This is a genomic window from Demequina sp. NBRC 110056 (genome assembly GCF_002090155.1).
Classification (GTDB): domain Bacteria; phylum Actinomycetota; class Actinomycetes; order Actinomycetales; family Demequinaceae; genus Demequina.
In genome coordinates this window covers 169,573-224,677 of record NZ_BBRM01000003.1, presented here as the reverse complement: position 1 = coordinate 224,677, position 55,105 = coordinate 169,573, and the positions used below count along the sequence as shown (strand labels likewise).

Here is a 55,105-nt window from a genome sequence, read left to right as displayed (position 1 = left end):
CCCGCCCACCCTCCACGAAAGTGGGCCCACTTTCACCTTCTGCGCCCCTAGGCGACGAAAGTGGGCCCAAATTCTTCGTGGGGAGCGGGCCGATGCGCCCGCCGGGTTCGCGTCAGTCGCTCGGGGTCTCCTGGTCGTCCGTCTCGCGCGGCTCCCCGTCGCCGTGGGGCACCGGCTTCTCGGTCGCCTCCTCCTTGGCGGGGTGGGTGTCCTCGGGGTCCGTCGCGCCCGTCGTGGGCTGCTCTCCCTGGCTCCTGTCAGTGCTCATGACCCCATCGTCACATGCCAACCCAGCCCGCGCATCGGCTCTCTACCAGGCACCCTTACAAACTGTTGGCCCAGGACCAAAGTCCCATTAGCCTGACGCGCATGGTCAACGACGTCCAGACACAGTCCCCCGCCCACCCCGAGCACGCCACCTTCGCGCCGCCCGCAGACTTCGCCGCGCGGGCGAATGCCCAGGCAGACCTGTACTCACAGGCCTCCGAGGACCGCCTCGGCTACTGGGCGGAGCAGGCCCGCCAGCTCCACTGGGACACCCCGTTCACCGAGGTCCTCGACTGGTCCGACGCGCCCCACGCGCGGTGGTTCGCCGACGGCACCCTGAACGCCTGCGACAACGCCGTGGACCGCCACGTCCGGGAGGGTCGGGGCGACCGCGTCGCCTTCCACTTCGAGGGCGAGCCCGGCGACACCCGCACCCTCACCTACGCGGACATGCAGCGCGAGGTGTCGAAGGCCGCCAATGGCCTCGCGAGCCTCGGCGTGACCAAGGGCGACCGCGTCGCGATCTACCTCCCCCAGATCCCCGAGGCCGTGATCTCGATGCTGGCCTGCGCGCGCATCGGCGCGATCCACTCCGTCGTGTTCGGCGGCTTCTCCGCCGAGAGCCTGCGCCAGCGCATTGACGACGCCGAGGCGAAGCTCGTCATCACCGCGGATGGCGGCAACCGCCGCGGCGCGCACCTCGCCCTCAAGCCCCTCGTGGACGAGGCGCTCGCGCCGTCCGAGTCGCACCCGTCGCCGGCGCAGTCGGTCGAGCACGTGCTGACGGTCCGCCGCACCGGGCAGGACACGGCGTGGACCGAGGGCCGCGACCTGTGGTGGCACGACGTTGTGGAGCCCGCCGCGGACACCCACGAGCCCGTGATGGTCGAGGCCGAGCACCCGCTGTTCATCCTCTACACGTCCGGCACCACCGGGAAGCCCAAGGGCCTGTTCCACACCACCGGCGGCTACCTCACCGGAGCCTCGAGCTCGCACCGCTGGGTCTTCGACATCAAGCCCGAGGAGGACGTGTACTGGTGCTCCGCCGACGTCGGCTGGATCACCGGGCACTCGTACATCGTCTACGGGCCCATGATCAACGGCGCGACCCAGGTGCTCTACGAGGGCGTCCCGAACGCCCCGCACCAGGGACGCTGGTGGGAGATCATCCAGAAGTACAAGGTCACCATCTTCTACACCGCGCCCACCGCGATCCGCACGTTCATGAAGTGGGGCGAGGCCATCCCGGCCGAGTACGACCTGTCCTCGCTGCGCCTGCTCGGCTCGGTGGGCGAGCCCATCAACCCGGCCGCGTGGCTCTGGTACCGCCGCGTGATCGGCGGCGACCGCTGCCCCATCGTCGACACCTGGTGGCAGACCGAGACCGGCTCGATCATGCTGTCGCCGCTGCCCGGCGTGACGCACACCAAGCCCGGTTCGACGCAGGCCGCGCTGCCCGGCGTCGCGATCGACGTCATCGATGATGAGGGCCGCTCGCTCGGTCCCGGCGAGGGCGGCTACCTGGTGGCCTCGGAGCCGTGGCCGTCGATGCTGCGCGGGATCTGGGGCGACGAGGAGCGGTTCCGGTCGACGTACTGGGAGCGCTTCCCCGGCCGCTACTTCGCGGGCGATGGCGCCAAGCGCGACGAGGACGGCGACATCTGGCTGTTGGGCCGCGTCGACGACGTGATGAACGTCTCCGGCCACCGCCTGTCGACCACCGAGATCGAGAACGCCCTGGTCTCGCACCACTGGGTCGCCGAGGCCGCGGTCGTGGGCGCCGCCGACGAGACCACCGGCCAGGCCGTCGTCGCGTTCGTCGTGGTGAAGTCCGACGACGAGGGCGCCTCCGCGTCCGGCCACGAGGTGGCGGTGGAGCTGCGCAAGCAGGTCCGCAAGGAGATCGGCCCGCTCGCGACGCCGCGCACGATCCTCGTGGTGTCGGAGGTCCCCAAGACCCGCTCGGGCAAGATCATGCGCCGCCTCCTGCGCGACGTGGCCGAGCACCGCCCGGTGGGCGACGTGACGACGCTCGCCGACTCGTCGGTCATGGACGCGATCAGCGAGGGCCTCGAGTCGGGCAAGGCCGACAGCGACTGACCACACGCGGGGTCGCGCTGATTCCGCGCTTCAGTCGCCGGTTCGCACCCAGCCGTCGCAGCCGTAGACCTTGAGCACCTGGCCGGGCTCGACGTGCACGAAGTCCGGCGTCTCACCCCAGCCGTAGTCCGCCGACGCGAGCACCTCGTCGGCGTCGCGCTCGAGCACCATCGCGGTGCAGTAGTCGCCCTCGGAGTCGAGGTCCGGCCCCGTCCAGGTGCCAGCGGCGACGTCGACGCCGACGAGCCACTCGCCCTCGTCGGCGGTGGTCGCGCCGAAGCCGTCCGCGACGAGCGCCTGCGGGTCCACCAGCGTGAGCGGGTCGCAGTCGCGCGCCTCGACGCGATCGCCGTCCTCGAGCTCGATGAGGGCGCTGCCGGTGTCCATCCAGAGGAACTCCGGCAGCACGTCCTCGCCCATGAAGCCGAAGTGCTCGGCGACCTCGACCGTGCAGACGATGGGGCCGTTCGACGGCTCGACCAGGTAGGTCCCGGAGACGACGTCGCGGCCGACGTAGTGCTGGCCGTCCTCGATGACCTCGGCCGTCGCGCCCACGAAGGCTCCGTCGGGGTCGATCGCCTCCCAGGTGCCGCATGCCGACGAGGTGCTGACGACGTACCCGGGCGGCGCGAGCAGCATCGCCGAGCCGTGCCGCAGGACGCCGTAGGACTCGTACGTCGGCGCATCGCCGGGGTACGGCGTGACCCACCAGTCGCAGGCCCACTCCTCGTCCGTCGACGGCGTGGCGCTGGGCGCGATGTAGATGCCCGGCGCGAGGTCCTGACCGACGACGAGCGTGTCGTAGGTGCCCTCGAAGGTCTCGCCGGGCAGCGCGGTCAGGAGCGTCTCGTCCGTGAGCTCCGTCGGCAGCTCGGCGGCGGGGACGGCCTCGACCTCCGTGGAGTCGCCGCCGTCGCCGGGGCCGGATTGACCCCAGCTCACCTCAGCATCGGAGAGGTTGCGCCACAGCAGCCACCCGCCCAACACGAGGGCCGATGCGGCCACCGCTGCGAGCACCACCATGACGACGATGGCCGTTCCGCTTCCTGCCGTGCGGTCGGGGACGGGCAGCGCCGATGCGCCGATCGGGGCGACCTCATCGCTCGCCCCGTCGCGGGCGTGAGACGCCCGTTCATCCTGGTCCGCCACGGCGCGTCCCCCCTTCTGTGCGGGATCAGCATCGCGGTCGGCACCGCGGTGTGGCAACTCGCCGCGCGGACTGAACGTTTGTTCAGTATGGTGGCGCCATGGCCGCCGAACACAGCGCCGCCCCTGCCGCCGGACGCGACGCCCTCGTCGCCGCGGCGCTGCGGCTGTTCGCCGACCACGGCTCCGACGCCACCTCCGTGCGCGACATCGCCGCGAAGGCAGAGGTGTCGCCCGCGCTCGTCATGCACCACTTCGGCTCCAAGGCCGGGCTGAAGACGGCGGTCGACGAGCACGTCGCGGCCGTGTTCGCGTCGCTCGGCGAGGCCGAGGCGGTGGAGGCGCTGACGGTCCGGGAGCACGAGCACGACGGCACCAACGTGCTGAGCGCCGGGTTCGTCCAGCTGCTCCTCGACGGCCTCCCGCCCGGCTCCCCCATCCCGGCCTACCTGCGCCGCCTGCTCCTCGAGGGCGACCCCGCCGGGCACGAGATCTTCGCGCGCTGGCTCGACGCGAGCCGCTCCGCCCTGAAGGCGATGGAGGGCGCGGGCCTGGCACGCGCATCGGCCGACCCCGAGGTTCGTGCCGCGTTCCTCATGGTCAACGACCTCGCCATGATCCTGCTCCACGACCACATCGCCCGCGCCACGGGCGTCGACCCCCTCACCCACGACGGGCTGCACCGCTGGTCCGCCGACGTCCTCGACGCCTACACCGACGGCGTCTTCCGAAAGGAGCCCGCATGACCGCCACCGCCACCGAGACCCAGAGGTCCGTCCGCACCGTCGGCCTCGCCCGCGTGTTCGGGGAGGGCGACGCCGCCGTCGAGGCGCTCAAGGGCATCGACCTCGAGATCGCCTCGGGAGAGCTCGTCGTCGTGCTCGGGCCGTCGGGCTCGGGCAAGACCACGCTGTGCAACATCATCGGCGGGATCGACCAGGCCTCGGGCGGCACCGTCGAGGTCGCCGGCGAGGACATCTCGACGAAGGACCCGGGGCGCCTGAGCGACTTCCGCCGCGACCACGTGGGCTTCATCTTCCAGTTCTTCAACCTCATCCCGACGCTCACGGCGCGCGAGAACGTCGAGGTGATCATCGAGATGACCGGGCGCGGCTCGAAGGAGCGGGTGCCATCCCTGCTCGACGCCGTCGGCCTCGGCGATCGCATGGACAACTTCCCCGCGCAGCTGAGCGGAGGCCAGCAGCAGCGCGTCGCGGTGGCGCGCGCCCTCGCGACCGACCCCGACATCCTGTTCGCCGACGAGCCCACGGGCGCGCTCGACCTGCCCACGGGCCGCCAGATCCTCGGACTGCTCCAGGACCTCAACGCCCAGGGCCGCACGGTCATCATCGTGACGCACAACGCTTCCGTGGCGCAGATCGCCAACCGCGTCCTCACGCTCGTCGACGGCCGCATCGAGTCGGACGAGACCAACGCGAACCCGGCCGCCGCGGCGGACGTCACCTGGTGAGCCGCATGCAGGCGCGCACCCACAAGACCATCAGAGACCTGGGCCGCCAGAAGGCGCAGGTCATCGCCGTCGCGATCACCATCGCGCTGGGCGTGATGATGTACATCGCGACTGCCGGCGCCTTCCAGAACCTGTCCGCGTCCTACGACGCGACCTACGACCGGCTCGCGTTCGCGGACCTCGTCGCGAGCGGCGGCGACACGGACGCCATCGCGCAGGCAGCTCTCGACGCCGGAGCGACCGACGCCATCACCCGCACGCAGCTCGACCCTCCGATGCTGATCGAGGAGACCAAGCTGCTGGGCCGCGTCATCTCGATCCCCAGCGACGCGCACCCGGCCGTCGACGACGTCGACGTGATCGACGGCTCCTACCTCGACGACGGCGCGACCGACCAGGTGCTGCTCGAGACCCACGCCGCGGACACCTTCGACATCGGCCCCGGCGACACCGTGCAGATCTACGGCGTGAACGACTGGGAGACGGTGACCGTCCAGGGCGTCGTGGACTCGCCCGAATACCTGTGGCCCGCGCGCTCGCGCCAGGACATCCTGTCCGACCCGCACTCGTTCGCCGTCGTGTTCGCGCCCACCGAGGCGGTCGCCGATTGGTTCGGCGCGCCCGCCAACCAGGTCCTAGCCCTCCTGCCGGACGGTGCGTCCGACGCGACCCGAGACGGGGTGAGCGCCGCGATGACCGATGCGGGCGCATCGTCCGTCATGACCCAGGACGACCAGCCCTCGAACGCGACCCTGTCCGAGGACCTCCAGGGCTTCGACCAGATGTCCGTCGCCTTCCCCGCGCTGTTCCTGCTCGCCGCGGGCGTCGCGGCGTGGGTGCTCCTCACGCGCCGCATCCTGCAGGAGAAGCCGGTCATCGGCACACTCATGGCCGCGGGAGCCCGGCGCGGCAGGGTGCTGCGCCATTACCTGGGCCAGGGCTTCTGGATCGGGCTGCTCGGCTCGGTGCTGGGCGTCGCGCTCGGCGTGCTGGCCAACTCTGCGATCACCACCGCGTACACCGGGTTCATCGGCGTCCCCGACACGGTGATCAAGAACTACCCGTGGATGATCGCCGCGGGGCTGTGCTTCGGCGCGATCGTGGGCGTGCTCGGCGCGCTCGGACCCGCGGTGACGGCCTCCCGGACCGCCCCCGCCGCGGCGATGCGCACCCAAGGCTCGGCCAAGCCGCCGGGCGCGTGGAGCGCGTTCGTCGCGCGTCAGACCTGGCTGCACGCCTCCGCGCGCATGGCACTGCGCGACCTCGTGCGCTCCAAGCGCCGCACCTTCGCCACCATGCTCGGCACGGTGCTCGCCCTGGTCATGGTCCTCACCTCGGTGGGCATGATGACGTCGATCATGCAGGCCATCGACATCCAGTACAAGGACGTCAACCTCGAGGACGGCACGGTCGTCACGCAGTCGGGCTCGGTGGGCGCCGATGCGCTGGCTGGGGTCGACGGCGTCGCCGCCGTCGAGACGACGAGCCTGGGTCAGGTGACGGTGGTGGGCGACGACGACTCGTATGCGACCGTGCTGCACGGCTTCGAGCCCGACACCGAGATGCACGGGTTCATCGGGATGGACGGGGAGCCCGTGTCGCTTCCCGATGGCGGCGTGCTCGCGGGCCACTCGATCGGCGACCTGCTCGACGTCGGGGCCGGAGACACCATCACCCTGCACGCGGAGGCTGGCGACACGGACGTGACGATCGCCGCGTTCCTCGACGAGCCCATCGGGACGGCCGTGTACGCCACCAACGACGTGGCCGCATCGGCCCTGCCCGACGCCGGGGTGGACACGTTCGCCCTGGCCTTCGACGACGGCGCCGACCGCGACGAGCTGCGGACCACCATCACGCAGATCGACGGCGTCGTGGCCTACCAGGACTCGCGCGCCATCATCGCGACCATCGACGACTACCTGGGGCTGTTCTGGGTGTTCATCGGCGTGATGATCGTGCTGGGGATCGTGCTCGCGCTCGCCGTCATGTACGTGACGATGGCGGTCAACGTGGTCGAGCGCACCGGCGAGCTGGCGACCCTGCGGGCCGCGGGCGCGCCGCTGCGCAAGGTCGCAGGCGCCATCGCGACCGAGAACATGCTCGCGACGATCGTGGCGATCCCGGTGGGGCTGGTGCTCGGCATCTGGTCCGCGGCGGCGTTCCTGCAGACCTTCAACGACGACCTGTTCACCCTCGAGCTGCGGTGGGCGTGGTGGACGCTGCCCGCCGCGGCCGTGGGCGTGCTGCTGGCCGCGCTCATCTCGCAGTGGCCGGCGTCGCGACAGATCAAGAAGGTCGACATCGCGAAGGTGGTCCGGGAGCGAGCCGCCTGACGAGCGCCCGCGACCCACGACGAGCCTGCCGTCACCAACGAAAGTGGGTCCACTTTCACCGGGCACGGCCCCTTCGAATGGAAAGTGGGTCCACTTTCGTGACCGGGAACGGCGGGCCGATGCGCGGGCCGGGTCAGCCGATCAGCTCGCCCACGGCCCACCAGACTCCGCCGATGAGCAGGAAGGCGCCGAGGACCACGAACACGTAGGTCGTCCAGCGGTAGCCGCGGCGCAGGCCGGCGCCGACCGCGAGCGTTACCGCGACGATGCCGAGGCCGACGAGGACCATCCGCGCCTGATCGCCCAGCGCGCTGGTCTCCGCCGTGCTGGCGAACTCCGCGACGACGAGCGCGTACGCCACCACCAGAAGTCCGACGGCTGCGCCGACGCCGGACACGATCCACCCCGCTGCCCTCATGCCCGGCAACCTACCGGTCACAGGGGATGAGGCCTAGGAACGACGCTCATCCACCATCCGGTGACACCGCGCGTCCGATCCCGACACTGGCCCACCATCACCGCGCCAAGGCAGGGAAAGCGAGCGCGGGGGCGACGGCAGGGAGGGCTCAGGGACGGAAGGGTCAGGTAGGGAGGGCTACGGCACGGAGGCCGACCGGGCCTTCCGCAGGTCGAGCCAGCGGTCGGCGCAGATCACCAGGCCGAGCGTGAACAGGCCCAGGCATGCGCCCGCGAGGACGTCCGACAGGAAGTGATAGCCCAGGTACATCCGGGTCGTGGCGACGAGCGCGATGAGAGCCACCGAGCCGACCGCCCACGCCGCGAAGGCCCGCTTGCCGCGCCGCCGACGCCACAGCAGGTACGCCAACGTCAGCACCAGGGTCGCGGTGCCCGTCGAGTGCCCGGACGGGAAGGAGAACGACTCCTCGACGCCCGGCACGGTCTGGAACTCGTCCGCGGGCCGGTCGCGAGCCACCGTCGCCTTCACCAGCACCGAGATCCCGGTGGACACCACCATCGCCGCCACGAGCAGAGCGGGGTCGCGCCACGAGCCGGTGCGCCGCCACCACACGAGCGAACCCACGCCGACGAGGATGGGCAGCACCACGGGCCCGAAGAGGGTGGTGATGCCCGTCATCACGGACGTCAGCCAGGGGGTGCGGTGGGCGGCGAACCACTCGAGCAGCGGCTGGTCGATCTTCTCGAACGTGTCCCGCTCGATGACCTCGTCGAGGATCTCGAGGAACCACCACGCGCCGAGCCCGGCCACGATCAGGCCCGGCACCAGGGCGCGCGCGAGCGGCGGAAGCCGCTCCCATGCCCGTCGCACCATCGGGCCAGCGTAAGCGCTGCGCCGCGACGACCCGCCTATCCGCGCAGGTCTCGCGCCCGATACGCGGCCGCACCCGCGGCGATCAGCACGGCGCCCACTCCCACGAGCACGCCGAGGTGCCACCACGTCATCCCGATCTCGAGCGGGTTGCCGTCGGTGTAGTAGTAGAACGGCGAGACCTGGGCCCAGTGGGCGAGGTCGGGGTTCACCGGCACGAAGCTGTTGATGCCCCAGCCGACCACCGCCACGCCGGTGCCGACGCCCACCGCGAGCGAGTGCCTCCCGGTGAGCCCTCCCGCGAGGAACGCGGCTCCCCCGAGCACCAGTCCGAGACCCGCGAGCAGCACGCCCGCCGACAGGATGTGCCACGGGTCCATGCCGAGGCCCGCGAGCGCGTTGCCGGCAAGGATCGACAGCGAGACCACCGCTCCCACCACCAGCGACCCGGTGAGGATCGCGAGCGCCTTGCGCCACGCCACGGAGGTCCGCGAGATCGGCAGGGTCAGCAGCACCGACGCCGTCCGGTCGCGCTCCTCGCGGGCGAGCGCGGCGCCCGCGGTGATGGCGACGATGGACACCACCACGGGCGCGACGATCGACAGCGCCTCGCCGTAGTACCAGCCCTCGGGGGTCGAAAAGTCCGCGAAGCCCACCATCGCGAGGATCGACTCCGGCATCGCCTCCACGAACGGGCCGATGTCCGCGGAGATCGCGTTGAAGAGCAGGCCGAGCACGATCGCCTGGAACGCGGCGAACGAGCAGGCGACGATGAGGATCGGGCGCAGGTCGGTGAGCGCCCGCGAGGCCACGCCGCGCGTGGAGCCGCGGCCCGACAGCATCGCCACCGCGCGGCCCAGACGCGGGTCGGAGCGAAGCCGCTCGAGCATCGGCACCCGCGCCAGGCCCGAGCCGAGGTCGCGCCGGCGCAGACCCCACCAGCCAAGAGCGCCGACGGCCGCCGCAGCGGCGAGGATGATCACCACGGGCGTCCAGTCCACCCCGGTGGTGAGCGGGTCGGTCCCGTCGATCCAGTACCAGGGCGACACCTTGGCCCAGTCCTCGAAGCCCTCGACCAGCGGCAGCAGCCCCGACGCGAGGAACGACACGGCGATCAGACCCACACCCGTCCCGGAGGCGAGCGCACGGTTGCCCGTCCACGCGCCGACCGCGAGCGCGACGGCAGCGAACAGCAGGCACACCGCGAGCATGTGGACGGTCGCGGCGGCGAGGTTCAGCGCGGTGATCGACTCGCTCGACACGGCAGCCGCGAGCACGTAGGACACCGACGCGAGCACGCCTGCACCCACGACGATCGAGACGATCGCGAGCGCCTTCGAGCGCAGCAGCCGCGACCGCGACCGCGGGGCCGCGCCGAGCACGTTCATGGTGCCAGCGGCCTCCTCGCCGGCGATGGCCGCGGCGCCCATGGACACCCCGATCCCGGCGATGACGAACGGGCCCATGAAGGTGAACATGTTCGACAGCATCATCCCGGCGACGCCGGCGTCGGCGGAGATGCCCGTGAGCGACAGGTACGCCGGGGGCATCGCGTCGATGAACGCGAGCGCCTCATCCCCCATCCCCGCGAAGGACCAGATGCCCATCCACGCGACCGCGAACAGCGCCACGACGCCGAGCATCGCGCCGAGCCACCGGTCACGGATCGACTTGAGGTAGACCGAGCGGAGCATCACGCGAGCTCCGACGCCGCCGCGGGCCCGAGCTCGCCCGCGCCGGGCTCGCGCGTGCCCGACTGGCGGGGCCCCGACTCACGGTCACCCGGCTCGTCGGGGTCGTCGCCTGCGGCCACCACCTCGTCGCGGTAGAACTCGAGGAAGATCTCGTCGAGGTCGACGCTCGCGGAGGACACCGACAGCACGTCGTGCGCGGTCGCGACCGTCAGCAGCGGGGCCATCGAGCCCTCGAACTGCGCGGTCACGGTGGCACCCTCGACGGTCACCTCGTGGACGCCCTCGACTCCGTCGAAGGCGCCGGCGGCGACGGGTGCGCCGAACTCGAGCGTGATGCGCCGCAGGGCCTTGTCCTGCAGCTCGCTCATGCGCTCGATGGCGATGAGGTGGCCGCGCCGGATGAACGCGACGCGGTCCGCGACCCGCTCGACCTCGCTGATGGTGTGCGACGACAGGAACACCGTCCCGCCGGCGTCCGCCATCTCGCGCAGCATGCCGTGGAACTCGAGCTGGACGAGCGGGTCGAGGCCGGTGATCGGCTCGTCGAGGATGACCACCTCGGGCGCGTGCATGAACGCCTGGATGATGCCGAGCTTCTGGCGGTTGCCCGACGAGTACTCGCCCACCTTCTTCGACAGGTCGGCGTCGAGGCGCTCGGTCAGCGCGCTCACGCGCGCCCAGTCGACGCCGCCGCGCAGGTTGCCCAGGTACTCGAGCGTCTGTCGCCCCGTGAGGTTGGGGTAGAGCGCGAGGTCGGCGGGCAGGAAGCCGATGCGCCGGTGGATCTCGACGGCGTCGCGCCGGGAGTCGAGCCCGAGCACGCGGCACGCGCCCGAGGTCGGCCGGATGAGGTCGAGGATCGAGCGGATCGTCGTGGACTTCCCGGCGCCGTTGGGCCCCAGGAAGCCGAAGATCTCGCCGGGTTCGATCGCGAAGCTGACGTCGTCGACGGCCGTGAAGGAGCCGAAGGTCTTGGTGAGGTGGTCGACCTCGATGGCGGGGGTGTCGGTCATGTCCCCTCCTTTCGTAGGAACTCGTCGAGGCGGGCGGCGATGCGCGGCCATTCGCCCTCGAAGAACCGGACCATCTGGTCCAGCGACGTGATGCGGTCGGGCCGGGTGGCGGGCAGCGCCGCCATCCCGGCGTCGGCCAGCGCGCGCAGGCCCGCGATGCGCTGGTCCTCCGTTCCGAGGATCCGCACCCACATGTCCTGCGGGAGCTGGTAGTGGTAGGCGCGCTCGCCCGGCGGGCGCACGCGCTCCACCATGCCCACCGCCGTGAGGGTCCTCAGCTGAGTGGAGACGGAGCCGGCGGACAGGTGGAGGGCCGATGCGAGGGTGGCCTGGGTCTGGGCCGCGGGCTCGCACACCATGAGGTGGCCGAGGATGCTTCCAGCCGCGCGCGTCAGCCCACCCGTCTCCCAGTACTGGGAGACCTGGGCTGCGTAGCCAGCCCGCGCATCGGCGCTGCGGGCGGTGTCGTCGTCGGTCACATTTCAGTTCTAACTGAAACTTCGTGGCGCGTCCATCATCCACGCGGACGATCCTGAGGGGTGGTCGCACCCGCGCGCGCGTGCCACGATGGGCACATGCACGAGGGCACCAGCACCGACAGCGTGACCACCGACGATCTCGACCGCACCGAGCCCGCTCCCCTGCCGGCGGCCGACGAGCCTGCCGCGCCGAGCGCGATCGCCCAGGAGCTGAGCGTGCAGACGCCTCCGTTCGAGGACCACCACGACGACGAGGACCCGTCGGACGAGCCGCTGCCCGAGGACCGCTACCTCGACCGCGAGCTGTCCTGGCTCGCGTTCAACGAGCGCGTGCTGGAGCTCGCCGAGGACGAGGAGACGCCGCTGCTCGAGCGCGCGCGGTTCCTCGCGATCTTCGCGTCGAACCTCGACGAGTTCTTCATGGTCCGCGTCGCCGGCCTCAAGCGCCGCATCGCCGCGGGCTTCGCCGTCCCGAGCGCGACGGGCATGAGCCCCACGCGCCTGGTCGAGGCCCTCACCGATCGCGCCCACCAGCTCATGGATCGTCACGCGGACGTGTTCGAGGACTCGGTCCGTCCGCAGCTGCAGGAGCAGGGCATCCACCTGGTCCACATCACGGACCTCGAGGAGGACGAGCGCGAGCGACTGCGCAAGCTGTACCGCTCCGACATCTTCCCGGTGCTGACTCCGCTCGCCGTCGACCCGGCGCACCCCTTCCCCTACATCTCGGGCCTGTCCCTCAACCTCGCCGTGGAGCTGCGCGACCCCGACACCGGCAAGCAGTTCTTCGCCCGCGTCAAGGTGCCCGAGACCCTTCCCCGGTTCCTGTCCGTCGACTCGGCCGGTCACGCCGCCCAGGTGACGGACGCCTCGGCGCTGTCCGACGAGCCCCGCAGCTTCGTGCCGCTCGAGGACGTCATCGCCGAGCACCTCGACTACCTGTTCCCCGGCATGGAGGTGCTGTCGAGCTACACCTTCCGCGTCACCCGCAACGAGGACGTGGAGGTCGAGGAGGACGACGCCGAGAACCTCCTCAAGGCCATGGAGCGCGAGCTGCTGCGGCGCCGCTTCGGGCCCGCGGTCCGCCTCGAGGTGGCGCAGGACCTGCCCAGCAACGTGCGCGACCTGCTGGTGCGCGAGCTCGGCATCACCGAGCACGACGTGTTCCACCTGCCCGCGCCGCTGGACCTCACCGGCCTCAACGTCATCGCCGACCTCGACCGTCCGCGGCTCCAGTTCCCGGCGTTCCGCCCGACGACGCACCACCAGCTCGCGCCCGTCGAGACCGCGGACGAGCAGAACGTGTTCGACGCGATCCGTCGCGGCGACATCCTGCTGCACCACCCGTACGACTCCTTCTCGACCTCCGTGCAGGCCTTCCTCGCGCAGGCCGCGGTCGACCCGCGCGTGCTCGCGATCAAGCAGACCCTCTACCGCACCTCGGGCGACAGCCCCATCGTGGACGCCCTCATCGAGGCGGCCCGCAACGGCAAGCAGGTCCTGGCGCTGGTCGAGATCAAGGCCCGCTTCGACGAGCAGCAGAACATCTCGTGGGCGCGCAAGCTGGAGAAGGCCGGAGTGCACGTCGTCTACGGCCTCGTGGGCCTCAAGACGCACTGCAAGCTCTCGCTCGTGGTGCGCCAGGAGGACGAGGGGCTGGTCCGGTACTGCCACGTCGGCACCGGCAACTACCACCCCAAGACCGCGCGCCTGTACGAGGACTACGGCCTGCTCACCAGGGACGACGCCGTGGGCGCCGACCTCACGAAGCTGTTCAACCAGCTCTCCGGGTACGCGCCCAAGGCGCGCTTCCGTCGCCTCATCGTCGCCCCCACCGGGGTGCGCCTGGGCCTCATCCAGCGCATCGACGCCGAGGCCGAGCGGGCGCGAGCCGGCGAGGACGCGTGGGTGCGGATCAAGGTCAACTCGGTGGTCGACGAGAAGACCATCGACGCCCTGTACCGCGCGTCGCAGGCCGGCGTGAAGGTCGACCTCGTGGTCCGCGGCATCTGCGCGCTGCGACCCGGGGTCGAGGGGCTCAGCGAGAACATCAGGGTCCGCTCGATCCTCGGCCGGTTCCTCGAGCACTCGCGGGTCTACGCCTTCGGCAACGGCGGCGACCCCGAGGTGTTCATCGGCTCGGCCGATCTCATGCACCGCAACCTCGACCGCCGGATCGAGACGCTCATCTCCATCGCGTCCGACCAGCAGAAGGACTTCCTGCTCAGCAACATCGCGATGGCGATGTCGGACGACTTCATCGCGTGGGAGCTGGGATCGGACGGGTCGTGGACGCGCAGCGCCGCGGCCGAGGACGGCACCCGCCTCAAGGACCTCCAGGCCACCTACATCAAGCGCCAGCCCAAGCGGAGGGCCAAGCGCAAGTGAGGCGCTACCCGCTCGGCACCGTCATCGCGGCCGGCGCCTTGGTCTGGCGCATCCGCGATGGCGAGCTGCAGGTGCTCGCCGTGCATCGGCCCCGGTACAACGACTGGTCGTGGCCCAAGGGCAAGCTCGACAAGGGCGAGACCCTGCCGGCGTGCGCGATCCGCGAGGTCGCCGAGGAGACGGGCAAGCAAGTGGTGCTCGGCCAGCCGCTGCCCACCCTGCGCTACCCCGTGGGCGGCAAGACCAAGGTCGTGAAGTACTGGGCGGCGCACGTCGCGTCGACCTCGGCAGGGCCGGTCAAGGCCCGCCCCAAGGTCAAGGACGCCTCCAAGCACGAGATCGACAAGACCCGCTGGCTCACGGTCGAGGAGGCGCGCAAGAAGATCACCTTCCGCGACGACCTCAGGCCGCTCGAGGTGCTCGTCGAGGCGTACGAGAACGAGCGCCTCGACACCCGCGCGTTCGTGCTCGTGCGCCACGCGCGCGCCAAGCGCCGGAAGGCGTGGTCCGGCGAGGACATCGACCGCCCCATCACCGCGGCGGGCGAGCGGCGCGCGGAGCAGCTGGTGCCGCTGTTCGCGGCCTTCGGCGCGCGGCGGGTGTCGTCGTCGCCGGCGCGACGGTGCATGGCGACGGTCGAGCCCTACGCCGAGGCGGCCGGCATCGACATCAAGACCTACAAGCCGCTGACGGAGCCCGGGCACGCCGCGAAGCCGCTCGATACCGCCAAGACCTTCGTCAAGCTCCTCGACAAGCCCGCGGGCCAGCTGGTGTGCGCGCACCGGCCGACGCTGCCGACCATCGTCGAGATGATCCGCGCCGCGACGCGTCCGTACACGCGCGGAGCACTGCCGCGGAAGAACCCGTACCTGCCCGCGGGCGGCGTCCTCATCGCCCACGTCCTCGACACCGAGTCGGGCCCCCGCGTCACCGCGATCGAGACGCACCTGCTGCAGGTCCACCCATAGGCCAGCCCGCGCATCGGCCCCTCACGGCCGGGAGATGAAGGACATCGGACTGGGAGCGCCAGTCGGCGCGAAGGCCGCTCGTGGCGGCTGATGTTGGAGCCCGGGGCTACCGCAGTCCGATGTCCTCCACCACTCTACGCCCCCGCCCTTCCCGACGAAAATGGGCCCACATTCATCGCGAACGGCGCTCTGCCGATGAAAATGGGCCCACTCTCGCGGGGGTGGGTGGAGCCGATGCGGTCTCGGCTCGGCCGCCTCCGTCGCCTGTGCGTCAGTCCAGGCGGTCCTCGCGCCACATGGCGGCGCAGCGCTCGAGGTCCTCGCCGGTGCGCAGCAGCTGCGCGGCGCGCAGCGCGGTCTGGTGGGCCCGGCGGTCGTTGTGTCCATCGTCGGACTCGGCCTCGTACGCCGCGCCGGTCGCGACGACGCGGCAGAACGCTCCTGCGCGCTCGAGCGCGACGGCGAGGTCGCCCGAGAACACGCCCGACAGCACGGAGTCCGCGAGCGCGCGCACCTCGGTGGGTCCCGGCGGGTCCTCGACGCCGGCGATCGCGTGGCGGACGTGCGCCGCGTGGACGCCGTGGTGGTACGAGCGGGCGACCGCGTCGGCGTCGTGCTTGACCCACTCGCGCAGCATGTAGATCCGCCACAGGGCGCCGGGCAGCGTGTGCGCGCCGGCCTTGGACCACAGCATGGCGACGGTGTCGATGCCCTCCTCGTCGACCAGGCGCACCAGGCGCGCGGTCAGCGTCGGGTCCGAGGACTCCCGCGCCTGCGACACCAGCGCGAGCGCGGTCTCGTGGGCGATGAGCGCGCGATCGGCGGGATCGATGTCCCCCTCGATCTGCTCGGCCTCCTCCATGTCGAGCATGGCGGGACGCCGGAAGCGCGGCTCGGCCACGTCAGCGGTCCTCGGTGGTCTCGGCCTCCGCACCCAGCGAGGAGCGAGCGTCGCCGCCCGAGCCCTCCGCCGCATCGGCGCCTTCGAAGGTCAGCGACACCGAGTTGATGCAGAACCGGTCACCGGTGGGCGTCTGCGGCGCGTCGGGGAAGACGTGCCCGAGGTGCGAGTCGCACGTCGCGCAGCGCACCTCGGTGCGGATCATGCCGAGCGTGAGGTCCTCCGAGAGGTTGACGGCGTCGTTCTCGGCGGTGAAGAACGACGGCCAGCCGCAGTGCGAGTCGAACTTGGTGTCCGAGCGGAACAGCTCCGCGCCGCACGCGCGACAGCGGTAGACGCCGTCCTGCTTGTTGTCGAGCAGCTCGCCGGTCCAGGGGCGCTCCGTGCCTGCCTCGCGCAGCACGTGGAACTCCTCGGGGCTGAGCTCTGCTCGCCACTCGGCGTCGGACTTGGTGATGCGGGCGGTCATGGTCGCTCCTCTCGTCACGCCTCAGCCTACGGGGCACGACAACACGCGACGCCCGGTCCGCTGAGGGGGGGAACTGGACCGGGCGCCACGTGTTCTCGTGCGAAGCGCTGCGCGGCCTCCCGCCGTTGCAGGTTCACAGTGTCTGACGCGGGCGCGCCCCGGTTTGTTCCCACCTGGGCATGCGACGTGCCGTCGCCCGGAGCGCCGATGCGCTCGTCGGTTTGTCTCAGATTTGATAACTACCAGCGGTGTTGGCTTTTTAGCAACCTTCCGCTAGCGTAATTCGCGCCGGTTCCGCCGAGGGCGAACCGCGCGCGACGTCGACGTCCTTTCACACCACCATCACCTGGAGAATCCATGTCTGTCGCCACCCGCCTGCGCCTGCCCGCGCTCGCCGCCGTGACGGTGCTCGCGCTCGCCGCCTGCGCCTCCGACACCGAGTCCGAGGAGACCGCCGAGCCCGCCGCCGAGGACCTCGCGGAGGTCGTCGAGGAGACCACCGAGGCCGCCCCGACCGAGGTCACCGTCGTGACCGCTCAGGGCGAGGCCACCGTGCCGTTCCAGCCCGAGACCGTGGTCATCTTCGAGCACGGCATCCTCGACACCGTCGACGCGCTGGGCGCCGGCGACGCCGTCGCCGGCATCCCGCACCACGCGCTGCCCGACTACCTCGCGGGCTACACCGAGAGCGCCGCGAACACCGGCACGCTGTTCGAGCCGGACTACGAGGCCATCAACGCCCTCGAGCCCGACCTCATCATCGTCGGCGGCCGCTCCGCGGCCACGCTGCCCGAGATGGAGGCCATCGCGCCCACCATCGACCTGTCGTTCGGCTGGGGCTCGCAGGCCTTCCAGGAGACCTTCACCGCGAACACCACGGCGCTCGGCCAGATCTTCGGAGCCGAGGACGAGGCCGCCGCGGCCATCGCCGAGGTCACGACCGACGTCCAGGCCGTCGCGGCCGACGCCGCCGACGCCGGCACCGGCCTGGTGCTGATGACCAGCGCAGGCGAGGTGTCCGCGTACGGCCCCGCCGAGGAGGGTCGCTTCGACTTCGTCTACGGCCTCCTGGGCGTCACGCCCGCCGCGGAGCAGGTCGCGATCGACACCCACGGCGACGCCGTGTCGTTCGAGTACATCGCCGAGCTGAACCCGGACCTGCTGATCGTGCTCGACCGTGACGCGGCGATCGGCACCGAGGCAGAGGCCGCAGAGGCGGTGCTCGACAACGAGCTCGTCGCCGGCACGTCGGCCGCGACCAACGACAAGATCCTCTACGTCGACACCGCCAAGTGGTACCTGTCCTACGGCGGCCTCACCTCGGTGGGCACCATCGTCGACGAGGTCGGCTCGCTGGTCGGCTGACCCCTTCATGACCGCACGCACGACGTTCGCGGCCGTCGCCCCCTGGGCGGCGGCCGCGCTCGTGCTGCTGCTGGCCGTGGTGTCCCTGCTGCTGGGCGCCGCGGACGTGAACGTGTGGGCGCTCTTCACGGACGCCGAGGCGTGGCAGGTGGTCACCGTCAGCCGCGTCCCGCGCACCGCGGCGCTGATCCTGTCGGGCGCCGCGCTCGCGGTGGCCGGCCTCATCATGCAGCACCTCGCGCGCAACCGGTTCGTCGCCCCGTCCACCGCAGGCACCGTCGACGCCGCGGGCCTCGGCCTGCTCGTCGCGACCATCTCCTTCGCCGGCTCGTCGATCATGGTCAAGATCGTCATCGCGATGCTGTTCGCGCTCGCCGGCACGGCGCTGTTCATCGGCGTGATCCAGCGCATCCAGTTCAAGGACGTCATCTTCGTCCCGCTCGTCGGGCTCGTGCTGGGCGGGGTCTTCGCGGCCATCGCCGAGTTCATCGCCTACCGCTTCAACCTCACGCAGACGCTCAGCATCTGGATGAACGGCGACTTCTCCGGCGTCATCCAGGGCCGCTACGAGACCCTGTGGCTCGCCGGAGCCGTCGCGCTCATCGCCTACCTGTTCGCCAACCGTTTCACCGCGGCGGGGATGGGCCGCGAGTTCGCCACCAACATCGGCGTGAACTACCGCGCCTGGATGACCACCGGGCTCGTCATCGCCGCCATGGTCACCGCCGTCGTCGTGGTGACGGTGGGTGCGATCCCCTTCCTCGGGCTGATCGTGCCGAACATCGTCACGCTCATGCTCGGCGACAACCTGCGCCGGGTGCTGCCGACGACCGCGCTCACGGGCGCGGCGCTGGTGCTCGCCTGCGACATCCTCGGCCGCACCCTCATCTACCCCTACGAGATCGCCGTCGGCACCATCGTCGGCGTGATCGGCTCCGGCGTGTTCCTCGTCCTCATCATGCGAAGGAGGAACACCTATGCCGCGGCCTGAGCGCACGTCGTCGAGCCCCGCCGAGACGAGCCCCCGCGAGACCGTGGCGACGGTCCCTGTCGGCCCCGAGCGCGCGCATCGGCCCTCCGCACCGTCCGAGCACGCCCACCCGTCGCGACGGACCGCGCTGCTCTTCGCGGGTCTCGCGCTGGCGCTCGGCGGCGCGATCGCCCTGTTCCTCACCTGGGGCGTCGACGGTCACTGGGACTTCGCGCTCCCTCGCCGCCTCGAGCAGGTCGCCGCGCTCGCCGTCGTGGGCATCGCCATCGCCGTGTCCACCGTCGTGTTCCAGACGCTCACCCAGAACCGCATCCTCACGCCGTCGATCATGGGCTTCGACGCGCTGTACGTCCTCGTGGCGACCACGCTCGTGTTCTTCCTGGGCGCGGCGACCGCGGAGGCGATCGACCCTCTGGCGATGTTCGCGCTCAACGCCGGGCTCATGATGGGCGCCGCGACCGCGCTGTTCCGCTGGGTGCTCGGCGACGGCACGCGAGGGCTGTACACGATGGTGCTCGTGGGCGTGATCGCCGGCACCTTCTTCTCCTCGCTCACCTCGTTCATGTTCCGCGTGATGAACCCCAACGAGTTCGACACGCTCATGGACCAGCTGTTCGCGAGCTTCAACGCGATCGACACGGGCCTGCTCGGCATCGCGGCGGTGCTGCTCGGCGCGGGCATCGTCGCCGTCTACTGGATGGCGCCGCGGCTCGACGTGCTCGGCCTGGGCCGCGAGCGCGCGATCACCCTGGGGCTGCCGTATCAGCGCACGGTCACCACCCTGCTGCTGATCGTCGCGGCCCTGGTGTCCGTCTCGACGGCGCTCGTGGGGCCCATCACCTTCCTGGGCCTGCTCGCGGCCAACGTCGCCTACCAGCTCACCCGCACCCACCGTCACGTCATCAACCTCACCGCCGCCGCACTGATCTCCGTGCTCGCGCTGGTGCTCGGCCAGGCGCTGCTCGCGCACGTCCTGCACTTCAACGGCACGCTCAGCGCGATCATCAACGTCGTGGGCGGCATCTACTTCATCGTCCTGCTGCTCCGGGAGGCCCACGCATGATCGCCATCGACTCCGTCACCAAGTCCTACGGCGACGCGACCGTCGTCGACGCCGTGTCCCTCACGCTGCCCGACTCGGGAGTGACGTCGATCATCGGCCCCAACGGCGCGGGCAAGTCCACGCTGCTGTCGATCGTTTCCCGCATCCTGGGGGCCGATGCGGGCGTCGTCTCCGTCGAGGGCCTGGACGTGTTCTCGGCGCCATCCCGCGAGGTCGCGAAGCGGCTGTCCATTCTGCGTCAGGACCAGCACCTCACCGCGCGCATCACGGTGCGCGAGCTCGTCGAGTTCGGACGCTTCCCCCATTCGCACGGACGCCTCACGCCGGAGTGCCGCGAGGCGGTCGCCTCCGCGATCGAGTACTGCGACCTCGCGGAGCTCGCCGACCGCCCCATCCACCAGCTGTCCGGAGGCCAGCGCCAGCGCGCCTTCGTGGCGATGGTGCTAGCGCAGGACACCCGGTACGTGCTGCTCGACGAGCCCCTCAACAACCTCGACATGGTGCACGCCACGGGGCTCATGCGGCTGCTGCGCTCCCTCGCGGACGACCACGGCAAGTCCATCGTGCTCGTGCTGCACGACATCAACTACGCGAGCGTGTACTCGGACCGGATCATCGCGATGCGCGGCGGCGCCGTGGTCCAGGACGGGCCGCCCACCGAGGTCATCACGGAGGCCGCGCTCGAGGACGTGTACGGCATGGAGTTCCGCGTGCACGAGGTCGACGGCGAGCGCATCGCCGCGTACTACCGCTGATCAGGAGGACACCATGACCATCGACGTGACGGGGCGCGCTCGCACCGAGCGCGGGCAGCGCTACCTCAAGCAGCTCACCAGCCACCTGGGCGAGAAGCTTGAGGTGACGCTCGAGGACGGGCGCGGCGTGGTGCGATACGAGGAGGTGGTGGCGACACTCACCGTGACGCCCTCGACGCTCGAGTACGCCATCAGCGGCGAGGAGCCGGACCACGTCTACCGCACGATGGGCATCGTGGTGGGCCACCTCGAGCGGTTCGGCGCCAAGGACGGGCTCGAGTGCGGCTGGGACGACGCCGTGGTGGAGGCCGAGTATCGCACGCGTCGCGAGGCGTTCATCGCGCAGCGTCGGGCTGAGGTGGAAAAGGAACACGCGGGCGACGTAAATCCCTCGCCGTGAGCAAAATGCCCGGTAGATCAGCGGTAAGGCTCGCCTTTGCGGAACAATGGTGTTTCTTTATTCCTTAGGAAACACGTCGGTTTCTTTATTTGAGAATGTGACAACGCGCATTCTTGGGCGTATTCTCGAGGCGTAGCCATCCACGACGCCCAGGAGGACACCATGGCCACCATGATCAGCCTGCCGATCGTCTCGTCCTGCTCGGTCGAGACCTGCGGCTTCAACCACGACGGCTGCCACGCCGGCGCCATCAACGTCTCGGGCGACCACGCCCACTGCTCGACGTTCGTCGACACCGACCACAAGAGCGGCAAGGCCGGCCCCGCCGGCGTGGGTGCCTGCACCCGCACCGACTGCAAGTTCAACGACGAGATGTCGTGCACCGCGGAGGCCATCGAGGTGGGCGCGTCCTTCGACACCGCCGACTGCCTCACCTTCGAGGCCCGCTAAGGCCCAACGCCTTCGAGACCCCGGTACGCCGCACGGCGGGCCGGGGTCTCGTCACGTCCGGGCCGCGCCATCCCACCGCGCGCCAGCCGGTCGACCCTGCACAAAGTCGCGGATCTGCTCCCGCAACGCCTGCCGCCCCCCGCATGGCACCCGCACTGCACGTCGAGCTGATCCGCGACTTCGTGCACGCCCCCGCAGCGCACGTGCCCCGCACCGTCGGGACACCCGCCGGGTTCCAATGGCACCTCCACTGGCACCGAGCCCCCGTGCGAGACTGTCGAGGTGACCTCGCCCGCCCGCCCCGCTCGCTGGGGCGTGGGCCCGCAGCAGCGCGCCGACTTCTGGACGGGCGCGCGAGCGATCGCCCCGCTGATGCCGGGCTCCGTGGTCTTCGGCATGGCCTTCGGTGCGCTGATCCAGGTGGTGGGCCTCGCGGGCTGGCTCGCGCCGTACGCGAGCTCGACCGTCACGGCAGGCGCGAGCCAGATCGCCATCGTCGAGGCGCTCCGCCAGGGCGCACCCGCCATCATCGCCATCGTCACCGCGCTCGTCATCAACGCCCGGCTGGCCCTGTACTCGGCGGCCCTCGCGCCCATCTTCGCGCCCTTCCCGCTGCGGTGGCGCCTCGCGCTCGCGTACCTCATGACCGACCAGTCGGCCGCGGTGTCGAGCATGGAGGCCGAGCGCTGGCCCGACCCCGTGCGCCGCCGCTGGTTCATCCTGGGCGTCTCGGGGCCGTTCGTGCTGGTGTGGATCCTCGGCACGGCGGCCGGCGTGATCCTGGGCCCCGTCATCCCGGAGTCCTGGCAGATCGGGTTCATCGTGCCGCTGATGTTCATCGCGGTGATGGTGCCCGGCCTGCGCACGTGGCCCGCGGTGACCGCCGCGGGCGTGTCGGTAGCCGTGGTGCTGCTGCTCAAGGACCTGCCCTACGGGCTCAACGTGCTCGCCGGCGCGCTCACCGGCATCACGCTCGGCTCGTTCGTGCCGGACCGCAAGGGCAACCGGCCCGGCGAGATCCCGCCGGAGGCCGCTCCGGAGGCGCACGACCCATGACCCTCACCGCCTTCATCGTCTTCACGCTTGCCGCGATCGGCACGTACGCGATCCGCCTGTCCGGCATCGTGCTGCTCGGCGGCGACCGCGAGCTCCCTCCGCGAGTCTCGAAGGCGCTCGCCCTCGTCGCGCCGGCCGCGATGGCCGCGATCGTCGCGAACTCGCTGTTCCTCGACGCGGGCGAGTGGCGCGCGTTCGGCGCGTGGCACATCGCGGCGATCGTCGCGGTCGCCGTCGCGCTGTGGAAGCGGTCGATGGGCTGGACCCTCAGCCTCGGCGCGCTGGCCTTCGCCGCGCTCCTGCTCGCGGGTCTCTGAGGCCCAGCCCGCGCATCGGCCCTCCGCACGGGCCCCTCCGCACAAGCTCCCACCTCGCACTCCCAGGCACTCCCAGGCACTCCCAGGCACTCCCAGGCACTCCCAGGCACTCCACATGTCAACCCGTTGACAACTCGCCCGCCAACAAGTTAACTGGTTGACATGTCCGACAAGCTGACCTTCACGCTCCACGAGCTCGTGCAGGTGCTCGATATGTCCGCCGACTCGCTGCTGACCGCCAAGTACGGCGTCACCGGCAGCCAGTTCGTGTTCATCGCCACTCTCGCCGACGTCGAGCCCACCGACGTCACCACGCTCGCCGAGTGCCTCGGCGTCTCCAAGGCCGCGGTGAGCAAGCGGGTGCCGGGTCTCGTCGAGGCCGGCTGGGTCACCACGGCCCACGACCCCCACCACGGCCGCCGCGTCGTGCTTGCCGTCACCGAGCGGGGACGCGACCTCGTCGACCGCGCCGGCCGCGACCTCGACGCCCAGTTCACCGCGCTGTTCGCGCACCCGGCGGCCGAAGGCCTCGACCCGGCCGTGCTCAACGACCAGCTCAACTCCCTGATCTCGATCCTGCGACAGAACGGACCTCTCTCATGACCCGCATCCTCGTCGTCATCGGCACCCCGCTGGCCGACAGCCTCAACCACGCCCTCGCGCACGCATACATCGACGCCGCGCGCACCGCCGGAGCCCAGGTGGACGTGGTCGACCTCGCCCGGGACGCCATCCCTGAGCACCCCGCCGTGCGCCAGGATTTGCGCGTCCCCCGCACCGACGACGACCCGACGCTCGACGCGGCGATCGCGGCCCACGTCGCGCGCATCGACGCCGCCGACCACCTCGCCCTCTTCTTCCCGCAGTGGTGGGGCACCTACCCCGCGGCGTTCAAGTCCTGGATCGACCGCGCCATCCTGTCGGGCTCGGCGTTCCGCTACAAGGACGGCCGCGGCTGGGCCAAGCTGCTGACGGGCCGCACGGCGCGCATCGTCATGACCATGGACTCGCCGCGCTGGTGGAACTGGTGGATGTACCGCGACGCCGCCGTGCGCGCCCTCAAGGTCGCGACGCTCTGGTACGTCGGGGTCACGACCGTGGGCGTCGAGCGCATCCCCGAGGTCAGGCACGCGTCCCCCGCGCGCCTCGAGCGGTCCGTCGCGTCCATGGCTCGCCTGGGGAAGGCCGATGCGCTCAGGACACCCAGCCCGTCCATCACCCGGGCTGCGGACAGGGTTCCCGCGGCCTCGGCCTGACCCTCAGGCACACGCAGGGCGCTCCGGAGGCCCACACGTGGGCCTGGTCCACACGAACCCGGGGGGGTGGGGCGGCGGACGGTCCGCGGCTCAGTGCAGCGAGGCGTCGGCCTCCGTGCGCCGGTGTCCCGTGAAGGTCACGACCAGGCCCGATCGCGTGGGCGCGCAGCAGAACGGGCCGGCCGCCGCGACCGCCTCGGGCGCGAGCGGCGCGACACGCACGAGCCGCCACGGCTCGTCGTCCACGCGTGCGCGGATGGTCACGGCGTCCCCGGCCCTCGACGCCCGCACGGTCACCTCGCGCCCGACCCACTCGGGCACGGGCGCGACGGACCAGTCCGACACCCCGTGGGTGACGACCGCGCCCACCTGGGCGACGCCGTCGGACACCTCGACGCCGGCCTTGATCCACGTGGACTCGTCGATGCGGATCATGACGCCTGCCTGGTCGAACTGCTCGGCGTAGTCGAGCAGGAAGGTGACCTCGATCGCCTCGGACGAGCCCAGCGGTGCGAGCAGCGCGTGGGCGTCGTCGTGGATGAAGCCGTACGACGTCGTCCGCCACGCGTCGGAGCCCTCCCGCGCCTCGACCTCGAGACGGCCGCCGGCCATCCGCGCGGACACGGGGGCGGCGGCCCACGTGCCAGCCTCGAGCAGCGTTGCCAGGTCCATCGCCCCAGGCTACGGCGAGCGCAACTGATTCTGCGCGCCTAGTGTCGAATCCGGGACGCCCCATTCGTGAAGTGGTCATGAGGCGGGAACGGCCCGCCCGGAGAGGACACCATGACCGAGTACCTGTTCAGCGTTCACCACGACTACTCCAAGCCGCTGTTCGACCCGAGCTTCGACGTCGACGCGATGATGCGCGACACGGCGGCGTTCAACGAGCGCGCCCAGAAGGCGGGGATCTACGTCTTCGCGGGAGGGCTCGAGGCCCCCGACACCGCGACCACCGTGACGGTGCGCGAGGGCGAGACCCTGACGACTGACGGTCCCTTCGCCGAGGCCCGCGAGCGCATCGGCGGCTTCTGGGTGCTCAAGCTGCCCGACCTCGACACCGCCCTCGACTGGGCGGCCGAGGCGTCCGCCGCGTGCCGCGGCCCGGTGGAGGTGCGCCCCTTCCAGGGGGTCTGAGCGTGGGGGCCGATGCGCGCTCGAGCATCGCGGCCACCTTCCGGGAGAGCTCGGGCAAGGCCGTCGCGACGCTGGTGCGCGTGCTCGGCTCGATCGACGCCGCCGAGGAGGCGGTGCAGGACGCCTTCGTGCGAGCGCTGGAGACCTGGGAGCGCGACGGCATCCCGGCGTCGCCCGCGGCGTGGATCGTCACCACGGCGAAGAACCGCGCGATCGACGTCGTCAGGCGCGAGTCGACGCGTGACCAGCGTCACCAGGGCCGGGCCCGGATGGTCGGCGACGACGGCACCACGCCCGATCCCGCATCGGCCGTCGCGGAGCGGCTCGACGAGCCGGTCGAGGACGATCAGCTGCGCCTCATCTTCACGTGCTGCCACCCGGCGCTCGGGATGGAGGCACGCGTCGCGTTGACGCTGCGGCTCATCGCGGGGCTCGAGACGCGCGACATCGCGCGGGCCTTCCTCGTGCCCGAGACCACCATGGCGCAGCGTCTCACCCGGGCGAAGCGCAAGATCGCGGCGGCCAACATCCCATATCGCGTCCCGGAGCGGGAGGACCTCCCGCCGCGGCTGGCGAGCGCTCTCGCCGTCCTCTATCTGGTGTTCAACGAGGGCTACGCGGGCACGACGGACGCGACGCGCCCCGACCTCGCGGCGGAGGCGATCCGGCTGACGCGCGCGCTGCACGCGCTGCTTCCGGAGCCCGAGGTCGCCGGGCTGCTGGCGCTCATGCTCCTCACCGAGTCCCGCCGGCCCGCGCGTTTCACCCCTGACGGCTCGATCGTGCTGCTCGCCGACCAGGACCGGACGCAGTGGGACGCGGGGCTCGCGGACGAGGGGCGGCGGCTGGTGTTGGAGTGCGTGCGGCGCGGGCAGCCCGGGCAGTACCAGGTGCAGGCCGCGATCGCCGCCGTGCACGCGGACGCCGTGCGCTTCGAGGACACCGACTGGCCGCAGATCGTCACGCTGTACGACCAGCTCTTCGCTCTCACGCCCACCGCGGTCGTCGAGCTCAACCGCGCCGTCGCGGTCGCTGAGGTGCGCGGGCCCGCCGCGGCGCTCGGCATCGTCGACGGCCTTCCGCTCGAGCGCTACCACCTGTGGCACGCGACACGCGGGGAGCTGCTGAGCCGCCTCGGCCGGAGCGCCGATGCGCGGGTCGCCTTCGCGACGGCCGCCGAGCTCACGGACAACCCGGCGGAGCGGGACCTGCTGCTGGGCCGGGCGGCCACGTAGCACCGGCGAGGGGCCCGGGACGGGACTGTTCGCGGTGCTAGCGTCGCGAGCATGACCGATGCGCCGGTGCACACCCCGCTCGACACCGGTCCGCCCGCCGCCCACGCCTCGATCTCGCTCGAGACGGCCCGGGCGCTGGTCGACTCCCAGGCGCCGCAGTTCGTCGACCAGGAGCTGGGCGACCGGTTCGACGGCTGGGACATGGCGATGTTCCGGCTGGGAGGCGCGCTCGCGATCCGCCTGCCTCGGGTCGAGGCCGCGGTCGCCTCGCTCGCCCGCGAGATCCGCTGCACCACCGAGCTCGCCCACGACTGGACGTTCGCCTACCCTCACGTCGTCGCGCGCGGCGAGCCGGGCGAGGGCTACCCGTGGCCGTGGGCCGTGGTGACGTGGGTCCCGGGCGACACTGCCGATGCCAGGCCCTTGAGCGCATCGGCCGGCCGTGATCTGGGGCTGGCGATCGCCCAGATCCACGCCCCAGCGCCCGCCGATGCGTGGCACAACCCCGAGCAGTCCCTGCCCTTCGCCGAGCGCACCGCGGAGACGCGGTGGGCGCTGAACGAGGTCCTCGAGCGCGGCGGGCCGGACGGCGCCCGCGTCGACGCGGCGGCCGCCCACGCGCTCTGGGAGGCCGGGCTCGCGGCGGACGAGCCCCGCGACCAGGTGTGGTCGCACGCCGACCTCCACGGCTCGAACGTCCTGGGCGACCGCGGCGCGTTCGCCGGCATCATCGACTGGGGCAAGATGGCGGCCTGCGACCGCGCGGTCGACCTCGCCTTCCTCTTCACCGCGATGCCCGCCGCCGGCGTCGACGCGGCGATCGCGACGTATCGCGAGGCGACGGGCGTGGACGACGCCGGGCTCGAGGCCCGCGTACGCGCCATCGCCCTGCAGAAGTGCCTCTTGTGGGCGACGCTCGACCGGCCGCTCAACCTCGAGATGGCGTGGCGAGGTCTGCGCGAGCTCGGCGTCACGGCCGAGTCCTGAGCCCCGTGCCACGATGGTGAGCGTCCACCCCGAAGGGAGCCGCCCGTGACCGACCGCCGCTATCCGCGCTCCGTGTACTCGGTGGGAGAGGAACCTGACCCGCGCTTCTCGATGGCCAACGAGCGCACCTTCCTGGCGTGGGTGCGCACCGCGCTGGCGCTGATCGCGGCCGGCGTCGCCGTCGAGGCCCTCGACCTTCCCGTGCACCCGGGCCTGCGCGCCGCCGCGGCGACGATCTTCGCGCTGCTCGGGCTCATCGCAGCCGCGCAGGCGTGGCTGGGGTGGGCGCGCGCCGAGCGGGCCATGCGCCTGGCCGCGCCGATGCCCGGCCCCGGACTCGGGGTGGTGATCGTCGCCGGCGTGTTCGTCGCGGCGCTGCTGCTGCTCATCGGCTGGCTGGTGTGAGCACCCCGCGCTTCGACGACGGGCTGCAGCCCGAGCGCACCCTGCTGTCGTGGCGGCGCACCGCGCTCGCGATCGCGGGCGGCGGGGCCGTGGGTGCGCGCGTGCTCGCGGACCAGATCGGGCCCGTGTCCTACGCGATCGGGCTCGTCGTGGTCGCGGTGGCGCTCGGCGCGTACCTGCTCGCCAACCGCGGCTACCGCCGCGCCGTCGCGGAGATGGTCGACGGCTCGGGCCTCGCGCCGGCCCCTGGCGTGGCCGTCGCGGCGCTCGCCGGAGCGTGCGCGCTGCTCGCCCTTGCCGCTCTGGCGTTCGTCGCCGTCGGTCTGCCCTGAGCGCGCGGCGTCGTCACCCGAAGACCGCGTAGCCCTCGCCGAGGACTCTGTAGATCCCGAGGCCCAGGTACAACAGAGCCAGCAGGGCGCTCGCCACGCCGAGCAGGGCGCCGATGCGGCCGCCGGGCTCGCGGTCGCGCGTGAGCCGCCGGGCGGCGCCGAGGATCGCGAGGTTGGCGGCCAGCACCACCAGGGCGATCGCGACGTTCCTGCCAACCCCGTCGTCGAGCACCACGGCGCTGATGATGACGAAGGCGGTGCCCGCCACCCACAGGGCGGCCGCCACGCGCATCGGCGCTGCCGCGGAAGGTGCCGTGCTCGTCACACGCCCCACCCTAGGCGGCGCGGAGCGCTGGCTCGGGCCGCGTACGCTGGTGCAGGGCCTCTAGCTCAGTTGGTAGAGCAGCGGACTTTTAATCCGTAGGTCGTGGGTTCGAGCCCCACGGGGCCCACCTCTCGGGGAGGAGCAGCGTGAGCGAGCCCACGACGCACGACGAGTACATCGATGCGGCGCCGGAGCGCTTCCGACCGCTCCTGCGCGATCTGCGCGCGGCCATCAGCGCAGCGGCACCAGACGCGACAGAGGTGATCGCGTACGGCATGCCGGGCTTCCGCCTCGGCGGCGCGACCCTCGCCGGCTACTCCGCTTTCAGCAAGCAGTGCGGGCTCTACCTGCCCGCGGAGGCCATCAGCGAGTGCGCCGATGCGCTCGCCGGGGCCGGTCTCAAGCACACCAAGACCGGGGTCACCTTCACCGCGGCGCGCCCGATCCCCGCGGAAGTGCTCGCGGCGCTGCTCGACGCGGCGCGGCGCTCGATCGAGCCCTAGAGGCCCGGAGGCGGCGCAGGTTCGCCGCCCGGCACCGCCAAGGTCTCCAGGAACCACGGCTCCGACTCAGCGGGCATCGCGACCTCGACGGTCGGGCCCGGCCCTCGGAGAGTCAGAACGACCGTGTCCACGCCGGGCGGAAGGAGAAAGTCCCCCGGCGCGCCGTGCCGTCGGACTGGGTCGACGCTCGACGCCACGACGGTGGTGGACCCGCACCGCAGCCTGCCCGGCGATACCCGCCACTCGCTGGACAGCCACTCCGTGCCGAAGCGCCCGAGGCCGGCCTCCGGCGCCCGGACGGCGCCCAGCAGGATGTCCTCGGCCTGCAGCCTCCGCACTCGCGCACGCAGCGCGCGCCGGCTCCACCTCTCGGCGATCGCCTCGAAGACCAGCTCGACGACCATGGCACTCCGGTTCTGTGAGGGTGAGGATCACCGGAAGGCGCCTCTCGCTGGTGCGATGGTGACAGAGCACCAGGCCACACGAGCAGGACACGCCCAGGAACCCGCGCGGCCGCGCGCGCGTTGCGTGGGCGTGATCCCTGGCACCCTCCCCCGCGTCGTCGTCGACGGCGTCGACGTCGGCGCACCGTTGCTCGCGCTGGGCGCGCTCACGGTGGTGCTGGCGTTCGCGATCGGCCTCGCGCGCGGCCGCGGGGTGCGCTACGCCCTCTGGGCAGGGCTGGTGTTCACCCTGGCGATCATCGGACTCGTGACGCTGGGCTCCGTGCTCACCGACAGCACGGGTGGCGCGCCAGGCGTCAACCTCGTGCCGTTCCAGGAGATCCAGCGCGGCCTCGACCACCGCTCAGGGGTCGCCTGGGCGAACCTCGTCGGCAACGTCCTGCTGTTCGTGCCGCTGGGACTCGCGGTTGGCGGGCTGGTGCGCGGCGGGTTCTGGGCACGGCTCGTCGCCGCGACGGCCACCGGCGTCGTGCTGTCAGCCGCCATCGAGCTCGTCCAGTACACGGGCGGCCGTGTGGCCGACATCGACGACATCATCCTCAACGGCCTCGGCGCGCTGGTGGGCGGAGTCGTGGCGGCGACCGCCGCAGCGCTGGCCCGCCCCGGCGCACGTGCGCGGTCCTCAGAGGTCGACTCGGCCTAGCGCTACGCTGCTTCGCGCGCCGTGGCGACGTCCTTGCTGCGTGACGAGCGGAACTTGAACCACCAGTACGCGGCGGTCACGAGGAACAGCACGAGACCCAGCGCGGCGAGCCACAGCAGCGCCTCGATGAGGAAGCCGACGATGCCGAGCGCGACGGCGGCGATGAGCACGACGATCAAGAGGATCTTCATGCTCATCACGACGCCCGGAAGGCCCCTGCTATTCCGCCGACGCTGGCCGTGCTGCCGTCACCCGAACGTGAACGAGTAGGCCTCCACACCTTCGCCGACCGTCACGTCGAGCACGTGCCGCTCGCCGTCGAGGTCGTCGAAGAGGCCGTACGAGCGGGGCGTGCCGTCGACCTCGATCTCGCGTTCGGACCCGCCATCGAGGGACACGGTGACGGTGCCGGATCCGGCCAGCACCATCCGCACCTCGGTCGCGTGGAAGTCCAAGCGCATCCGCGCCTCAGCGGCCGCCGGCGTCGCAAACTGCGTCTCGAGTTGCCAGTCGCCATCCAGAGCAAACGAGTCGGCCGCCTGACTATCAGGGAACGTGTAGGTTCCCTCGCCCGGTGCGTAGCGGTCTCCGCCGCTGTAGTTGACGTCCTTGGAGGTGCCCAGGAAGGTCTCCTGGGTGGTCGAGCCGACATCGGGAGTCGCGTCCTCGATCCCCGTCTCGCCGGGGAGCGCCACCGACGCATCGGCGTCGACGAGCAGCTCGCGGATCATCGACTCCGTCGCTTCGTAGTTGCCCTCGCCGAAGGCGATGTGTCGCACCGTCCCGGAGGCGTCGATCAGGTAGTGCGCGGGCCAGTACCGGTTGCGGTAGTTGGTCCAGGTGGCGAGGTTGTTGTCGAGGGCGACCGGGTAGGTGATGCCGAAGTCCTCCGCGCCCGCCCGAACGTTGCCCTCGTCCTTCTCGAACGCGTACTCCGGAGAGTGGACGCCGATGACGTTGAGGCCCAGGTCGCGGTACGTCTCGTCCCACGCGACCACGTGGGGGATGGACCGCTGGCAGTTGATGCACGAGTACGCCCAGAAGTCGATGAGCACGACCTCGCCGCGGAGCTCCTCGAGATCGATGCCCTGCTCGCCGGGGGTGTTGAACCACGACTCGATGCCCTTGATCGACGGCGCCGTGCCGCAGCTCTCGAGCTCGGTCGCGCCGTTGGTGCACTGGTCCAGGTCCTCGTTCTCCTCGTTGACCAGCCCGCCGAGCTGCAGCGCGCGCTGCGCCTCCTCGTTGTCCGTGAGGTCCCGCTGGATCTGCGCGGTGTAGTCCGGCACGAGCCGCTGGAGCGTCTGCGGCAGGTTGAAGGCCAGCCCGATGGCGAGCGCGATCATCGCGACGCCCGCGGCGATCCGCAAGCCACGCTCGCGACGGCGGAAGGCCTTCACCCGCTCCGCGACGCCGCGACCCGCGAGCGCGAACACGAGCAGCGGGATCGCGACACCCACCGCGAAGGACACCGTGAGCAGCACGGTTCCCACGCCGATCTGGCCGGTCGAGCCCGCGACGATGATCGCGGCCAGCACCGGTCCCGCGCACGGCACGAAGACCGCGCCCAACGCGAGCCCGACGCCGAACCCGTTGCCGCCGTTGTCCACGCGGCGGGTGGGAACCCACGTGAAGGCGCGCTCGAGCACGTGTGCGAAGCGCGGCACGATGAGGCCGATGCCGATGGCCACGAGCACAGCCATCGCGATCCACCGGATCACGTCCTGCGGCAGCCCGAGGGCGCCGAGCACGAGAGAACCCACGAGCGTCACCAGCGTGAAGCTGGTGACGAGCCCCGCGATCACGAGGAACGGTCGCCACCGTGACGGCTGGGCGGCCGATGCGCGTGCCGGCTTGGTCGCGACCGCGGTGGTTCCCGCCGCGCCGGCACCGGCCGCGCTGGAACTACCCGCAACACCCGTGCGCAGCGCGTCCGCGCCGATCGCGTCGACCTGGGGGATCCGCGCCGACTGCGCGCCGCCGGTGAGGAAGATGACCGGCAGCACCGGCAGGATGCACGGCGAGATGCCGGTGATGAGGCCGCCGAGCAGGCCGATGAGCACGAGCTCCATGGGGTGTCCTTTCGTCCACCCCGGTTCGCCCGAACCCCCTGCCCGGATTGCCCGGGTGACGGGGCGGGCCGGCCCAGCCCGCTCATCGGCGCTGCTGACGCGGCCCGGGAGAACCGGCGCCGTACCGCTCAACACACGGCGGGGGCTGGTGGGGCTGCTGGGACTGACGGTGGAGCACACGCGTCCCGCGCGCCACGTGCGTCCCAGGTGTGTGGTGAGCGGTACGCGACGACGGTCGAGAAAGGCGACCAATCCGCCCCTCCAGGCCAGGCGAACCGGGCTGTGAACGCCGTCGACAGGCGGCGGGGCGCTCCGCCGGAGCGCTGCACCAGGACCCCAGGTCCACGACACACGGAGGAAGTCATGCTCACCAGCAAGACGAAGTTCTCGACCGGCATCGCGCTGGCGTTCGCCGGCACGCTCGCCCTGTCCGCCTGCAGCGCGTCCGACGACGCAGCGGAGACCCCCACCACCGAGGCACCCGCCATGGAGGAGACCACCGACCCCGCCATGACCGAGGACGCCATGGAGGAGGACGCCATGTCCATGGACCCGTACGCCAACCTCGTGGGCCCGGCATGCATGGACTACGACGAGGCGGTGCCGGACGGCGCCGGCTCGATCCAGGGCATGTCGCAGGACCCGGTCGCAGTCGCGGCGTCCAACAACCCCATGCTCACCACCCTCGTGTCCGCAGTGAGCGGCGGCCTCAACCCCGACGTGAACCTGGTCGACACGCTCAACGGCGACGAGTTCACCGTGTTCGCCCCGGTCGACGACGCGTTCGCGGCGATCGACGAGGACACCATCGCCGCGCTGCAGGAGGACGCTGACCTGCTCACGTCGATCCTCACCTACCACGTGGTGCCCGGCCAGGTGGAGCCCGCCGACATCACCGGCACCTGGACCACCGTCAACGGTGCCGACCTCGAGGTGACCGGCTCGGGCGACGAGCTCACCGTCAACGGCGAGTCGATGGTGCTGTGCGGCGGCGTGCAGACCGCCAACGCCACCGTCTACCTCGTGGACGCCGTGCTGCTGCCCCCGAGCGAGTAAGCAGCCCCCAGACCGGTTCCCGCCCGTCACCTGAGGGGCGGGCGGGAACCTTGCACCACCGCGGCCGCCGGCCTCCCTCTCCTGGGTCGGCGGCCGCAGGCATGCCCGGCTGCGGGCGCTGCCCCGCCCGCGCATCGGCGCCCCGACCACCCCATACTGAGACGGTCAGCACCCACCTCAAGGAGAGCGACATGGCGCACGGCGACATCACCCACATCGACATCCCCGTGTCCGACATGGACAGGGCCAAGCACTTCTACCACCTGCTGTTCGGCTGGGAGATCTCCGCGCCTCCCGGCTTCGAGGACTACCCCATGTGGCAAGCGCCCAACAAGATCAGCGGCGGCGGGCTGGCGCCCCGGTCCGAGGACTTCGCTCAGCCGCGCAGCTACGTCGAGGTCGACTCGATCGATCACACCCTGGGCGTCGCGCGCAGCCAGGGAGCCACGGTGCTGATGGAGAAGTCCGAGATCACCGAGACCAGCTGGTGGGCGGTGATCCAGGACCCAGACGGCAACGTCGTCGGGCTCTACGAGGGCGTCACCGAGGTCGGCTGAACGCCGGCGGCGAACCGCGAAGGGCCGCCGCCCGCTCAGGTGAGCGGACGGCGTCCCTGTGCGTCGGCGCGCGGGACGCCGTGACCGTTGCCGTCACGACGCCACCAGCGGCGCCGCCCCCTCGGCCTCCCCCCTGGGCTGACCGCGCCCGGTCTCGCGCCTGCGACGGCGACGAGACCTGCGGCGAGGAGTCGCCGCTGAGGCGAGACGATCGGACGCGCGGCGTGCGGTCCCCGTGTCCCCTCAGCATGCGGCCATCGAATCACCGGATGCGCGCGGCGCACATCGGGCAAATGCCCGGGTCCTCCACAGAATCGCGTGCGACGCGCCGCTAGGGTGTGGATCACGATGATCGAGGAAGCGCGCCGCGAGGAGCTCGCACTCGTGCGCGCGTGGGCGCGAGACCCCGACACCGCGATCCTCACGCTCACCGGCTTGCCTGGCTCGGGGCGGCGCGCGCTCGCTGCGGCTGCCGTCGCGGACCTGCCACCAGCGGACCGGCCGCGGATCGCCGGTGCCGCGGACGACGTGAGCGGCACCACCATCGTCATCTCTTCCGCGCCCACCGGCCGCGACGGCGAGCGGGTGATCCGGCTCGCGGCGCTCGGCGACGAGGCGTCGGTCGAGCACTACCGCCATCACGCGGCACGCGCTGGCGCTCGCACGGCCGACCTCGCCGAGCATGAACGGGCGATCGCCGACATCGCGGCCGCCGTGGGCGGCCACCCCGGCACCCTCGCGGCGCTCGCCGCCCACGCCGCCGCGCACCCGCCGCGCGACACCGCGGCGGCGCTCGAGGCTCGCCGGGAGCTCGATCTCGTGGAGTGGGGCGACGCCTCTGCCTGGGCAGCGGAGCTCACGGGGGCCGTGGCCGAGCTGAGCGCCGATGCGCGGGCTGGGCTCGACGTCCTCGCGGCCCTCGACAGCGGCGTCACTCTCGACGACCTCGTCGCGATCGCGGGCACCTCCAGGAAGCGCATGGCGCGCGCGCTCGAGCACCTCGTGAACGCGCACCTCGTGCTCGCGCCGGCCCACGACGACGCCACGCGCTACCGCGTCGACCCGCTCGTGCGGCGCCTCCTCGAGGCGTCCTGGCTGCCCGACGTCCCGACGGCCGATGCGCGGGCACAGGTCGACGCCTGGATCACCTCGCTCGCGCGCCACGCGGGCTCGTCGGCCCGCAGCGAGGCGGGCTTCCCTCACCCAGCGATCGCGTCCGTCGCCGTGGACGTCGAGGCATCGCTGCTGCGGGCGATCGCCGAGCGGCGGTCCCCCGACGCCGCCGCGCTGCTCGCCGCGCTCGGGCCGCTGTGGCTCATGCACTCCGACGAGCGGGGTGCACGCCTCGCGGGCGACGTGGTCGCGCTCCTCGCGCACGACGAGTCGCCGGCGGCATTCCTCGCGCGCGCCTGGGAGGCGTCCCTCGTCGCCGAGCTCGCCCAGTCCCCCGGCGACGTCGACCGCATCGACGCCGCCAACGAGCGGTGGGTCTCCTACGGCGACTCCGCCGATCCGGTGACCCGCCTGCGCCTGCTCGCCCTCGTCGTCCGGTCCTGGCGCGGCAGCCTCCCCGCCGAGCGCATGCACCGCCTCTGCGACGAGGGCCGGGAGCTCGCAGAGACGCTCCGGGACCAGCCCACCGCGTGCCGGTTCGATGTGTGGACAGGAATGATCCACCACGCATCCGGCGAGGCCGACGAGGCGCGCGCATGGGCCGTGCGCGCCTACGACCGCGCCCTCGCGGCGGACGACCTGGGGATGAAGGTCGTCGCCGCCGCGCTCCTGCGCACCCTGCCCGAGGAGGTGACCGCGGGCGACACCATGCCGGAGATCGGCGACATCATCGACGCGGCCGAGCGCATCGGCGACGAGCGGACCCTGCAGTGGTTCGCGCCCTACGCGATCCGAGCGCGCATGGCCGCAGGCGACGTCAGCGGCGCGGGCGTCCTGCTGGACAGCGCGGTGGCGAAGCTCCAGACGGTCGACGGCTGGCGCTGGCCCGTCACCCCGGTGGTGGTGATGTTCGCAGGGTGGAGCGCGGCCCGCCGCGACTGGGAGTCGGTCGCGCTGGCGGATGGCGGCTTCGGCTCACGCATCCGCGCCATCAGCGCCGGGCTGCCGCCCGCGGCGACCACGCTGTTCGAGCAGTCCTGCGCCGGCGCTCGCGCCGCGCTCGGCGACGACGGCTGGAGGACCGCCACGGCGCAGGCGATGCTCCTCGACCACGCAGCTCTGCTCGCGCGCATGCGCAGCGCGACGTCGGCACCGCCGGACGAAGGGCCGCGCCGGCGCCACGACCTGACCGCGCGGGAGGAGGCGGTGCTCGCGGCGCTCGCGGAGGGCCTGAGCAACAAGCAGATCGCGGCCCGCCTGCTCATCACGCCCAAGACCGTCATGCACCACACGTCCGCGATCTACCGGAAGCTCGGCGTCACCGGGCGAGCGGGCGCTGCCGCCTGGGCGACCAGCAACCCGCGCGGCTGACGACCTCCGCGCGGCCGAGCACTCCTGGGTCCTGTGTTCCTAGGGCCTGTGCTCCTAGGGCCTGTGCTCCCGAGTCGAGCCCTACTGCGTCGAGACGATCGCCGCCGTCGACGCCACGGCAGCCACCGACACCGCCGCCGCGGCCGCCGCGACCGCGCGGCTCACCTCGCGGGCGCCCCAATCGCCCTTCTCGAGCTCGCGGCCTCGACGCTGGACGTCGCCCGACCAGGGGATGTCGTCGCGCATGAGGTAGAGGTTGCCGCTCGCGGACAGGAGCGCGCTCAGGATCGCGTCGCGCGGCCTCGGCTCCACCCCGCCCAGCAGCACCCCTTGGAGGGGCTCCAGCACCTGGGCGCGCCGGCCCGTTCCACCGTCGCTCAGGTGCGTGGTCGGGAAGATCCTCAGCCACCGTCCGCGCTCGCGACGGATGTCGCCCCGCTCGACGAGGCGGTCGAGCACGGGGCCGCGAAGCCTCGGGCCCGCAGCGGCCAGGAGGCTCTGCGCCTTGAGCGGCTTGGCCTCGAGTCGCTGCCACATCTCGCGCAGCAGCGGGTCCTCGGGGCCGGAGCCCGTCGCGATGACGCGAGCACCCTTCCACGCGCCTCCATCGTCGATCTCGACGTGCTCCTCGAGCGCGAGCTGCGACAGGACCGCCCCGCCGAGCGGGAAGTGCAGGCGTCCCTCGCCGCGGATGGAGCCCCGCTGCGGATCGAAGAGCAGCAGGAGGAGGTCCTCGACCATCGTGGGCTCAGGCAGGTCCGTCACGCGACTCACGTCGGGGCTCCTCTCGGGCGGCGCGCGGCGCGCCGTCGCCCACCAACGTAGGCGGCGGGGCCGCTCCGCGTCGTCGTCCGCAAGCACGAGGGGCATCACCCGGAGGGACGAGCCCGGCGGTCGGGAGGGCTCGCGGGCTACGGTGAACGCATGCGCTGGGAGCTGGTGGGCCGCCACGCCGAGCTTGCGCGCTTGCAAGCGCTCCTCGCCTCGAGCCCGGTGACGGTCCTCCATGGCGACGCCGGCGTGGGCAAGTCGCGACTGCTGGCAGAGGCCGTGAGGCACCACGCGCGCTCCGGTGGCTCGGTGTTCCACACCCTCGCCACGTCCGCGACTCAGGACGTGCCGTTGAGCCCCTTCGTCGGACTGCTCGCTCAGGCCCCGCCCTCCGACCCGTCGCTGCTCATGGCCACGCTCGCCACCGCCGCGCGCGCGCGCGGAGGCGACCGAGGGCTCCTGATCGCGATCGACGACGCGCACCACCTCGATCCCACCTCCGTGGGCTTCCTCGCCGTCGCGACCTCCACGTCGGGGACCCGCATCATCATGACCGTCCGCGACGACGCGGACGTGCCCCCTCCGCTCACCGAGACGCTGCGCCAGGACATCGTCGCGCGCGTCCGAGTGGAGCCGCTGCGACGTGACGAGACGGCCGCCCTCGCCGACCAGATGGTCGCGGGGCTGCCGGTCGACGTGGTCGAGGACGTCTGGAGCCTCACCGAAGGCAACCCGCTCATGGTGCGCGAGCTGCTCGCCGACGGAACCTTCGCCGGCTCCCCCACCGAACCCGTGGCGCGCGACGCCGCGCTGCCCGCCCTCGCCCGCCTGCGCGCGCTCGCACGGGAGCGCCTCGCGGCGTTCCCACCCGAGCTCTCGGACGCGATGGAGCTGCTCGCGGTGGGAGCGCCGGTGCCTCACCCCGTGCTGGAGCACGCCACCAGCAGGGCGACGGTGGACGCGCTCCTCGCGCGGCACGCCGCCCAGGTCGACGCTCAGGGAGATGCGGAGGTGCTGATGCCCGCGCATCCGCTCTACGGCGACGTCCTGCGCGACGGCATCGACGCCGACCGCAGGCGCGCGCTGTGCCACCGCCTGGTGCGCGCCGCGGCGGCCACCGGAGCGTCCGTCGACCCGCTGCGCGCCGCGCTGTGGCAGGACGAGGCAGCACAGCGGATGGATGTCGACGTCGCGGTGTCCGGAGTGGAGGCAGCGCTCTTCCGCCAGGATGGCGCGCTCGCGGAGCGGCTCCTCACGACAGTCGCCGACAGGATCGAGCGGTCGCGGCGCGCGCTGCTGCGCGGGCTGGCGCTCATGCAGCAGAGGCGCTTCGTGGAGGCCGAGGCGGCGTTCGCTGAGATCGAGCCTGCGGCTGTCGACGCACCGGTCGCGGGCAACGTCGCCTCGGCGCGGGCGTTCAACCTCGCCTTCGGCCTCCAGGACCCTGCGGCCGCCGATGCCGTGCTGAGCGCTGGTCAGGAACGCACGGCGGGAGGCCCCATCGCGGCGCGACTCGAGTCCGAACGCGGCGTGATCGCCGCCATGGGTGGCGACCTTGAGCCCGCCATCGCCGCGGCGCGGCGCACCCTCGAGCTTCCCCAGGCGGACCACGCGACGCTCGCGTCCGCCTACGTGAGCCTGACCGTCGCGGAGGCGATGAGGGGGACCTGCTCGTCGATGGAGGAGGACGTCGAGCAGGGTCTCACGTACGCCAAGCGGGCCGGCCCGGCGATGCCGTTCGCCCGCGATCAGCTGGAGATCACCCTGACACAGAGCCTGCTGTTCGACGGGCGCTGCGAGGAGGCGAGCGTGCGGTGCGCCGACGCGAGTGCCGACCCGTCGCGCGCACAGATGCGTTGGCTGTGGCAGGTGTTCGCCACGGTGGTCGCCTGCACCCGCGGACGAGCGGAGGACGCCGGCCGAGCGAGCGCAGATGCGATCGCGCGTCGCGCATCGGCCGCGCTCCTCGACATCGAGGGTTCGGTGCTCGGCGCCGACGCGATGGCGCGGGCGCTAGCCGGCGACGTGCGCGACCTCCATGGTGTCGAGGAGGCATGGGCCCGCCGCGGCGACGTGCGCAATCGCCACTGGATCGACCGCGGACGTGTCTGGATGGCGGCCGCGCGTGGCGACGTTCGGTTGGCGAGCGAGATCGCCGTCGAGGCGGGCCACCGCACCCTCCAGCGACAGCACCGTTCGTGGGCCATCGACGCGCTGCACGATGCCGTGCGGCTGTGGACCCCCACCGCGCCACACGGCTCGGTCGACCTCGCGGAGGTCGCCTCGAGCATGGCGCTCGCTCGTGACGGGACGTCTGCGGTGCGCCTGCTCGACATCATGACGGATCACGCGCGTGCGACCGCGGCTCGCGACGCAGGGCAGCTCGAGCACGTCGCCCACAGGTTCGCCGCCTGCGGCGCGCACCTCTTCGCGATCGAGACGCAGGCTCAGGCAGCGATGCTGCTCGAGCACCTGGGCGATCAGACCGCCTCGGCCCGAGCCGCGGTGCAGTCGGCGGCGTGGCAGCGAGCGTGCCAGCCGATGCGCACTCCCGCGATTGAGGCCCGGCCGTCACCGGGCGTGTCCGAGCGGGTGCTCGACGTCGCGATCGCCGCCGCCGCGGGGACATCGAGCGCGGAGATCGCCCAGGACATGTTCCTGTCCGTGCGCACGGTGGACAACCATCTGGGATCCGCGTACCGCGCCTGGGAGGTCTCCGGGCGACGCGAGCTCGCCGCCCTCCTCGGCGGTGCGACCGCTAGCGCGGAGCCAGGCGCCTCGCGCCCCTGACGCGGAGCGCGACGCCGGTCACGATCAGCGCGCACGCGAGCGCGAGGAGCGCGGCGGTCTCGGCCCGTCCGGTCAGCGCGAGCTGGTCCGTGGACGTCACCACGGGCGTCGCCGGGGCCGCGCCCGAAGCACCGTCGGTGTCCGAGTCGGCAGGCGCATCGGCAGGCGTGTTCGCGGGCGCGGTGGCCGGCTCGTCCGGGGCGGTGGCCACGGAGATGAGCGCGAGGTCGAGGTTCACGGCCTGCCCCTCGGTGACGTCGACCGTGACGACCTGCGTCCCGTAGCCGGGCGCTGAGATCGTGACCTGAACCGGGCCGAGGGGCACCCCGGTCAGCTCGTAGGACCCGTCGGGACCCGTGGTGGTCTGCGGATTCACCGAGATGGTCGCGCCCCCGATGGGTTCGCCGGTGGCGCCATCGGTCAGCAGTCCTCGGATGGTTCCCGTGGGGGCAGCCGACACGGTGAGAGTCTCGCAACGTTCCGTCCCGGAGTTGCCCGCCGCGTCGCTGGCGCGCACGCAGATCTCGTGGTCGCCCTCCCCGGGCAGCGCGTCGCCGTCGATCGTGTGCGCGACGTCCTCGGTCACGGCATCGAAGGTGCCGGAGACGGCGCTCATCGGCGACCACGCACCTCCGTCGATCCGCCACTGCGCACTCGCGATCACGCCACCGCCGGTGTCCGCATCGGACACGGTCGCGGCGACCTCGACAGCTGCGCCGGGCGCCACGGCCGCCGGGCTGAGCCCGAGAGCGGTGACCACCGGCCCGACGTCGTCGATGCCGCAACCGTCGCAGGACGCGAGCACGACGAACTCGGGTTGGACCGCCGGCGCGTCGGGGAAGCCCACGTACTCGATCCCGCCGTCGACGCCGGGCGGAACCAGGTCCGTGAACCTCACCTCGTAGTCGCCGCCGCCGTCGGGCCCGGCGTCGAGGTTGTAGAGGATCGGACGCCACGTGCCGGCCTCGGGATTGGCGGGGAAGGTCACCACACCGTGCCCCGAGCCATAGCTGCTGAGCGTGAATGACCCCCTGGCCACCTGCGTGAGGGATGGCGACCACACCTCGATGTTGCGGATGCGGAAGGTCCAGTTGGCGCACTGCGCCTCGAAGTCGAAGTCAGCGCAGGACGTGGCCACGCCCACGCTGAAGCCCACTCGCGTGGGCTCGGAGACGTCATCGCTCGCGCCGATCATGTCCGGATCGAAGGAGAACGCGGTGATCCACGCTGGGTCGGGAGGCAGCACACCGCCCTCGCTGTCGTCGGCGGTCGCGGCCGTCGCGCCGAGCGCGAGCACCAGCGTCGCCCCCAGGATCGCCGCGAGCTGGCGAGCCCCGGTCGCCACGGCCGTCACCGCTGGCCTCATGAGCACGCCACCTCGACGCTCGATTCGAATTTCGCTCCCGTGAAGTCGATCAGCGGCTGCTCACCCGATACCGAGGCGTCGGCGTACGTGAGGGCGACCGGCGGCGGCTCGACGCCGAAGCCCGGGAGCGCCTCATCGGACGCGGCGAGCATGCCGTAGCTGGGCAGCTTCGCCACGAACTCGTTGACGATGCCCTGCTCGGCGGCCACGTCCTCGGGGTACACGGTGAGCTGGAGCTGGCCGGCGTCGTCCGGCGCCTCCTCGCCATCGATCGAGGTGAGGATCATCGACGCGACCATGCCGCCGTAGAGGATCCGGCAGATGCCGTCGACGGCCTCGCCAGTGGCAGTGAAGCCGTAGGTCCTGCCGTCGAGCTCGAGCGTGGCCTCGCCCGCCTGCGACGAGCTCCCGGCCGCGTCCTCAGCGGCATCGGCGGGAGCCGCGTCGGCTTCATCGGCCGTCTCATCGATGCGCTGTGATGCCTCGTCGTCCGCCGCCGGAGCATCAGCACCCTCGGGCTCGTCCGCCACCTGCGCGAGGTCCTCGGCAGCGGGTGCCTCAGCGCCCGCATCCTCGGCATCGCCGGCGGCACAGCTCGCCAGCATGCCGGCGATCCCGATCGCCGCGACCGCTTGTACCCACCCCTGTCGACTCAGCGCCATGGTCCGCCCCCACTCTCGGCACGTCGGCTGTCGCCGTCACTGTAGGTTCGCGGCGCGCGGGCATGGGTGCTCACCAGGGGGATTGAGTAGTGAGCGCGGGCGAATGAGTAGAGGCGACGCCGATGCGCGGGCTGCGACCGCGGTCACGCACGACGGGGCGGGCTGGGACACTAGCGGAGGACCGTCACCCGAGGAGCCGCCATGTCGCACGTCGCCGCACGCGCCACGCCCCGCGCCGCGTGGGCCGTCCTCGGCGCGGCGGCGTTCATCTACTTCGTCGCCATCGTGCAGCGCACGTCGCTCGGGATCGCGGGCGTCGAAGCGCTCGACCGGTTCGGCGTCGAGGCCATCGGCCTGTCGATGCTGTCGGTGGTGCAGATCAGCGTCTACGCGTCGCTGCAGCTGCCTGCCGGCGCGCTCCTCGACCGTCTGGGCCCGCGGCGCATGCTCGTCATCGGCTCGCTCATCATGGGCACCGGCCAGCTCACCCTCGCCTTCGCGGACACCATCTGGCTCGCGCTGCTCGCGCGGGTGCTCATCGGCGCCGGCGACGCGCCCATCTTCGTGGCCGCGACGCGCCTGGTATCCGAGTGGTTCCCGCCGCGGCGCGCGCCGCTCATGGTCCAGATCCTGGGGATGCTCGGCCAGGTCGGTCAGATCGCGAGCGCCATCCCCGTCGCGTGGCTCCTGCACCAGAGCGGCTGGAACGCCGCGTTCTCGATCCTCGCCGCCCTGGGCCTCGCCGCCGCGGCCATGTCGCTGTGGCAGATCCGCATGCCTCCCGTCGACCACGCCCACCACGCCGTGCCGTCGGTCGCCGGCGCGCAGGGCGAGGTCGCGCCCGCTGGGCCTCCCACTCCTTCCCACAGCGCCAGTGCACACAGCCCCGGAACACACAGCGCCGATGCGCCCGCCAGCATCCGCGACGCCATCCGCCCTCCCGGGGTCAGGCTGGGCTTCTGGACCCACTGGACGGGCCTGTTCTCCGCGAACACGGTCGCCCTGCTGTGGGGGGTGCCGTTCTTCGTGCAGGGTCAGGGTCTGTCGACCGCCGAGGCGTCGGGCCTGCTCACGCTGCTGGTGATCACCAACATCGCGAGCGCCCCCATCATCGGCACCCTCACGGCGCGCCACCCGCTGCGCCGTTCGTGGCTGAGCCTCGGCGCGGCGACGGCGACGGCCATCGCGTGGGCGACGGTGCTGATCCCCTCCGGGCCGCGGCCGATGTGGCAGCTCGCCGCGCTCATCGTCGTCCTCGGGGCGGGCGGCCCGGCGTCGCTCATCGGCATGGACTATGCCCGCACCTTCGGGCTTCGGGGGCGGCTCGGCACCGCGACGGGCTTCGCGAACATCGGCGGCTTCGCGGCGACCGTGCTGTCGGTCGCGCTCGTGGGCGCGGTCCTTCAGGTCGTCTCCCCCGGCACCTCGGAGTACACCCTGGATGACTATCGGATCGCGCTCACCGCGATGGCCGTGCCCTGGGTGATCGGTGTCGCCGGGATCCTGCGCTCGCGACGCCGGACGCGCGCGTTGATGGCCAGCGACGGCGTGGTCATCCCCTCGTTGCGACAGGCGCTGCGCGAGGGCCGGCGCCTCTGACCCGAGGCCCGCGCACCGTCCCGACTGACCGTCCGGCGACGGTGGGCGGCGACCGCGCATCCGGGCGCTCGCGACTGACGCTCGTGCGAACGGTCAGTGCCGAACTCACGCGCTGTGCCCCAACTCCCCGTCCGTTCCCAGCCGGCTCCCAGGAATGCCCCGTTGACTGGCGGGCATGAGATTCCCCACCCCGGTCCGCATCGCCGCCTCCGTCATCGCCGGCTCGCTCGTGCTCGCCTCGTGCACCGCGACCTCGAGCGAGACCGCGTCCCTCGCGGGCGCGACGTCGGCGGCCGGCGACGTCGCGGTCCTCGACGCCGACACCCCCGAGGTGTGGGACTCGTCCGAGCTGCACGCGATCGAGCTCGCCTACGACGAGTCCGACTACGAGGCGCTCATGTCTGCGTACACGGAGTCCGGGGAGAAGGTGTGGATCTCCGCGACCGCGACCATCGACGGCACGACGTTCGAGAACGTGGGCCTCAAGCTCAAGGGCAACTCCTCGCTGCGGGGAGCGAGCGCGGAGGACGACCCGGAGACGCTGCCGTGGATCATCCGGCTCGACAAGTACGTCGACGGCCAGTCCCTCGACGGAGCGACCGAGCTGGTGATCCGCTCGAACTCGTCGGAGACGTCTCTGAACGAGGCGCTCGCGCTGGACCTCCTCGAGGCGGCGGGACTCGCGGCCGAGGAGGCCGTCGCGGCGACCGTCAGCATGAACGGCTCCGAGGAGACGCTGCGGCTGATCGTCGAGAACCCCAACGACGCCTGGATGGAGCGCGAGCTGGGCGATGGCCTGCTGTGGAAGGCGGAGTCCGGCGGCACCTGGGACTACCTGGGCGAGGACCCGTCGCTCTACACGGAGTCCTTCGACCAGGAGGGCGGCGAGGACGACTACCAGCCGCTCATCGACTTCCTCCAGTTCGTCAACGAGTCGGACGACGCGACCTTCGCGTCCGACCTCGGCTCGTGGCTCGACGTCGACGCCTTCGCGACCTACCTCGCGTTCCAGGACCTGGTCGGCAACACCGACGACATCGACGGTCCCGGGAACAACGCCTACCTCTACTGGGACCCCGACGCCGCACAGATGACGGTCGTCAACTGGGACCTCAACCTCGCGTTCGGCGCCTCACCCGGCGGCGGGGGCGGCTTCGGGAGGGCCGATGCGGGCGCGGGGGCCGCGCCCGACGGCACGGCTCCCGACGAGGGTGTGGGCGAGTGGCAGGACGGTGAGGCGCCGCAGGGCTGGGGCGAGCGCGGCGGCACGCCGCCGGAGGGCTTCGACCCCTCGGACCTGCCCGAGGACTTCGATCCCTCGACCCTTCCCGGCGGCGGCGACCTGACCGAGCTCCCCGACGGCGCCGAGATGCCGGCACGGCCCGGAGACGCGACCGCGGGCGCTCAGGGCATGCCCGGCGGCGAGGGAAACCCGGGCGGCGGACGCGGCGGCATGGGTGGCGGCATGGGCGGCTCCAACATCCTCGCGGAGCGCTTCCTCGCAGTCGACGAGTTCGCGGCGCTCTACGAGGCGGAGCTCGAGCGCCTCGAGGCCGAGCTCATCGAGTCGGGCCTCGCGGCCGAGCGTCTCGCCGCGTGGAGCTCGCTGCTCATCGCGGACGCCTCCTCCCTCGTGCCCGAGGCGACGATCCGCAGCGAGGCCGACGCCCTCGAGACCGCCCTCGACTCCTGAGGCGAGCCCGGACGGGCAGCTAGCGCGCGCATCGGCCCTCCGTCCGGGCCACCCCGTGGACCGGCGTAGGTTGGAGACATGACTGCTCCCACGCGCACCCTCAACGACGGCCAAGAGATCCCCGCGATCGGCTTCGGGACCTACCCGCTCAAGGAGGACGAGGCGCACGCGGCGATCACGTCCGCGCTCGACACCGGGTACCGCCTGCTCGACTCGGCCGTGAACTATGGCAACGAGGCCGAGGTCGGCAAGGCCGCGGGCGACTGGCTGAAGGCCAACGGCGTCGACCGCTCCGAGCTCACCGTCCAGACCAAGCTGCCCGGCCGCCACCACGACTACGAGTCCGCGATCGCCTCGGGCATGGAGTCCATGGACCGCATGGGGCTCGGCCGGATCGACGTGCTGCTCATCCACTGGCCCAACCCGATCACCGACAAGTACCGCGACGCGTGGCGCGGCCTGGTCGAGCTGCAGCGCCGCGACGTGGTACGGACCATCGGCGTCTCCAACTTCACCGACGAGCACCTCGCGAACATCGTCGACGACAGTGGCGTCACCCCGGCGATCAACCAGGTCGAGCTCCACCCGTACTTCGTCCAGGAGCGCATGCGCGCGGTGCACGCGGAGCGCGGCATCCTCACGCAGTCGTGGTCGCCGCTGGGCAAGCGCCAGGCGCCGTTCGACGAGCCGCCGGTCGCCGATGCGGCCGCCGCACACGGCGTCACGCCGGGTCAGGTGATCCTGCGCTGGCAGGTGCAGCTGGGCAACGTGCCGGTGCCCAAGTCCGCGACGCCCGAGCGTCAGGCGACCAACCTCGACGTGTTCTCGTTCGAGCTCACCGACGCGGAGATGGCCGCGATCTCCGGTCTGCACCGCGAGGACGGGCGCCTGTTCGACGGCGACCCCAACACGCACGAGGAGATGTAGGCGCTACCTGGTCGCGCTGAGGCGCAGGAAGACGAAGCCGCCGACCTCGCGGGTCTCGGCGAGCGTGTAGTCCGCGCGTGCCCCTTCGGGCAGCGCCGCGAGTCCGCCGCCCACGATCGCGGGCACGATCCACAGCTGGAGCTCGTCGACGAGGCCCGCGCGGATCGCGGGCGCGGCCAGGGTGGGGCCGGCGATGGCGACGTCCCGGTCGGCGTCCGCGGTGAGGGCGCGCAGCCAGTCGAGGTCGAGGTCTCCGCGCAGCGTGGTGCGCCGGGTGCTCACCGCCTCGAGCGTCGACGACACGACCACCTTGTCGGCGCCAGCCCAGACCTGAGCGAACTCGCGCATCGGCCCCTCGTTCTCGGGGGTGTCGAGCTCGTCCCACACCGCCATCACCTCGTGGGTGCGACGGCCGAGCACGTAGGTACCCACGGGTCGCGCCACCTCGTTGATCGCGAGGTGCGCGTCGACGGACGGCTCGGCCCAGCCGAAGTCGCCCGTCGCGTCGGCGATGTAGCCGTCGGCCGACATGATCGCGGAGTAGATGAGGCGTCCCATGGTGCCATCCTCGCGCAGCGGCGCCTCACGCGCGCGGCGCGTACGTGACCACGTCGACCGCGAGGCGCGTCGAGACCGCGCCCACCGCGGCAAGCGCGGCCTCGTCGAGGTGGTGGGCGGACGGTCCCATCGCGAGCGCGTCGCGTGCCTGCGTGGCGTCCCAGTCGACCTCGGTGTCGACGACACGCGACTCCACGACCTCGTACGCGCGCAGCTGCTCCGCGAGGCGCTCGCCCTTGCGCTCGTCCACCTCGACGCCGCTGACCGCACGCACGAGCTCGCGCAGGTGCTCCGGCCGGGGCGTGACGACCACGAGCGCGCCGCCCGGCGCCAGCACGCGTCGCACCTCGGCGGGATCGCGGGGGCCGAACACGCTCGTGACCAGCGCGCAGGACCCGTCCGCGAGCGGCAGCGCCGCACGTGCGTCGGCGCCGAGGGCGAGGGCGCGCGGGTGCGCGCGGGCCGCCCGTTTGAGCGCTGGCACGGAGGCGTCGAGGCAGATGCCCTCGGCTTGCGGGAGCGCGTCGAGCACGCGAGCGAGGTAGAAGCCCGTGCCGCCGGCGAGGTCGAGCACGACGCCGCTGGGCTCGGCTCCGTCGCGCGGCGCCGCGCGGAGGGCAGCCTCCGTCAGCGCCTGCGCGACGGCGTCGTACGCACCCGAGCCCTGGAGCCGCTCGCGGGCGGCGACCATCGCCGGCGTGTCAGCGGAACCGGTGAGGCGAGCGCTCGAGCGCAGGTTGACGTACCCCTGGCGCGCCGCGTCGAAGCGATGGCCCCGCTGGCACTCCAGCCCGGACTCGGCCGCGTGCAGCCGTTCGCGGCAGACGGGGCATCGCAGCGCGGCGACCGCGGTGGCGAGCCGGGCGAAGGGCGTCACGCCCTCCACCCTAGGGCTCACGCGCGTTGACATACCTAGAACTGCTATGCATACTGCCTCAAGGGATGCCGGCGCATCCTGGAGGAGGCGACCCATGGACATCCCCAAGGACTTGGTGGCGGCGAGTGCGGCGCCACTGGTGCTGAGCATCCTCGCCGATGCCGACAGCTACGGCTACGCGATCATCAAGCGCGTGGGCGAGCTGTCCGGCGGAGAGCTCGAGTGGACGGACGGCCTGCTCTATCCCCTGCTGCACCGGCTCGAGCGCAACGGGCTCGTCGCCAGCCGCTGGGGCGCCTCCGAGAGCGGGAGGCGCCGGAAGTACTACTCGATCACCCCCTCCGGCACGGCGGCCATCGCCGACCATCGAGCGCAGTGGAGCGCGGTGGCCTCCGCGCTCGACGCGGCGTGGAACGGCGCTCGGGCAGAGCTGCGCGCAGCCGCCGGACCACGTGAGGCGCTCGCGTGAGCGCGCCCGAGGAGGCCTCTGCCCTCGACGGGCAGATCGGGCTCTGGCGCGCGCACCTGGAGCGCCGCGGCGCCATGGGCACCGCCGACGTCGACGAGCTCGAGGACCACCTGCGCGGGCACGTCGAGGCCCTCCTCGACGCCGGGCTGAGCGACGAGGAGGCGTTCCTCGTGGCCGTCAAGCGCCTCGGCAGCCAGGACGCGATCGCCCGCGAGTTCGCCCAGGAGAACTCGAAGCGCCTGTGGAAGCAGCTCGTGCTCGGCGGAGCCCCCACGCAGAGGGCCGATGCGCGCGCCGGGGGCCTCGCGGCCGTCGCCTTCGCCGTGCTCGGCGGACTCCTGGTGCAGGTGCCGCGCCTGTGGAGCGCGGGCGAGGAGCTCTACCTGCGCAACGCGTCGCTGCTCGGCCTCGCCGCGCTCGTCGCCTACCTGCTGTGGCGCAGACCCCAGGGCCGCACCTTCGCGCTCGCAACCCTGGGCGCCCTCGTCGGGGTAGCGGTCGTCGCGAACGTGCTGCCGCTGGACGCGCACAGCGACGCGATGCTCGTCACCGCGCTGCACGTGCCGATCCTCACCTGGCTGGTGGTGGGCGTCGCGTACGCCGGTCGCCGGTGGCGCGACGTCGACGGACGCATGGAGGCCGTGCGGTTCTCCGGCGAGTGGGTCATCTACATGGCGCTGCTGGCCGCCGGGGGCGGCGCCCTCGCGGGCGTGACGGTCGCCGTGTCACAAGCGGCGGGCGTGGACGCGGGGCTGTTCGTCGAGGGCTGGCTGATCCCGTCCGGCGCCGCCGGAGCCGTGGTCATCGCGGCGTGGCTCGTCGACTCGAAGCAATCGGTGATCGAGAACATGGCGCCCGTGCTCGCTCGCGTGTTCACGCCGCTGTTCGCGCTGACGTTCGTCGCCCTCTTGGCCGTCGTCGCGCTGAGCGGTCAGGCGCTGGCCCTCGACCGGGACGTGCTGCTCGTGTGCGACGCGGTGCTCGTGATCGCCGTCGCGCTGGTGCTCTACAGCCTCACGGCCCGCCCGGACGACGCGGTCGCGGGGTGGTTCGAGCGCACCCAGCTGGCGCTGGTGGGCGGCGCGCTCGTGCTCGACGCGGTCGCCCTGGTGAACATCGTGGGCCGTCTCGACGACGGGTGGACCATCAACCGCGCGGTCGTGCTGGGCATCAACGTGATCCTGCTCGTGAACCTCGCTGTGACCGGGTGGCTGCTCGTGCGGTTGCTGCGGGACCACCCGGGCGCCACACGCGCCCTCGAGCGCTGGCAGACCGGGCTGCTGGTGGTCTACGGCGCGTGGGCCGTCGTGGCGATCCTCATCCTGCCGCCGCTGCTCGGGCGCGTGTGACCGAGGGGTCAGCCCGCGCATCGGCGCTCAGCGGTCCTGCTCGGCCTCCATCGCGGCGACGAACTCGCGCTTCGACGACTGCCAGCCGTCCTCGTTCATGCCGGTGCGCCAGTAGCCGGAGATGGAGACCTTGTCCCGCGGCACCTCGCGCTCGTTGAAGAGGTAGTGGCGCAGCGGCTTGATCATGTCCGCGTTGCCGTGGACGAACGCCTCGAGGTCGCCCTCCGGGAACGTGGCGGTCTGCACCGCGTAGGTCAGAGCCTCGCCGTAGCCCAGGCCGTGAGCGTCGCGCTCGACCCAGTGGACGACGGTGCCGTCGGTGACGGGGAGCTCCTGGCGTGACGCCGCATCAGGCACCTCGAGGAAGACCTCGGCGCGCGCGTGGCTCGGCAGCGCCTCGAGCGCGGCGGCGATCGCGGGCAGCGCCGAGTCGTCGCCCACGAGCAGGTGGACGTCTGCGTCACCGCGGGGTGCCCACGCGCCGCCGGGACCCATGAAGCTGATCTCGTCGCCGGCCTGCGCGTCGCGCGCCCACGGCCCCGCGAGGCCCTCGTCGCCGTGGATGACGAAGTCCAGCGCCATCTCGCGCGCCTCGTGGTCGAGCCAACGGATCGTGTACGTGCGCGTCACGTCGCCGAACTTCAGCTTGACGTAGTGGTCCGTGTAGCTCAGCGGCGGAAGGTCGTCGATGGCCGGGCCGCCGACGATCACCCGCACCATCGTCGGGCTCAGCGTCTCCTTGCGGACGACGGCGACGGTGCGGACGGGGCGCGGGGGGCGATTCGGTGCAGGCACGCGCCCATCATAAGCAAACACCCTCTTGCGAAAATCTCGGCCTGGCGCTCCCGCACCTGAGATCAGCGCGACGGCACCGCCAGGGGTGCCGAGCCGTCCGCCGACCACACGCCCTCGACCCGGGGCGCGCCCGTCCCGACGCCGCTGATCGCGGCCGTGAGCGAGCGCGACACGAACACCTGCGGGCGGAAGCCCATGACGACCGTGTCGCCGGTGCTCACCTCGGCGGCGGACACCGTCGCGTAGTAGTCGATGGCGTTCGCCGCGGGCATGTCGACGGGCCGCGGCTCGACGGCGGCGGGGTCCTGGCCCGCGCCCACCACGAGCGCGCGCGTCGACGCGTCGCCCAGCACCGGGTCGACATACAGTCCGCCGCCGAACACGAACGCCTCGTCCCTGTGCAGGTGCGAGACCTCGCTGATGTACGCGATCGCGGGCTCCTCGACCAGGTCCTCGACGGCGTGCAGCGGAGTGGTGCCGGTGAGCCCGTGTCCGGGCTCGACCTGGGTCGCGCCCGCCGCCGCGAGCGTCTCGAGGATCGACGTCGAGGTCGTGCCGGGCGCGTTGAGCTCGACGTGCTCGCGTCCGGCCGCGAGCAGCGCCTCCTTGGCGCGCGTCAGGGTCGCGAGGTTGGGGGTCGAGGCCGCGCGCCCCGTCGCCGCGTCGAACAACGTCGCCGGGAAGCTCGTCACGCCCGCGAAGCGGACGCCGGGGATCGCGTCGAGCGCGTCGGCCACGGCCACGACGTCGGCGGCGTCGAAGCCGCCCTCGTGGCCGCGATAGAACCGGTCGCCGGGGGCGGTGATGCGCGCGAGGACCGCCTGCTCCCGCCCGAGCGCCGTCGCGGCGGCTCCCGCCTCCCGTGCCTTGTCGAAGGAGAAGACGGTCCAGTACGCCGGGCGCAGCGCGGCGGCGTCCGCGGCCCGGTGGCGTGGGACCTGCACGAGGTGCCCCACGTGCCCGACGGACAGCCCGCCGTGCGCCGCGGCGATCGCGCACTCGAGGTCGACGCCGACGGCGTGGGTGATGCCGCGGGCGACGAGCGCGCGCGACACGTCCGGGTTGCGGCCGATCTGCTTGGTCATCGCGAACGGCGTGAGGCCCAGCCGGCTCGCCTCGGCCACGAACGCGTCCGCGTTGCGCCCGATCGTGTCGAGGTCGAGCACCGTGCAGTTGGCGGGGATCGCGCCGGCCTGGTGCAGCGCGACGGCGTCGCGCACGAGGGCGGGGTTGCGGCGTCGCAGGACGTCGAGGAACACGGGTGTCTCCTAGGTGAGGGCCGATGCGCGTGCTGGCTCGGGCGAGGACGTGGACAGGGCGAGGCGCACCGCGCCGAGGAGGGGCCCGCGGCCGCCGAGGGCGCTGGCGCGCACCTCGGTGTCGACGAACCCCAGCGCGGCGAGCCAGTCGCGCACCCGCGGAGCGAGGTCCTCCCGCGAGCCGATGCCGCCGCCGAGCAGGATGAGCGCGGGGTCGACGACGGCGATGACGGCGCCGACCGCGTGGGCGACCCAGCGGGCGTAGGCGTCGACGGCCGCCTCGGCGCCCGCGTCGCCGCGCGCGGCAGCCGCGAACACCTCCGCGGTGTCGAGCTCGACGCCGGCGAGGTCCGCGTAGCGCTGAGCGACGGTCTCGCCAGCGGCGACCTCCTCGAGGGCGCCGCGGCGGTGGTTGTCGGGATCCGTCGGATCGGCGCCCATGGGCAGGTAGCCGATCTCGCCCGCGGCGCCGCGCGCGCCGCGCACGATCCGACCGTCGATCACGAGGCCCATGCCGATGCCGGTGCCGAGCGACACGAAGGCGAACGACTCGCCGGCCTCGCGCGCGTGCAGAGCCCCGAGCGCGGCGACGTTGACGTCGTTCTCGAGCGCCACCGGGTGGCCCACGAGCACAGCGAGGTCGCCGCCGAGCGTGGCCGCGGCGGTCGCGTCGAGGTGCGGGGCGTCCGTGAACCCGTCCCCGGTCACCACTCCCGCGCCGCCGACGGCGGTGACGGCGACGTCGGCTGCCGCTGCCCCGACCTGGGCGACGAGCCGGCCCTCGAGGGCGGCGACGGCCGCCGCGAGCCCGGCGCCCGCATCGGCCGTGCGCACCTCGTCGACGGCGAGGATCTCGCCGCGGGCGTCGGCGATCGCGGCACGCACCTTGGTGCCGCCGAGGTCCACCCCGACGACGAGCGTCATGAGCCACCTCCGAGCGTGAGCAGGCGCAGCGGCGTCGATCGCAGGAGCGTGTCGGCGGCCTCCGGCGGCAGCCCGTGCTCCATGGCGAGTGGCAGGAAGACCGCGGGCAGGTAGGCGTACCCCCACTGGCCGTGCGTGGTCGGGTTGAGCGACACCTCGGCGCCGGTGAGGTCCTGGGCCAGGAGGATCTGGTCGCCATAGCCGCGTCGCCACAGCTCGGCGAGGATGCGGGCTCGCGACAGGTCGGAGCGGAAGTAGCCGCGCTTGCCGTACTCGCCGTCCGTCTCGGGGGTGGGCTGTGGGGCGAGGAAGAAGTCCCAGTGCTGCTTGCCGATGGTGTCGAGGGCGAGGCACGCGCCCATCTCGAGGACGGCGGCGAGGACGTCGATGTCGGGCTGGATGTCCATGTGGCCGATGACGACGCGCGACAGGTCGGCGCCCTCGTCCCGGAGGATCGCGACCTGCTCGAGCGCCATGGTGCCGTGCGTCGTGTGCGTCATGATCGCGGCGCCGGTGCGCAGGTGGGCACGGGCCGCCGCGCGCAGGCACTTGTCCTCGTGGGGCGTGATCGCGCCGAGCCCGGTCGCCTGCTCGCCGAGCACGCCCGCCCGGACGGCGGTGCCCGCGATGCCGCGCGTGAGGTCGGCGGACATCCGTTCGGCCATCGCGTCGAGCCCGGCGTCCACGGTCCACGCGGGGCTGAAGGCCTCGAGGTAGACGGACGTGCCGGCGACGATGTGCACCCCCGAGCGCCGCGACACCTCGGCCAGCAGCTCGATGTTCTCGCCGTGGTCGGCTCTCCCGACGACGCCGTACGGACTGAGGTCGACCACGACGTCGATGCCGTGATCCAGCAGCGGCGCGAGCGCAGAGGCCGCGAGCGCGATGGCGTGCTCGTCGACGTCGCCGCCGCCCGTGGTCCATGGGCCCGGCGCCAGCGACAGCGGGTGCTCATGGACCATCACGCGGCCCAGCGTCGCCGGGTCGACCGGCCCGAGGACGGTCTGCACCGTTGCCGTGGGCAGCGCCGATGCGCCGGCCGGGCTGGGGGACGAGGCGGGCAGTGCGGTGGTCACGACGGCTCCTCTCGCGGTCGTTCGACGGCTCGCCCCAGCGGGTCGCGGCGGCGGGTGCGTGATAGTTTGCGCGGTGAAAACAAATGCGTCAAGCGGGCCGCCGACGTCGGCTCGCGGAGGAGGCCGAACGCATGGTGGACCGCACCCGCGGCAGGATCTTCGCGGCGCTGCTGCGCCTGCGGCCTGCGAGCCGCAAGCGCCTCGCGCTCGCGACCGGGGCCTCCCCCGCGACAGTGACGCGCGCCGTCGACGCGCTGATGACCGAGGGCCTCGTGGTCGAGGTGGCGGAGGTCGCCGCCGACCGTCGCGGACGCCGCGAGGTGCTGCTCGACGTGGCTCCTGGCGCGGGGCTCGCCGTCGGGATCGACCTGGGCGCGTCGCGCACGCGGGCCGTCGCGGTGGACGCGACGGGCACGGCGCGCGCGACCGCGGACGTGCCGACGCCCGCCACGCTCGGTCCGGCGGAGCTAGCCCGGTGGCTGCAGGACATCGCAGAGGAGGTCGGGGACCGCGCACGCGACGCCGGTGCGGTCCCGGGCGGCGCGCGGCCCTCCCCTGCCCCGCGGGGCCTCGCCCTCGCCGTGGGACTGCCCGGCGCTGTAGCCGCCGCAGCGTCCGACCCCGCGACCGGCGCGGTGCGCCGCATCTCGAATGCCGCCAACCTCCGCCAGGTCGAGGACCCCGCCTTCCTCGAGGCGCTCGAGGCCGGCTCCGGGGGCGCGCTCGTCGCGGTGGACAACGATGCGAACCTCGCCCTCGTCGGCGAGCAGCACGCGGGCGCGGCGGCCGATGCGACGTCCGCGGCGATGGTCACGCTCGGCGCGGGCCTCGGCGTGGGGCTCGCGGTCGACGGGGCCATCGTGCGCGGTCGGCGCGGGCTCGTCGGAGAGTTCGGCCAGATCCCCGCGGGCCCCGAGGGGCTGACGCTCGAGGCGCTCGTCACCGGACCCGGCCTGCTGGCCCGCGCCGTCGCCGCGGGCATCGCGCTCGACGATCCGGCCGCGGTGTTCCGCCCCGGCCCGGCGGCCGCGCTGCGCGCCGACTTCGACCGGGCGCTCACCACCGTGCTCGCCGCCGTCGCGGTGGCGAGCGACCCCGACGTCATCGTGCTCGGCGGGGGCATCGCGAAGTCCCTCACGGGCGACCTCGCTCGCTACGAGGAGGCGCTCGCGGCGACGCTCACCGTCGCACCACGCGTGGTGGCCACGGAGCTGGGCGACCTCGCGGGCGCCGCGGGCGCCGCCGTCACCGCGCTGCACGGCCTCTATGCGGGCTGGGGCGCGGACCCGTCCGCCCTCGCCGGCGCGCCAGCGCCGGGGACCCTGACGCGGGAGGCGCTCGACGCGCTGTGAGCCGACGAGCGCATCGGCGCTGCTGGAGGCCCTCTGCTCGTGGCGGTCCTCTCCTCCTGGCCGACCCCACGCTCGCGATGAAAGTGGGCCCACTTTCATCGTGACGGGCGCGCGGAAGGTGAAGAAGTCACCGCGCGGGCGCTACGCGAGCAGGGCGTCCGCCGTCGCCGCCCACTCGGCGCGCATGTCGAAGCCCTCGGGATCGCGCAGGTAGTGCAGCTGGAGCCCGTCCATGGCCGCGAAGATCCGCCGCGCACGCCGGCGCGGA

At 72.4% G+C, this 55,105-nt stretch carries 56 protein-coding genes, 1 tRNA gene and 1 pseudogene (1 of these 58 cut by a window edge); 34 read left to right on the top strand and 24 right to left on the bottom strand.

Translation table 11 applies throughout. From position 1 onward, the window contains the following. Positions 1-112: 112 nt before the first annotated feature. Positions 113-268 carry a hypothetical protein gene (locus tag B7K25_RS13700; protein WP_159450124.1) on the bottom strand — a complete coding sequence of 52 codons (156 nt, stop codon included), beginning with the start codon at positions 266-268 and terminating at the stop codon, positions 113-115. A gap of 101 nt (positions 269-369) precedes the next feature. Here B7K25_RS13700 and acs point away from each other — a divergent pair, with 101 nt between their 5' ends. After that, on the top strand, positions 370-2,367 hold the full coding sequence (gene acs / locus B7K25_RS05510; protein WP_084104711.1) for an acetate--CoA ligase: 1,998 nt from the start codon (positions 370-372) through the stop codon (positions 2,365-2,367). A gap of 30 nt (positions 2,368-2,397) precedes the next feature. On the opposite strand, the gene B7K25_RS05505 is transcribed toward acs, so the two are convergent. Continuing rightward, positions 2,398-3,516: a hypothetical protein gene (locus B7K25_RS05505; RefSeq protein ID WP_084104710.1), complete on the bottom strand. Its 1,119-nt coding sequence runs from the start codon at positions 3,514-3,516 to the stop codon at positions 2,398-2,400. A 98-nt stretch (positions 3,517-3,614) separates the two neighbouring features. On the opposite strand from B7K25_RS05505, the gene B7K25_RS05500 reads away from it, so the two are divergent. The 3 genes from B7K25_RS05500 to B7K25_RS05490 are packed head-to-tail and all read left to right on the top strand — an operon-like array spanning position 3,615 to position 7,320. Next, complete coding sequence (locus B7K25_RS05500; RefSeq protein ID WP_084104709.1) at positions 3,615-4,259, top strand: TetR/AcrR family transcriptional regulator; 645 nt, start codon at positions 3,615-3,617, stop codon at positions 4,257-4,259. Further along, positions 4,256-4,984: an ABC transporter ATP-binding protein gene (locus tag B7K25_RS05495; protein ID WP_084104708.1), complete on the top strand. Its 729-nt coding sequence runs from the start codon at positions 4,256-4,258 to the stop codon at positions 4,982-4,984. The genes B7K25_RS05500 and B7K25_RS05495 overlap by 4 nt, the downstream gene beginning before the upstream one ends. 5 nt (positions 4,985-4,989) lie before the next feature. Next, complete coding sequence (locus tag B7K25_RS05490; RefSeq protein ID WP_084104707.1) at positions 4,990-7,320, top strand: FtsX-like permease family protein; 2,331 nt, start codon at positions 4,990-4,992, stop codon at positions 7,318-7,320. Between the two features lie 133 nt (positions 7,321-7,453). On the opposite strand, the gene B7K25_RS05485 is transcribed toward B7K25_RS05490, so the two are convergent. The 5 genes from B7K25_RS05485 to B7K25_RS05465 form a co-directional block, all read right to left on the bottom strand. Beyond that, positions 7,454-7,738, bottom strand: a complete 285-nt coding sequence (locus tag B7K25_RS05485) for a hypothetical protein (RefSeq protein ID WP_084104706.1) — start codon at positions 7,736-7,738, stop codon at positions 7,454-7,456. 177 nt (positions 7,739-7,915) lie between these two features. Further along, a complete protein-coding gene (locus B7K25_RS05480; protein ID WP_084104705.1) occupies positions 7,916-8,611 on the bottom strand; it encodes a phosphatase PAP2 family protein in 696 nt (231 codons plus the stop codon). A gap of 35 nt (positions 8,612-8,646) precedes the next feature. After that, on the bottom strand, positions 8,647-10,302 hold the full coding sequence (locus tag B7K25_RS05475; RefSeq protein ID WP_084104704.1) for an ABC transporter permease subunit: 1,656 nt from the start codon (positions 10,300-10,302) through the stop codon (positions 8,647-8,649). Next, positions 10,302-11,315: an ABC transporter ATP-binding protein gene (locus B7K25_RS05470; protein WP_084104703.1), complete on the bottom strand. Its 1,014-nt coding sequence runs from the start codon at positions 11,313-11,315 to the stop codon at positions 10,302-10,304. Before B7K25_RS05470 ends, B7K25_RS05475 begins: the two co-directional genes overlap by 1 nt. Continuing rightward, positions 11,312-11,794, bottom strand: coding sequence for a GbsR/MarR family transcriptional regulator (locus tag B7K25_RS05465; RefSeq protein WP_084104702.1), 483 nt, complete (start codon positions 11,792-11,794; stop codon positions 11,312-11,314). The genes B7K25_RS05470 and B7K25_RS05465 overlap by 4 nt, the downstream gene beginning before the upstream one ends. Positions 11,795-11,890: 96 nt before the next feature. On the opposite strand from B7K25_RS05465, the gene B7K25_RS05460 reads away from it, so the two are divergent. Together B7K25_RS05460 and B7K25_RS05455 are read left to right on the top strand one after the other, a co-directional pair. Next, positions 11,891-14,182 (top strand): RNA degradosome polyphosphate kinase, encoded by a 2,292-nt coding sequence (locus B7K25_RS05460; RefSeq protein WP_084104701.1) that lies wholly within the window; start codon positions 11,891-11,893, stop codon positions 14,180-14,182. Further along, complete coding sequence (locus B7K25_RS05455) at positions 14,179-15,150, top strand: bifunctional NUDIX hydrolase/histidine phosphatase family protein (RefSeq protein ID WP_084104700.1); 972 nt, start codon at positions 14,179-14,181, stop codon at positions 15,148-15,150. The genes B7K25_RS05460 and B7K25_RS05455 overlap by 4 nt, the downstream gene beginning before the upstream one ends. Positions 15,151-15,421: 271 nt before the next feature. Here the strand turns inward: B7K25_RS05455 and B7K25_RS05450 are convergent, their stop codons facing one another. Then, complete coding sequence (locus B7K25_RS05450) at positions 15,422-16,051, bottom strand: hypothetical protein (RefSeq protein ID WP_371328284.1); 630 nt, start codon at positions 16,049-16,051, stop codon at positions 15,422-15,424. A 76-nt stretch (positions 16,052-16,127) separates the two neighbouring features. Beyond that, positions 16,128-16,520 (bottom strand): annotated as a pseudogene (msrB, locus tag B7K25_RS05445) (peptide-methionine (R)-S-oxide reductase MsrB); the annotation flags it as partial. Between the two features lie 357 nt (positions 16,521-16,877). Between msrB and B7K25_RS05440 the strand changes: the two are divergent. From B7K25_RS05440 to B7K25_RS05395, 10 genes are all read left to right on the top strand, one after another. After that, positions 16,878-17,885, top strand: coding sequence for a siderophore ABC transporter substrate-binding protein (locus B7K25_RS05440; protein WP_084104698.1), 1,008 nt, complete (start codon positions 16,878-16,880; stop codon positions 17,883-17,885). Between the two features lie 7 nt (positions 17,886-17,892). Continuing rightward, the gene (locus B7K25_RS05435) at positions 17,893-18,876 is read left to right on the top strand and encodes an ABC transporter permease (RefSeq protein WP_084104697.1); all 984 of its coding nucleotides are present in this window, start codon (positions 17,893-17,895) and stop codon (positions 18,874-18,876) included. Further along, positions 18,863-19,939, top strand: a complete 1,077-nt coding sequence (locus tag B7K25_RS05430; RefSeq protein ID WP_084104696.1) for an iron chelate uptake ABC transporter family permease subunit — start codon at positions 18,863-18,865, stop codon at positions 19,937-19,939. Before B7K25_RS05435 ends, B7K25_RS05430 begins: the two co-directional genes overlap by 14 nt. After that, on the top strand, positions 19,936-20,694 hold the full coding sequence (locus tag B7K25_RS05425) for an ABC transporter ATP-binding protein (RefSeq protein WP_084104695.1): 759 nt from the start codon (positions 19,936-19,938) through the stop codon (positions 20,692-20,694). The genes B7K25_RS05430 and B7K25_RS05425 overlap by 4 nt, the downstream gene beginning before the upstream one ends. A gap of 13 nt (positions 20,695-20,707) precedes the next feature. After that, a complete protein-coding gene (locus B7K25_RS05420; protein WP_084104694.1) occupies positions 20,708-21,094 on the top strand; it encodes a DUF2218 domain-containing protein in 387 nt (128 codons plus the stop codon). A gap of 162 nt (positions 21,095-21,256) precedes the next feature. Continuing rightward, complete coding sequence (locus B7K25_RS05415; protein ID WP_084104693.1) at positions 21,257-21,544, top strand: DUF1540 domain-containing protein; 288 nt, start codon at positions 21,257-21,259, stop codon at positions 21,542-21,544. Positions 21,545-21,826: 282 nt separating this feature from the next. After that, positions 21,827-22,600 (top strand): AzlC family ABC transporter permease, encoded by a 774-nt coding sequence (locus tag B7K25_RS05410; RefSeq protein ID WP_144018863.1) that lies wholly within the window; start codon positions 21,827-21,829, stop codon positions 22,598-22,600. Next, on the top strand, positions 22,597-22,917 hold the full coding sequence (locus tag B7K25_RS05405; protein ID WP_084104691.1) for an AzlD domain-containing protein: 321 nt from the start codon (positions 22,597-22,599) through the stop codon (positions 22,915-22,917). The genes B7K25_RS05410 and B7K25_RS05405 overlap by 4 nt, the downstream gene beginning before the upstream one ends. Before the next feature lie 162 nt (positions 22,918-23,079). Further along, entirely contained in the window at positions 23,080-23,520 is a 441-nt protein-coding gene (locus B7K25_RS05400) for a MarR family winged helix-turn-helix transcriptional regulator (protein ID WP_084104690.1), read from the top strand. Beyond that, entirely contained in the window at positions 23,517-24,173 is a 657-nt protein-coding gene (locus tag B7K25_RS05395) for an NAD(P)H-dependent oxidoreductase (protein ID WP_084104689.1), read from the top strand. Before B7K25_RS05400 ends, B7K25_RS05395 begins: the two co-directional genes overlap by 4 nt. Positions 24,174-24,263: 90 nt before the next feature. Here the strand turns inward: B7K25_RS05395 and B7K25_RS05390 are convergent, their stop codons facing one another. After that, positions 24,264-24,845: a DUF1349 domain-containing protein gene (locus B7K25_RS05390; RefSeq protein WP_084104688.1), complete on the bottom strand. Its 582-nt coding sequence runs from the start codon at positions 24,843-24,845 to the stop codon at positions 24,264-24,266. 111 nt (positions 24,846-24,956) lie between these two features. Between B7K25_RS05390 and B7K25_RS05385 the strand changes: the two genes are divergently transcribed. Genes B7K25_RS05385 through B7K25_RS05365 form a run of 5 tightly spaced genes read left to right on the top strand, consistent with a single transcriptional unit; the run spans position 24,957 to position 28,266 of the window. After that, positions 24,957-25,307: a YciI family protein gene (locus B7K25_RS05385; protein ID WP_084104687.1), complete on the top strand. Its 351-nt coding sequence runs from the start codon at positions 24,957-24,959 to the stop codon at positions 25,305-25,307. 2 nt (positions 25,308-25,309) lie between these two features. Beyond that, entirely contained in the window at positions 25,310-26,542 is a 1,233-nt protein-coding gene (locus B7K25_RS05380) for an RNA polymerase sigma factor (protein WP_371328283.1), read from the top strand. Between the two features lie 51 nt (positions 26,543-26,593). Beyond that, complete coding sequence (locus B7K25_RS05375) at positions 26,594-27,529, top strand: phosphotransferase (protein WP_084104686.1); 936 nt, start codon at positions 26,594-26,596, stop codon at positions 27,527-27,529. A 45-nt stretch (positions 27,530-27,574) separates the two neighbouring features. Beyond that, entirely contained in the window at positions 27,575-27,934 is a 360-nt protein-coding gene (locus B7K25_RS05370) for a YidH family protein (RefSeq protein ID WP_234988088.1), read from the top strand. After that, positions 27,931-28,266: a DUF202 domain-containing protein gene (locus B7K25_RS05365; RefSeq protein ID WP_234988087.1), complete on the top strand. Its 336-nt coding sequence runs from the start codon at positions 27,931-27,933 to the stop codon at positions 28,264-28,266. Before B7K25_RS05370 ends, B7K25_RS05365 begins: the two co-directional genes overlap by 4 nt. 13 nt (positions 28,267-28,279) lie before the next feature. On the opposite strand, the gene B7K25_RS05360 is transcribed toward B7K25_RS05365, so the two are convergent. Further along, positions 28,280-28,591, bottom strand: a complete 312-nt coding sequence (locus B7K25_RS05360; protein ID WP_144018862.1) for a hypothetical protein — start codon at positions 28,589-28,591, stop codon at positions 28,280-28,282. Positions 28,592-28,645: 54 nt separating this feature from the next. On the opposite strand from B7K25_RS05360, the gene B7K25_RS05355 reads away from it, so the two are divergent. Both B7K25_RS05355 and B7K25_RS05350 read left to right on the top strand, forming a co-directional pair. Continuing rightward, a tRNA-Lys gene (locus B7K25_RS05355) sits at positions 28,646-28,718 on the top strand. A 19-nt stretch (positions 28,719-28,737) separates the two neighbouring features. Next, positions 28,738-29,094, top strand: coding sequence for an iron chaperone (locus B7K25_RS05350; protein ID WP_084104684.1), 357 nt, complete (start codon positions 28,738-28,740; stop codon positions 29,092-29,094). On the opposite strand, the gene B7K25_RS13695 is transcribed toward B7K25_RS05350, so the two are convergent. Further along, positions 29,091-29,498, bottom strand: coding sequence for a hypothetical protein (locus B7K25_RS13695; protein WP_084104683.1), 408 nt, complete (start codon positions 29,496-29,498; stop codon positions 29,091-29,093). The two genes, B7K25_RS05350 and B7K25_RS13695, sit on opposite strands and share 4 nt — an antisense overlap. 130 nt (positions 29,499-29,628) lie before the next feature. Between B7K25_RS13695 and B7K25_RS05340 the strand changes: the two genes are divergently transcribed. Further along, on the top strand, positions 29,629-30,201 hold the full coding sequence (locus tag B7K25_RS05340) for a VanZ family protein (RefSeq protein ID WP_159450123.1): 573 nt from the start codon (positions 29,629-29,631) through the stop codon (positions 30,199-30,201). 2 nt (positions 30,202-30,203) lie between these two features. Here the strand turns inward: B7K25_RS05340 and B7K25_RS05335 are convergent, their stop codons facing one another. Continuing rightward, complete coding sequence (locus B7K25_RS05335) at positions 30,204-30,392, bottom strand: hypothetical protein (protein WP_084104681.1); 189 nt, start codon at positions 30,390-30,392, stop codon at positions 30,204-30,206. A 57-nt stretch (positions 30,393-30,449) separates the two neighbouring features. Further along, the gene (locus tag B7K25_RS05330; protein WP_084104680.1) at positions 30,450-32,273 is read right to left on the bottom strand and encodes a cytochrome c biogenesis protein DipZ; all 1,824 of its coding nucleotides are present in this window, start codon (positions 32,271-32,273) and stop codon (positions 30,450-30,452) included. A gap of 363 nt (positions 32,274-32,636) precedes the next feature. On the opposite strand from B7K25_RS05330, the gene B7K25_RS05325 reads away from it, so the two are divergent. The 3 genes from B7K25_RS05325 to B7K25_RS13535 all read left to right on the top strand — a co-directional run bounded on the left by B7K25_RS05325 (position 32,637) and on the right by B7K25_RS13535 (position 36,370). Further along, entirely contained in the window at positions 32,637-33,329 is a 693-nt protein-coding gene (locus B7K25_RS05325; protein ID WP_084104679.1) for a fasciclin domain-containing protein, read from the top strand. Positions 33,330-33,520: 191 nt separating this feature from the next. Beyond that, the gene (locus B7K25_RS05320; RefSeq protein ID WP_084104678.1) at positions 33,521-33,886 is read left to right on the top strand and encodes a VOC family protein; all 366 of its coding nucleotides are present in this window, start codon (positions 33,521-33,523) and stop codon (positions 33,884-33,886) included. 348 nt (positions 33,887-34,234) lie between these two features. Then, on the top strand, positions 34,235-36,370 hold the full coding sequence (locus B7K25_RS13535) for a LuxR C-terminal-related transcriptional regulator (protein ID WP_200807853.1): 2,136 nt from the start codon (positions 34,235-34,237) through the stop codon (positions 36,368-36,370). A gap of 81 nt (positions 36,371-36,451) precedes the next feature. Here the strand turns inward: B7K25_RS13535 and B7K25_RS05310 are convergent, their stop codons facing one another. Further along, positions 36,452-37,144, bottom strand: a complete 693-nt coding sequence (locus B7K25_RS05310; RefSeq protein WP_159450122.1) for a GPP34 family phosphoprotein — start codon at positions 37,142-37,144, stop codon at positions 36,452-36,454. A gap of 150 nt (positions 37,145-37,294) precedes the next feature. Between B7K25_RS05310 and B7K25_RS05305 the strand changes: the two genes are divergently transcribed. Further along, the gene (locus B7K25_RS05305) at positions 37,295-39,931 is read left to right on the top strand and encodes an AAA family ATPase (protein WP_084104676.1); all 2,637 of its coding nucleotides are present in this window, start codon (positions 37,295-37,297) and stop codon (positions 39,929-39,931) included. On the opposite strand, the gene B7K25_RS05300 is transcribed toward B7K25_RS05305, so the two are convergent. Further along, the gene (locus tag B7K25_RS05300) at positions 39,900-41,297 is read right to left on the bottom strand and encodes a carboxypeptidase-like regulatory domain-containing protein (RefSeq protein ID WP_144018860.1); all 1,398 of its coding nucleotides are present in this window, start codon (positions 41,295-41,297) and stop codon (positions 39,900-39,902) included. The two genes, B7K25_RS05305 and B7K25_RS05300, sit on opposite strands and share 32 nt — an antisense overlap. Further along, positions 41,294-41,959, bottom strand: a complete 666-nt coding sequence (locus B7K25_RS05295) for a hypothetical protein (protein WP_144018859.1) — start codon at positions 41,957-41,959, stop codon at positions 41,294-41,296. Before B7K25_RS05295 ends, B7K25_RS05300 begins: the two co-directional genes overlap by 4 nt. Positions 41,960-42,160: 201 nt before the next feature. Between B7K25_RS05295 and B7K25_RS05290 the strand changes: the two genes are divergently transcribed. From B7K25_RS05290 to B7K25_RS05280, 3 genes are all read left to right on the top strand, one after another. Beyond that, on the top strand, positions 42,161-43,558 hold the full coding sequence (locus B7K25_RS05290) for a nitrate/nitrite transporter (protein WP_084104673.1): 1,398 nt from the start codon (positions 42,161-42,163) through the stop codon (positions 43,556-43,558). Between the two features lie 175 nt (positions 43,559-43,733). After that, complete coding sequence (locus B7K25_RS05285) at positions 43,734-45,251, top strand: CotH kinase family protein (RefSeq protein ID WP_084104672.1); 1,518 nt, start codon at positions 43,734-43,736, stop codon at positions 45,249-45,251. A gap of 78 nt (positions 45,252-45,329) precedes the next feature. After that, positions 45,330-46,178: an aldo/keto reductase gene (locus tag B7K25_RS05280; protein ID WP_084104671.1), complete on the top strand. Its 849-nt coding sequence runs from the start codon at positions 45,330-45,332 to the stop codon at positions 46,176-46,178. Between the two features lie 3 nt (positions 46,179-46,181). Here B7K25_RS05280 and B7K25_RS05275 read toward each other — a convergent pair whose 3' ends face one another. Then, a complete protein-coding gene (locus tag B7K25_RS05275) occupies positions 46,182-46,736 on the bottom strand; it encodes a dihydrofolate reductase family protein (protein ID WP_084104670.1) in 555 nt (184 codons plus the stop codon). 25 nt (positions 46,737-46,761) lie between these two features. Next, positions 46,762-47,613: a putative RNA methyltransferase gene (locus B7K25_RS05270; protein WP_159450121.1), complete on the bottom strand. Its 852-nt coding sequence runs from the start codon at positions 47,611-47,613 to the stop codon at positions 46,762-46,764. A 94-nt stretch (positions 47,614-47,707) separates the two neighbouring features. On the opposite strand from B7K25_RS05270, the gene B7K25_RS05265 reads away from it, so the two are divergent. Next, positions 47,708-48,082, top strand: coding sequence for a PadR family transcriptional regulator (locus B7K25_RS05265; protein WP_084104668.1), 375 nt, complete (start codon positions 47,708-47,710; stop codon positions 48,080-48,082). Then, a complete protein-coding gene (locus tag B7K25_RS05260) occupies positions 48,079-49,431 on the top strand; it encodes a permease prefix domain 1-containing protein (protein ID WP_084104667.1) in 1,353 nt (450 codons plus the stop codon). The genes B7K25_RS05265 and B7K25_RS05260 overlap by 4 nt, the downstream gene beginning before the upstream one ends. Before the next feature lie 27 nt (positions 49,432-49,458). Here the strand turns inward: B7K25_RS05260 and B7K25_RS05255 are convergent, their stop codons facing one another. From B7K25_RS05255 to B7K25_RS05240, 4 genes are all read right to left on the bottom strand, one after another. Continuing rightward, the gene (locus B7K25_RS05255; protein ID WP_234988086.1) at positions 49,459-50,226 is read right to left on the bottom strand and encodes a siderophore-interacting protein; all 768 of its coding nucleotides are present in this window, start codon (positions 50,224-50,226) and stop codon (positions 49,459-49,461) included. A 62-nt stretch (positions 50,227-50,288) separates the two neighbouring features. Next, positions 50,289-51,485, bottom strand: a complete 1,197-nt coding sequence (locus B7K25_RS05250; RefSeq protein WP_084104666.1) for an alanine racemase — start codon at positions 51,483-51,485, stop codon at positions 50,289-50,291. 9 nt (positions 51,486-51,494) lie between these two features. Next, positions 51,495-52,409: an ROK family protein gene (locus tag B7K25_RS05245; protein ID WP_084104665.1), complete on the bottom strand. Its 915-nt coding sequence runs from the start codon at positions 52,407-52,409 to the stop codon at positions 51,495-51,497. Then, positions 52,406-53,485 carry a phosphotriesterase gene (locus B7K25_RS05240; RefSeq protein WP_200807851.1) on the bottom strand — a complete coding sequence of 360 codons (1,080 nt, stop codon included), beginning with the start codon at positions 53,483-53,485 and terminating at the stop codon, positions 52,406-52,408. Before B7K25_RS05240 ends, B7K25_RS05245 begins: the two co-directional genes overlap by 4 nt. Before the next feature lie 131 nt (positions 53,486-53,616). On the opposite strand from B7K25_RS05240, the gene B7K25_RS05235 reads away from it, so the two are divergent. Continuing rightward, positions 53,617-54,837: an ROK family transcriptional regulator gene (locus tag B7K25_RS05235; RefSeq protein WP_159450120.1), complete on the top strand. Its 1,221-nt coding sequence runs from the start codon at positions 53,617-53,619 to the stop codon at positions 54,835-54,837. Between the two features lie 141 nt (positions 54,838-54,978). On the opposite strand, the gene B7K25_RS05230 is transcribed toward B7K25_RS05235, so the two are convergent. Continuing rightward, a protein-coding gene (locus tag B7K25_RS05230) for a TetR/AcrR family transcriptional regulator (protein WP_144018857.1) crosses the window boundary here: on the bottom strand, positions 54,979-55,105 show its 3' end. The gene runs 419 nt beyond the window's last position; 127 of the gene's 546 nt are visible here — the last part of the coding sequence; its start codon lies off the right edge, out of view — the gene reads right to left on this strand; the stop codon is at positions 54,979-54,981.

What these genes read in the sequence shown, in the direction of transcription:
- B7K25_RS05400 (WP_084104690.1), top strand. Translation starts at nt 23,080, where the DNA reads ATGTCCGACAAGCTGACCTTCACGCTCCACGAGCTCGTGCAGGTGCTC.
- B7K25_RS05395 (WP_084104689.1), top strand. Translation starts at nt 23,517, where the DNA reads ATGACCCGCATCCTCGTCGTCATCGGCACCCCGCTGGCCGACAGCCTC.
- B7K25_RS05485 (WP_084104706.1), bottom strand. Translation starts at nt 7,738, where the DNA reads ATGAGGGCAGCGGGGTGGATCGTGTCCGGCGTCGGCGCAGCCGTCGGA.
- B7K25_RS05290 (WP_084104673.1), top strand. Translation starts at nt 42,161, where the DNA reads ATGTCGCACGTCGCCGCACGCGCCACGCCCCGCGCCGCGTGGGCCGTC.
- B7K25_RS05500 (WP_084104709.1), top strand. Translation starts at nt 3,615, where the DNA reads ATGGCCGCCGAACACAGCGCCGCCCCTGCCGCCGGACGCGACGCCCTC.
- B7K25_RS05405 (WP_084104691.1), top strand. Translation starts at nt 22,597, where the DNA reads ATGACCCTCACCGCCTTCATCGTCTTCACGCTTGCCGCGATCGGCACG.
- B7K25_RS05335 (WP_084104681.1), bottom strand. Translation starts at nt 30,392, where the DNA reads ATGAAGATCCTCTTGATCGTCGTGCTCATCGCCGCCGTCGCGCTCGGC.
- B7K25_RS13535 (WP_200807853.1), top strand. Translation starts at nt 34,235, where the DNA reads ATGATCGAGGAAGCGCGCCGCGAGGAGCTCGCACTCGTGCGCGCGTGG.
- B7K25_RS05495 (WP_084104708.1), top strand. Translation starts at nt 4,256, where the DNA reads ATGACCGCCACCGCCACCGAGACCCAGAGGTCCGTCCGCACCGTCGGC.
- B7K25_RS05280 (WP_084104671.1), top strand. Translation starts at nt 45,330, where the DNA reads ATGACTGCTCCCACGCGCACCCTCAACGACGGCCAAGAGATCCCCGCG.
- B7K25_RS05375 (WP_084104686.1), top strand. Translation starts at nt 26,594, where the DNA reads ATGACCGATGCGCCGGTGCACACCCCGCTCGACACCGGTCCGCCCGCC.
- B7K25_RS05235 (WP_159450120.1), top strand. Translation starts at nt 53,617, where the DNA reads ATGGTGGACCGCACCCGCGGCAGGATCTTCGCGGCGCTGCTGCGCCTG.
- B7K25_RS05275 (WP_084104670.1), bottom strand. Translation starts at nt 46,736, where the DNA reads ATGGGACGCCTCATCTACTCCGCGATCATGTCGGCCGACGGCTACATC.
- B7K25_RS05245 (WP_084104665.1), bottom strand. Translation starts at nt 52,409, where the DNA reads ATGACGCTCGTCGTCGGGGTGGACCTCGGCGGCACCAAGGTGCGTGCC.
- B7K25_RS05330 (WP_084104680.1), bottom strand. Translation starts at nt 32,273, where the DNA reads ATGGAGCTCGTGCTCATCGGCCTGCTCGGCGGCCTCATCACCGGCATC.
- B7K25_RS05390 (WP_084104688.1), bottom strand. Translation starts at nt 24,845, where the DNA reads ATGGACCTGGCAACGCTGCTCGAGGCTGGCACGTGGGCCGCCGCCCCC.
- B7K25_RS05420 (WP_084104694.1), top strand. Translation starts at nt 20,708, where the DNA reads ATGACCATCGACGTGACGGGGCGCGCTCGCACCGAGCGCGGGCAGCGC.
- B7K25_RS05435 (WP_084104697.1), top strand. Translation starts at nt 17,893, where the DNA reads ATGACCGCACGCACGACGTTCGCGGCCGTCGCCCCCTGGGCGGCGGCC.
- B7K25_RS05425 (WP_084104695.1), top strand. Translation starts at nt 19,936, where the DNA reads ATGATCGCCATCGACTCCGTCACCAAGTCCTACGGCGACGCGACCGTC.
- B7K25_RS05470 (WP_084104703.1), bottom strand. Translation starts at nt 11,315, where the DNA reads ATGACCGACACCCCCGCCATCGAGGTCGACCACCTCACCAAGACCTTC.
- B7K25_RS05385 (WP_084104687.1), top strand. Translation starts at nt 24,957, where the DNA reads ATGACCGAGTACCTGTTCAGCGTTCACCACGACTACTCCAAGCCGCTG.
- B7K25_RS05265 (WP_084104668.1), top strand. Translation starts at nt 47,708, where the DNA reads ATGGACATCCCCAAGGACTTGGTGGCGGCGAGTGCGGCGCCACTGGTG.
- acs (WP_084104711.1), top strand. Translation starts at nt 370, where the DNA reads ATGGTCAACGACGTCCAGACACAGTCCCCCGCCCACCCCGAGCACGCC.
- B7K25_RS05415 (WP_084104693.1), top strand. Translation starts at nt 21,257, where the DNA reads ATGGCCACCATGATCAGCCTGCCGATCGTCTCGTCCTGCTCGGTCGAG.
- B7K25_RS05475 (WP_084104704.1), bottom strand. Translation starts at nt 10,302, where the DNA reads ATGCTCCGCTCGGTCTACCTCAAGTCGATCCGTGACCGGTGGCTCGGC.
- B7K25_RS05325 (WP_084104679.1), top strand. Translation starts at nt 32,637, where the DNA reads ATGCTCACCAGCAAGACGAAGTTCTCGACCGGCATCGCGCTGGCGTTC.
- B7K25_RS05430 (WP_084104696.1), top strand. Translation starts at nt 18,863, where the DNA reads ATGCCGCGGCCTGAGCGCACGTCGTCGAGCCCCGCCGAGACGAGCCCC.
- B7K25_RS13700 (WP_159450124.1), bottom strand. Translation starts at nt 268, where the DNA reads ATGAGCACTGACAGGAGCCAGGGAGAGCAGCCCACGACGGGCGCGACG.
- B7K25_RS13695 (WP_084104683.1), bottom strand. Translation starts at nt 29,498, where the DNA reads ATGGTCGTCGAGCTGGTCTTCGAGGCGATCGCCGAGAGGTGGAGCCGG.
- B7K25_RS05305 (WP_084104676.1), top strand. Translation starts at nt 37,295, where the DNA reads ATGCGCTGGGAGCTGGTGGGCCGCCACGCCGAGCTTGCGCGCTTGCAA.
- B7K25_RS05460 (WP_084104701.1), top strand. Translation starts at nt 11,891, where the DNA reads ATGCACGAGGGCACCAGCACCGACAGCGTGACCACCGACGATCTCGAC.
- B7K25_RS05490 (WP_084104707.1), top strand. Translation starts at nt 4,990, where the DNA reads ATGCAGGCGCGCACCCACAAGACCATCAGAGACCTGGGCCGCCAGAAG.
- B7K25_RS05480 (WP_084104705.1), bottom strand. Translation starts at nt 8,611, where the DNA reads ATGGTGCGACGGGCATGGGAGCGGCTTCCGCCGCTCGCGCGCGCCCTG.
- B7K25_RS05300 (WP_144018860.1), bottom strand. Translation starts at nt 41,297, where the DNA reads ATGAGGCCAGCGGTGACGGCCGTGGCGACCGGGGCTCGCCAGCTCGCG.
- B7K25_RS05440 (WP_084104698.1), top strand. Translation starts at nt 16,878, where the DNA reads ATGTCTGTCGCCACCCGCCTGCGCCTGCCCGCGCTCGCCGCCGTGACG.
- B7K25_RS05320 (WP_084104678.1), top strand. Translation starts at nt 33,521, where the DNA reads ATGGCGCACGGCGACATCACCCACATCGACATCCCCGTGTCCGACATG.
- B7K25_RS05285 (WP_084104672.1), top strand. Translation starts at nt 43,734, where the DNA reads ATGAGATTCCCCACCCCGGTCCGCATCGCCGCCTCCGTCATCGCCGGC.
- B7K25_RS05295 (WP_144018859.1), bottom strand. Translation starts at nt 41,959, where the DNA reads ATGGCGCTGAGTCGACAGGGGTGGGTACAAGCGGTCGCGGCGATCGGG.